Genomic DNA, 51,441 nt, shown 5'->3' with positions numbered 1-51,441 from the left:
AAAGACAAACAAGAGCTGTAGCTGGCAGGAGTTTTCTCCGTGGGGCATAGACCCTGGTAAATAGCTTGGCTGGCACTCAGTGTATGAACAGGTGGGACGAAGGAAGTTGGGACACGATCCCTATAGACACGGAAGGTTCACTATCATAGCTAACAGAGGAATAAACGCCTTCATAAAGAAAAATCAGGATGCTTTATGAAGTGTACCTAAAATTAGCTATTCAGTACCAGATACAATGACTGTTCATGCAATTTTGCTCTTGATTTGAGGTTATAAAGGAAGAAAAAATACCTATAATTCAAGCATTTGAGGCTTGAAACATTAGGAAGGTGAAGACAAAGTATATAATAAAATCTATGATCGTAATGATGTGTTATTGTGGGATGTAATTGAATTTCAAGATGATATAACTTTAAAAGTTAATATTATATCTACCAATTCGAAATATAAGCAAGGAATCAGGTTTGCTGTTGATTTTGGAAATGGCGTAATAGATATTAATGGATTTACTGGTAAAGAGTTCTACCTGATGGAAGATACCTGTCCGAAAGATGCGATAGTAAAAGTAAGTTCAGAAAAAGGGAAACTTAGTGTTTACAATGTGTATGAGAGGGCTGATGGAAATCTTCGTTCGTTAGGTGATTACAGTGGAATGCTTGTAAAACAAAATGGTAAGTGTAGAGAGTATAGATGTACCACCTCGAGTATCGACGATTTTAATACACTAGTTTTTTCTATAGAGACTATGTAGTTAGAAATGTAGGTGCCTGAACCAATGTGGTAATGTACTCCTTTTTAAGTATTAATTCGCCAGCATATTACATTAATAATTTTTGAAGTATATGATTATAATGGGCGTCACGACACGTATTTACTGAGATAGTGGATCTTTTGCGCCCAAAGAAATATGTAAAATGGCTGTAATTTGGGCGGAGGCAACGTAAGCATAAGGGGATGCAGAGAAATGCGCCCAAATCGAAGGTTTTTAAACAAAGAATTGGGCGTAGCTGACGAATATATGGGGAGCATGTCATATTTGCGCCCATTTAAATAGCTAAGTGGGAAGACTGTAAGGGGGGGAATAATGAGTCAAAATAAAACTAAAAGAGAATTTAATCCTTTTATACTGCTGATAATCATTCCGTTTCAGCTACTCTTTGATTATCTTGTTTTACATTTTACGCTTGAATTGGAATTGCATGGTAATCCAGATGCCCATGGGCATCCTACAGGTTTGATGACGGCGACTATGTTTATTTTCATGTCAGTGATAACGCTTGTTGTCATTATTCTAACGCTGTTTAGCATTATAATAATTTACATGGTCAGAAATAAGAGGATGAAAGCGATGGTGAATCAGTTGGTTAGATATAGAATGATATTTACCGGTAGAGTGCAGGGAGTTGGTTTTAGATATACAGCTAATAATGCAGCCAACCAGTATCACCTTACTGGGTACGTGAAAAATGAATATGATGGCTCGGTCACTGTAGAGGTTCAGGGAGCCGAGGAAGCTATATACTTGTTTATTAAGTCATTGGCTAATGATAGGTATATTGCTATTGACGATATGCAAAAGCAGCAGATTCCTATTGAAGCTGATGAAAGAGGCTTCATTGTACAGTATTAAATCAGGATGATGAATTGAACTTGCTATCATAGATGGTTAATGACAGACATCTAGTCCATAAGGGCTAGGTGCTTTTTTTATATTTATGATAGAATTCACAAATTGTAGTTAGAATTAACTAACCAAATGTGCTATTATTTAATTCAGATTGAAAAGGCTAGATAAGACAAGGAGGAGACAGGTGAATAAAGTATCTTTAAGAAATGTATCAAAGGTTTATAACGTGGGAGAAAAAGAGTTTCGAGCTTTGGACCATGTTGATTTAGACATTGAGGAAGGAAAATTTGTAGTAATACTTGGTCCGTCAGGAGCAGGAAAATCTACATTACTTAATCTCATTGGAGGAATGGATACTCCTTCTGAAGGAGAGGTTATTGTAAATGGGGAAAATATTACCGGATATTCAGAAAACAAGCTCAGCGATTTTAGAGCTAAATCGGTAGGCTTTATTTTCCAGTTTTACAATATTCTTCCTTCACTTACTGTAAAAGAAAATGTGGAGTTGATTAATGAAATTGTAAAAGATCATCTTGATGCGTCAGAAGCACTTCAGGATGTGGGATTATCAGAACACATGAATAAATTTCCAAATCAATTATCTGGTGGCGAGCAGCAGCGTGTTTCTATCGCACGTGCTATTGCAAAGAATCCAGCACTTCTTTTATGCGATGAACCTACAGGCGCCCTCGATTCTCAAACAGGCGTAATGATTCTCAAGATTTTGAAAAAGCAAACTACAAAGGAAAGAGGTAATAATACAGTTATTATCGTTACCCATAATGCACTTATTGCAGATATCGCCGACGTTGTTATACGTGTAAAAAACGGCAAAATAAAGAGTGTAGAAGAGAATGCAAATCCAGCAAACATAGATGAGGTTCAATGGTAAAATGTTGAGAAAAAAATTATTAAGAGATATAAAGGAAAACTTGGGACAGTTCTTTACAATTTTTGCCATGATATTTTTGGCGATTATGGCATTTTCAGGTATCAATTCTTTTTCAGATGGATTGAAGTATTCTTCAGTAGAATTCTATGAAAAAAATAATATGCAGGATTTATGGTTGTATGGTGAAAACTTTTCCGAGGAAGATTTAGATAAAATCAAGGCGTTAGACAATGTGACAGATGTGGAAAGATATTTCTCTATGCAGGGGTCGGTTGATGTAAAGAATAGTGAGAGCTCTGAAATTGAGAATATTCAAGTTGAGTTGAATTTCCTGGACCCAGAGGATGATGAAAAGAATATTTCAACCATGTATTTAAGAGATGGTGAGGAATACAGCCCTGATAAAGATGGTGTTTGGGTTGGATATTATTTCGCTAAGGCTAGAGATATTCAAGTTGGAGATGAACTGACATTTTATGTAGAGGGCTATGAATTTACAGAGGTGGTTCGAGGAATTGTATCATCTCCAGATCACGTATATACGGTATCTGACCCTACTGTTATTTTCCAGGATGCCGCTGATTTTGGATGGGTCTATTTGTCCATGAATGAGTGTCCTATAGATTTTGGAATGGATGATTTCTACATCTATCCAAATGCTATAGTTGATGTGACAGGTGTAGCTCCTAATCCATATATTAATTCTAGTGAGCTTGATGAATTTGAGAACAAGTTAAAGTCAGTAAAGAATGAGCTGTATGAGCTAGATGACATTTCTATAAGTGCAATCACTGGCAGAGATGTATGGCCATCTTATGAGACTTTAAAGGCTGAATCGGAAGAGGGTGATACCTACTCTGGAATGTTTACTGTATTGTTTGTTTTCATAGCAGGTCTTTCTGTTGTTACAACTATGAGTCGATTTGTAAAGAAACAGCGAGTGCAGATTGGAACATTGAAGGCTTTAGGATTTAGAAATAAAAAAGTTACAATGCATTATATTGCATATGGCTTTTGGGTAAGCTTAATTGCTGCAATTCTCGGAATTGCAATTGGTGGTCCTGTACTTGGTCAGCCTTTCCTTAACATGGAGCTCTCTATGTTTGATTTGCCTGACGCTCACAGATGTATTCTAAGTAAGAATTATATAGTTGCTTCTTTAATTGTTATCGTAATTACGATAATTACTTATTATTCAATAAAGAGTATTTTGAAGGAATCTGCAGCTCAAACTCTTAGACTTGAAGTTCCACATATTAAGATTAAGGCAAAGGAAGGCGGCAAAGGGCTAAGCGCCAAATTGCCATTTTCCGTAAAATGGAATCTGAGGGATATTCTCAGAAGTAAATCAAGAAGTATCATGGCTATAGTTGGTGTTATGGGTTCTACACTTTTAATAGTGATGGCATTTGGTATGCAGGATTCACTTCAGCACTATCTTGTATGGGAGTTTGATAAGATACAAGCATATAATTACAAGCTTAATCTTTCGGAAAATGTTTCAGATGAAAGATTGGATGAATTGTTTGATGCATACGGAGATGCAACCAGTCAGACAGTTGCCATCGAATACAAGGATTCAGAGGGTAATATAGTAACTTCTTCTATTACTGTAAATGATTCAGATGGATATTTACGAGTATCCGACCATGATACAAACACCTATGATATTAATGATGGAATACCAGGAAACACAGATGGAGACGTAAATGAAGCTGGGGCGCTTTTTGCAACAGAAAAACTTCTTAAAGATAATGATTTTTCATTAGGAGATACAGTTAAATGGAGAATCATGGGGGAGGATGATTGGTATGAAACTAAGATTGTAGCCGCCTACAGAGATCCGCAGAGTCAACAGTTTTCTATGACAAGAGTAGCCTTTGAAGGCCTGGGCGAGGATTATATTTGCGATACCATTTATACAAATGATGATCTTAGTGATTTAACTGACTCAGATATAGATGGAGTATCTACGATTTCATCAATTGAATCATTGAAAGAGCAGATGAATGTTATGCTTGAGATGATAAGCAGCATGATAGTTTTATTAATCGCAATATCAGCTATCCTTGGGTTTATTATCATTTACAATATGGGAATTCTTGCACTTAGCGAGAAGATGTACCAGTTTGCAACGCTTAAGGTATTAGGCTTTAAGTTTAATAAACTGGCGCTTATTTACACCCAGCAAAATCTATGGCTTACCTTAGTAGGGATAATCCTTGGTTTACCGCTGGGGTATGAATTTACTGACTGCATGTTTAAATATGCTATAGGTGACAATTACGATTTCTTTGCAAACATAGATATATCAGCCTATCTTATTGCAATAATAGGTACACTTTTAATCATGTTTGTTACAAGTATTGCTTTGTCTCGTAATCTAAAAAAGATAGATATGGTTGCAAGCCTCAAGGCCAATGAGTAAAATAATTGATAGCCCTATCATTTGCAAAGAACTATTTGTATATGATAGTCTAAAAGAAAAAATTAGGAGTTAATTAGTTTGGAAGATTTATATCAGGTTGGTTCAATTACACAGACTCATGGAATTAGAGGCGAGGTAAAGGTTTTTCCTCTTACAGACGATATTTCCAGATTTAAGAATATGAAGAATTTGCTTTTGGATGCTGGTAAGGAGGGCTATATCAGCCTTGAGGTTGAAAATGCTCGTCCACAGAAGAATCTTGTTATCCTTAAGTTCAAAGGCATCGATAATATCAATGATATTGAAAAATATAAGGGTCACGGCCTTTATGTCACAAAGGACAATCGCGTAGACCTTAAGGAGGATGAGTATTTCATCGCAGATCTTATTGGCTGTGATGTTTATCTTGATTCTGACAAGGACAACAGATTCGGCACTATTTCTGATGTTATGGAAACAGGTGCTAATGATGTTTATGAGATTACCCTTGAAAGCGGCAAAACTGTTCTCGTCCCAGCTATCAAGGATTGCATCTTGGATGTAGATATCGAAGGGCGCAGAATGGAAATTCATTTGATGGAAGGATTGATGGATTAATATGAAGTTTTATATTTTAACCCTTTTTCCGGAAATGATTGAGGATGCGTTAAATACCAGTATCCTTGGCCGTGCTAGCAAGGCTGGTTCTATTTCATTCGAAGCTATTAATATTCGTGATTACACACTTGATAAGCATAAAAAGGTGGATGATTATCCATATGGCGGTGGTGCCGGCATGGTTATGCAGGCTCAGCCAATATACGACGCATATCAGGCAGTCTGCGAAAAGGCCGGTCACAAGGTTCATTGCATCTATTTGACACCACAGGGTAAGCTTTTTAAGCAGCCAGATGCAAAGACACTTGCTTTAAAAGAAGATATTTGTTTGCTTTGCGGACATTACGAGGGCATCGATGAACGAGTACTTGAGGAAATCGTTGACGAGTATTATTCAATCGGTGACTATGTACTTACTGGCGGTGAGCTTCCATCACTTGTTATGATTGATGCTATTTCACGTATGGTTCCAGGAGTACTTACAAACTCAGAATCAGGAGAGGATGAATCTTTAGAAAACAATCTTTTGGAATATCCTCAGTATTCTAGGCCAGAGGTTTGGAACGACAGACGAGTTCCAGCTATTCTTTTATCAGGTGATCATGCAAAGGTTGATGCGTGGAGACACGAACAGTCAATTGAACGCACAAAAGAGCGTAGGCCTGATTTATATGCTAAATATTTGGAAAATGATTGTTGATTATTATAAACAACCATGTTATTATAAATGAGTTGCAAAAAAGAGATGTTCCGCTGTTATTCAATAGGGAATATTAAGAATGTCGCTAAATTTGGAGGAATTAAAATGAACGCAAACGAGATTATCAGAAACATTGAAGCTGCCGAGCTTAAGGCAGAAGTACCTGAGTTTCAGGTAGGTGACACAGTAAAGGTTTACGGCCGTATCGTTGAAGGTAACCGTACTCGTACACAGGTATTCGAGGGTACAGTTATTAAGAGACAGGGTGGAAGCAACCGTGAGACATTCACAGTTCGTAAGTCATCAAACGGCGTAGGCGTTGAAAAGACTTGGCCACTTCACAGCCCTAACGTTGAGAAGATCGAAGTAGTTAGAAAAGGTAAAGTTCGTAGAGCTAAGCTATTCTACCTCAGAGAGCTCACAGGTAAGAAGGCAAAGGTTAAGGAGAGAATCTAATCTCGGAATCCACTGGAACAGTCACTTTATTGTGACTGTTCTTTATTTTTAGACTAAAGTGCGGTATATTTATACTAAAGATTTAAAGGGATTTTTGTATGCTTTTATCAATTAAACGATTATTTAATAAAACCTTTCATCGTAGAAACGATGGACTAAATTTTAGAAGACGCCGCAAGAAAATAAATTTCGATAAAGTAAGATACGTTTTGATATTTTTGCTGGAATTAGTGCTTGTGATTGGCTTGGCATTTGGAGTTGTAACTGCATTCGGCAAACAGGTAGAATGTTCCAATGCATCTATGGAGCCAACCTATCAAACATCCGATATATTACTTGTAAACACTATTGCTTACAAGTTTTCTGAGCCAGAGGCAGGGGATGTTATTGCATTCAAGCCAAAGTCTAATGTTAATGCTAGCTACAGCGTAAAGCGTGTTATTGCAGTACCGGGGGATACTATCTATATCAGCAATGGCCGTATCTACATCAATGATGAATTATACAAGGAAAATCTCGATGTGGAACGCATAGAAAATCCAGGTATTGCAGCTACTCCAATTACGCTTTTGGATGACCAGTATTTTGTGCTGGGAGATAATCGTAATTCTTCTGAGGATTCACGTTATGAAAGTGTTGGCTTTGTTACCAACGAAGATATTTTAGGTAAGGTTTGGGCTAAATACCCATTCTAACGAGAGGTGAATATGGAATTTCAATGGTATCCAGGGCATATGACCAAAGCAAAGCGTCAGATGCAGGAGGATATAAAACTTATAGATTTGGTTATCGAGGTTATCGATGCTAGATGTCCTATATCTAGCCGAAATCCTGATATAAATGGGCTTGCTAATGGCAAGCTTCGTCTTGTGCTTTTAAACAAATCTGATCTTGCAGATAAATCTGTTAATCAGAAATGGATTTCTTATTTCAAGGATCAGGGCTTTTATTGTGTTGAGCTGGATTCTCGTGATAGAAAGAACATGAAGGGAGTTCAGGCCACACTTGATGAGGTCTGCGCTGCAAAGTTTGAAAAGGACAGAAAGCGTGGTATTAAGAATCGCCCAGTTAGAGCGATGGTTGTAGGTATTCCTAATGTTGGAAAGTCTACATTTATTAATTCATTTGCAGGTAAAGCAGTAGCAAAGACTGGTAACAAGCCAGGTGTTACAAAGGGTAAGCAATGGATTAAGCTTAATAAATCAGTGGAGCTTCTTGATACACCAGGTATTCTTTGGCCAAAGTTTGAGGATAATACTGTTGGCTTACATTTAGCATTCATTGGCTCTATTAACGATGCAATTATCGAAACAAGAGAGCTTGCTATGGAGCTTGCATATTTTATAAAAGAGACTTATCCAGGAGCATTAGCTGCTCGTTATGAAATAAATGAAGATTTAGTTAATCATGAAATTATTACTGAAATCGCCCTCAAGAGAAACTTCTTGAAGAAGGGCTCAGAGCCAGATTTCGACAAGGCTGCTTCAGTTTTAATAGATGAATTTAGAAATGGTAGTCTAGGAAAAATTTCACTTGAAAGGCCATAAGCATGAAGGTTATCGACTTTAACGAGGAAGAGCAAGAAATCAAAAGAGACATCGAAAGGGCTAGACAGAATATCAAAGAAGTAGAAGATTTGTCGGACTTCGATTCAAAGCCTAAAAAAGAAAAAAAGAAAAAGAAGGATGAGGAGGAAGAACCTCTTACCAAGGCATCAGTAGCTAAGGAAATCATTAGCGTAATCATTAATGTACTGGTTTGCTTTGGCGTCGTTTTTCTAATTACTCATTTTGTAGGACAGCGTACGGTAGTTAGTGGGTCATCCATGGAAGATACTTTGTCAGATGGTGACAATCTTATCGTTGACAAAATCAGCTATCGCTTCAATGACCCTGAGCGTTTTGATGTGGTTGTTTTCCCACCTAAATTCGAGGAAGACACATATTACATCAAGCGTATCATCGGCTTACCAGGCGAGGTAGTTAATATTGACAGCGAAGGCACCATTTATATCAACGGTGAAGTGCTAGATGAACAATATGGCACAGATGTTATTATGAATGCTGGTCTTGCTAGCAGCGAAATTCTTCTTGGACCTGATGAATACTTTGTTCTAGGAGATAATCGAAACAACAGTACTGACTCACGTTTTGATGCTGTTGGAAATGTTAAAGGTGAAGACATCGTGGGCAGAGCTTGGCTTAGAGTTTACCCATTTAACTCATTTGGACTTGTAGAGAATATAGAATAGACATGAGCGAAAAGAAGATTTCAGAAATTCAAAAAGAATATAAAGAGACTAGCGAGCTTTTACTTCCAGATTTCATTGAGGAATACATTAATGATGGTCGTCCAGGTGTTTCGAAAATCATTGGCATGGCCCAGAAGCGTATGGAAAAGCTTCGCATAGAGCGTGAACGTATCGAGCACCTCAAGGAATTTGAGAATCAATATTGGCCAGAGTTTGATTATATCGGCGGTATTGACGAAGTAGGCAGAGGACCACTTGCAGGACCTGTCGTCACAGCTTGCGTTGTTTTACCAAAGGATTGCAGTATCCTTTATATCAATGATTCCAAAAAGCTTTCAGCCTCTAAAAGAGATGAATTATACGAAATCATTATGAAAGAGGCTGTTTCTGTTGGTATTGGTGTATGCTCAGAGCAGCGCATAGATGAAATCAACATTCTTCAAGCTACATACGAAGCAATGCGCCAGGCTATTTCAGAATGCTCAGTAGAGCCACAGGTATTGTTAAATGATGCAGTAACCATACCTGAGGTAAAGATAAAACAAGTTCCAATTATCAAGGGTGATGCTAAATCAATATCTATCGGTGCAGCAAGCATTATTGCAAAGGTTACCAGGGATAGAATGATGGTAGAATACGATAGCATTTATCCTGAATATCATTTTGCATCTAACAAGGGCTATGGTAGCGCAGAGCATATTGAGGCTCTCAAGAAATATGGTCCTTGTCCAATTCATAGAAGATCCTTCATAGGAAACTTTGTATAATTAGGTGAATTATGAACATTAACACTGGACTGAATCCTTACAACTCAAATTATGTTAACGGAGCTGACATGACAAAGCTTAGTCAGAGTCAGTCCCTTACGGGCTCAGTAACTGACAACCTCAAGGAAGGCGAGGTTTTTGAGGGCTCTGTTAATTCGATTGACAATGGCAAGGTTACAATTGGGCTTGCCAACGGTCAGACTATGACGGCTCGTTTGGATGCAGGAGTGAGCCTTACTCCTGGTCAGTCAGTGTTTTTTGAAGTAAAAAGCAACGATGGGAATCTTATACAAATTCGTCCAGTTTCTCTCACTAGTCTAGATGCTAATCCTACACTTCTAAAAGCTTTGGATATGGCCAATTTGGCTGCTACAGAGCGTACAATCAACATGGTTAATTCAATGATGCAGAATTCTATGTCTGTCAGCCCTGAAAATTTGACAGCTATGAATCGTGCTATGATTAATAATCCAGGGGTGGATATCCAGACTCTCGTAACCATGTCTAAATCGAATCTTCCAATAACACCTGAAAATGTCAGCATGTTCCAAAACTATGCTAATGACAAGGCTGTGCTATCGGATAATTTTGATGTGATTTCAGATATGCTTCACGAGATAATGACTAGCAGCGAGGTATCTACTGGAGATGTAATTGGCATTAATAATGCTATAAGGGATATATTTGTTAACGCTAATGAAGCTATTGTTGCAGAAGCTACTGCTGAGGCAGAAAACATTTCTGTAGTTGCTGATAACACCGCAGCTGCTGTTACAGAAAACACTACTAATGTCACAAATAATCCAGCTGCCGCCACAGAAAATGCCACTGTTATAGAAGCTGGCCAGCAGCCTCAGGTAAATGGGCAGGCTATCGCTGAGCAGGCCCTGAATCCTAATCAGGTTCAGTCTGGCATGGTAGAAACAGAAGCTATTATTTCTAATCAAACAGAAAGCACCACTGTTAATCAGGCTCAAGTTATGGAAAATGAGCTTGGTACACAGGTTTTAAATACATTTGCATCGGAAAAACAGATTGATTCATTCAATACTATATTGAACACTCTGCCAGATTTTCCAAAGGATAATCATGAGATATTTGCTGAAAATGGCACTCTTAAGGCAGATGCAGATATGAATCAGGTTTTCAGGGAAATCACTGATTATCTTAATAATCATCCTGATATTCCTAAGCAGACACTCAATGATATTATTGGAGCGCCTTTATATAAAGGACTTCTTAAAAATATAATTACAAATAGTTTTGCTATGGAGCCAAAAGAGGTTACAAAGCCGGGCGAGATTTCAAAGCTATATGAAAGAGTTTTGAAGCAGACGGAGGCCTTAGAGCGTCTTGTGGCAAACTTTAATAATAAGGCTGCAGACACAATCAAAACTCAGACATCTCAGATTAAGCAGAATGTCAACTTTATGAATTCTGCAAATGAAATGTACAATTTCATCCAGATTCCGCTGAAGATGTACAATCAGAACACTGATAGTATGCTTTATGTTCGCCAGAACAAAAAGGCATCTTATGAGCAGGGCGAGGAAATCACTGCATTTCTTCACTTTGATATGGAGTATTTAGGTTCTACAGATGTTTTTATTAGTTTGAAAGAGTCCAAGGTTGGTTGCAAATGGAATCTAGCTAGCGAAGATTCTATGAAGCTTATTGAGGACAATTTAGATATTCTTACAGAGCGCCTTGCCAAGAAAGGTTTTTCAGTCACATCTGAAGTAACCTGTGGTGAGCCGAAGAAAAACTTTGTAGAGGATTTTCTTGGGGCTGCGCCAGTATCTACTGAAAACACAGCAGAGGGCATGGTTCACAGATATAGCTTTGATATGAGGGCATAATTATGGCAGAAGAAAAGACATTTGATAAAAACAAAACTGCTGTTGCCCTTTCTTACGAGGCTGGAGATACAGCACCAAAGATTTTGGCTTCAGGAAAGGGCTATGTGGCTGAGCAAATCATCGAAGAGGCAAAGAAGGCGGATGTGCCTTTTTACCAGGATAATGAATTGGCTCAGACACTTAGCAAACTAAATATTGGTGATGCAATCCCACCAGAGTTATACGAGGTTGTTGCGGAGATTTTGGTCTTTGTAAATGATATGGAAAAGATTAAATCAAAGCTAGGTTAGAATTGAGGTTTTATTGAATTACAGAACGCAAGGAAATGATTTTGAAAAGCTGGCAGCTGACTATCTGAAGCGTCAAGGAATGTCTATTCTCAAAATGAATTTTTATTGTAAAATGGGAGAGGTAGATATTATTGCAAAGGATGGCAGCTACTTAGTTTTTGTAGAAGTAAAATATAGAAAATCTGCTGCAAGAGGCACCGGCTTTGAGGCAGTTAACTTTAATAAAATGCGTAAGATTTCTAGAGTCGCAGATTTTTATATGTATAGTCGTCACATGGATGGCGGCACAAGTGTTAGGTTTGATGTTATTGCAATTGAGGAAGGACATTTAAAGCATATTAAAAATGCTTTTGAGTATATACCAGTATGTTAAATTCAAGTCATAAAATTGCTCAGGTAAGTGAAGGCAGCCCGGCAGATAGGGCGGGACTTATTCCTGGGGATATAATCACAAAAATTAATAATGCAGAGCTCGTTGATATTTTTGATTATCATTATTATTCAGATGATGCTGATATCACTGTTGAGCTCCTCCATGAGGATGGCACGACCTCTTCAGTTTTTGTTGAGAAGGAAGAGGGAGAGGATTTAGGTGTAATTTTTTGTAATGGTCTTATGGATGATTACAAATCATGCTCAAATAAATGTGCATTTTGTTTCATCGATCAAATGCCTCCAGGCATGCGAGAGACTCTTTACTTCAAGGATGATGATACACGTCTTTCATTTTTACAGGGTAATTATGTTACTTTGACAAATATGAAGATGGCAGATTTGGATCGTATTATCGCTTATAAGCTTGGTCCAATCAATATATCTGTTCACGCAACTAATCCTGAGCTTAGAGTGAAGCTTCTGCACAACCGATTTGCAGGAGATATTCTTGATAAGATTCGCAAGCTTTATGAAGCAGAAATACCTATGAATGCCCAGGTTGTTTCCTGCCCAGGTCTAAACGATGGACCAGAATTAGATAGAACAATCTCTGATTTGATGGAGTTTGCGCCTGTTATGAGCTCTATGTCAGTAGTGCCTGTTGGTGTCACAAAGTTCAGAGATGGGCTTTTCCCACTTCGCACCTACACACCTGAGGAAGCGGGAAAGGTAATCGACCAAATCGAGCACTGGCAGCAAATTGCAATGGAACGCTTTGGTAATCATTTTGTGCAAGCATCTGATGAGTGGTATATTCTTGCAGGCAGACCACTTCCAGAGGCTGATAGATACGATGGTTTTATCCAGCTCGAAAATGGTGTTGGAATGCTTAGACTTCTTCATGAAGAGGTTTTAGATGCCCTTGAGGATATCAAAAAGCCTTTATTTATGAAAAAGCGTCATGTGACTATCGCAACAGGAAAGCTTGCAGCTCCATTTATGCGCCAGCTTGCAGATTTGATTACAGAAAAGTTCAATCGCGTTACTGTTGATGTTGTGGCAATTACAAACGAATTTTTTGGTGAAGAGATTACTGTTTCTGGATTAATTACAGGACAGGATCTAATAAAACAGCTTTCAAATAGAGAGCTTGGAGATAGTTTATTATTGTCTTGTACAATGCTTAGAAGTGGCGAGGAAGTATTCCTTGATGACATCACTTTATCTGAGCTTGAGTCGGCTTTACAAGTCAAAACTCGTATAGTACAATCAGACGGGCGTGATTTAGTTTACGCCATAATCGGACATTAGAAAGAGGTATAATATGGCAAGACCAGTAGTGGCCATCGTAGGTCGCCCTAACGTTGGTAAATCCACATTATTTAATGCGCTCGCAGGAGAGCGAATTTCAATTGTAAAAGACACCCCTGGTGTTACAAGAGATAGAATATATGCAGATATTTCATGGTTAAATTACGATTTTACTATGATTGATACAGGCGGTATTGAGCCAGATTCAAAGGATATCATTTTATCACAGATGCGTGAGCAGGCTCAGATTGCTATCGATACAGCAGATGTTATCGTATTCCTTGTTGATGTAAAGCAAGGTCTTCAGGATAGCGATTCAAAGGTTGCAGATATGCTTAGACGTAGCCACAAGCCAGTTGTTCTTGTTGTTAACAAGGTAGACAGCTTTGAACGCGATATGGCTGATGTTTACGAGTTCTACAATCTTGGTATTGGTGATCCAATCGCTATTTCAGCATCTTCACGTCTTGGTTTTGGTGATATGCTTGATGTTGTTTGCAGCTATTTCCCTGAGCCTACAGAAAACGAAGAAGAGGATGACACACCACGTATAGCAGTTATCGGAAAGCCAAACGTTGGTAAATCATCTCTTATTAATAAGCTTTGCGGTGAAGAGCGTGTTATCGTTTCTGATATTGCAGGTACCACACGTGATGCTGTAGATACAAAGGTTCGTTACAATCACAAGGATTACATCTTTATCGATACAGCAGGACTTCGTCGTAAGAGCAAAATCAAAGAGGACCTTGAACGCTATTCAATAGTTCGTGCTGTTGCTTCTGTTGAAAAGGCAGATGTTGTTATCATTATGATTGATGCCACAGAAGGTGTTACTGAGCAGGATGCCAAAATCGCTGGTATCGCTCATGAGCGAGGCAAAGGTATCATCATCTGTGTTAACAAATGGGATGCTATCGAAAAGAATGATAAAACAATGAAGGAGCATGAGACAAAGATTCGTCAGATCCTTTCATTTATGCCATATGCATCAATTCTCTTTATTTCTGTTAAGAGCGGTCAGCGCCTTGGCAAAATCTACGAGACAATCGATGCAGTTATTGAAAACAACTCAATGCGTATAGCTACAGGTGTTCTTAACGAAATCGTATCTGAGGCAGTTGCACTTCAGCAGCCACCTACAGACAAGGGCAAGCGCCTTAAGATATACTACACAACTCAGGTTGCTGTTAAGCCACCTACATTCGTTATCTTTGTAAACGAGAAATACCTGATGCATTTCTCTTACGTTAGATACTTGGAAAACAGAATCAGAGATGCCTTTGGTTTTGAAGGTACATCTTTAAAATTTATCATTAGAGAGAGAAAGGAAAACGAATAATGGTTGTTTTGGGGAGAATTTTAGCTTTACTTATTGGCTATTGTTTTGGAATGATTTTGATGGGATATCTCATCGGTAAATCTAAGAATATTGATTTAACAAAGGTTGGTAGTGGTAACGTTGGTTCCACTAACACCATGAGAACTCTTGGAGTTCCTGCAGGTCTTGCTACACTTGCTTGGGACTGCCTTAAGTGCGTAGTAGCGGTATTTTTTGTTTGGTTGATTTTTGGACGTTTTGTAGAAAACGTTAACATTTACATGGTATATGCAGGCCTTGGCTGTGTGCTTGGTCATGATTTCCCATGTTACATGCATTTTAAAGGTGGAAAGGGCGTTGCATCTACACTTGGTTTTATCATCGCACTTTTCCCAATGGGTCTTCCAATTCCAGCATGTGTATTTATAGCGATTGTTGCACTTACTCGCTATGTATCACTTGGTTCTATCATTGGTGAGCTTTCATTTGCAATCGAGATGCTTATCGGTGCCAAGATGGGACTTTTAGATGGCAAATTTGAAGGAGCACAGCTTAAGGAAGCACTTGTTATTTGCTGCTTAGTATCTGCACTTTCAATTGCACTTCACCATGCAAATATTGGACGTCTAATCAATGGAAAAGAGAACAAATTCTCATTCCATCCAGAAACGAGGGCATAATGGCAAGAATTAGTGTTTTAGGTGCAGGAAGCTGGGGTATAGCCCTTGCTGTAATGCTTGACAAAAATGGTCATGAAGTAGAGGTTTGGTCACATCGTCAGTCACAGGTTGATCAGATGAACGACACCCATACCAGTGACAAAATAAAGGGAGTTAAGCTTCCAGAATCTATGAAGTTTACTGCAGATATTGAGTCTGCAGCAAAGTTCGCTGATGTTATTTTGATGGCAGTTCCATCAAAAGCAACTAGAGAGACAGCTGAAAAGATTAAATCCTTTGTTAATCCAAATCAGATTTTCATTACTGTTACAAAGGGTATTGAGGAAGATACTCTTTTCACACAGACAGAAATTCTGGAGGATGTGCTAGGAAAAGATAAACGTATATGCGTATTATCTGGCCCAAGCCATGCTGAGGAGGTTGTTGTATTCAAGCCTACACTTGTAGTTGCTGGTTCAACAGACCGTCAGACAGCGCTTTTTGTTCAGAATCTTTTCATGAACAAATATTTCAGAGTTTATTCATCACCAGATGTTAAGGGTATAGAGGTTGGTGCTGCGTTGAAAAACGTTATCGCACTTGCTGCTGGTATGTCAGATGGCCTTGGTTTTGGCGACAATGCAAAGGCTGCTCTTATTACTCGTGGTATCAAGGAAATCTCTGCACTTGCAGTTGCAATGGGCGGCCAGGCTGAGACATTATCAGGTCTTACAGGTGTCGGTGATTTGATTGTTACATGCTCATCTATTCATTCTAGAAACAGAATGGCTGGTTACTATATTGGCCAGGGTATGAGCAAAGATGAGGCTATGGAAAAGGTTGCCATGGTTGTAGAAGGCGTATATTCTGCAAAGGCGGCAAAGAAGCTTGCAGAGAAATACAATATCGAAATGCCTATCGTAGATATCGTAAATGCGGTTCTTTTCGATGGACTTGCTGCAAAGGATGCAGTATATGAGCTGATGACTCGTTCTAAGAAGGATGAAACATCAGATTTAGAGTGGGAGTGTTGTGGTGTTTAAAAGATGCAAGGAATGGTTACACTTCTTCGGTGTAACCTTTTTTATTTTAGGAATTATTGTATTATGTTCGGCTGGAATCATGGTTTTTAGTCACATTAGTGCTACATCAGGAAAAAACGATTCCAAAGCTGATGGTTTTACAATTGATTATTATGAAGTAAATCTGGATGTAAACACAAAGAATCAGATTCATGTTACAGAAAACATCGGTGTTAATTTCTATGAAACTGGGCATCATGGGATTTTTCGTTTTGTTCCAGAATGGCTTAAATATACCTCAAAGGATGGTAAAACTAAATCTAGACGAGGAGTTATAACAAATCTACGTTGCGAAAATGAAGACTATGAAGTAGATACCATTAAAGGCAAGCAAAGAGTCAAAATTGGAAGCGCATATGAAACCTTAGATACAGGAATCCATGAGTATGTGATTTCATATGACTATGATATGGGCGGAGATATTTATAAGGGCTTCGACGAACTGATTTTTCATGCTTTTGGTGATTACTGGGGCACAGAAATAAATGGAGCCAAGGTCACTATAAATTTGCCAAAGAAGATTGATGATACAAGCACTGTTAATTTCTTTGCAGATAAAAAGCGTAAGAAGGATATTACTTCTTACGTGGATTACACAGTCGATGGCAATACTATTACAGCTCAGGTTTCAAATGACTATAAGCTTAATGGTGCACTTACTGTGGATGTGGAGTTGCCTGACGGTTATTTTGAAGCAGCTCAGGTTAATTACAAGACAAAGGCATTTATCCTAAGCGCATTGTGTATGCTTAGTCTTTTAGTTAGCTTTTTCTTCTGGAATAAAAACAAAGACAGTGATTTGTTTGATAAAGGTGATGTGTCAGGAATTAATGTTGGTGGACTTGAAGCTGTTGAAATGGGATATATTTACGGTGGAAGTGGCCAACTGTTACTTATCACAGTAATCATTCAGCTGGCAACCAAAGGGTATATCCGAATCAAGAATCCAAGCAGCAAAAAGAAGCTGACATTACAAAAAGTAAACAAGAGCGAGGTCGCATTGTCCGATGCAGAAAAGCTTGTATATGACGGGCTTTTTAAAAATGGTACCAATGTAATTCCGGCTGAGGATACTCGTATCCGTAAGCTCAATAGTAAGCTTAATAAAATGTTAGAGGAGAAATTCGATTCTAAGATTTACAATATTGCATCCTATGTTGAGTTTATGATTTCAAGCTTTTTGTTTTTGATTTCTTCAATAGGGATATGCGTTGCCTATATTTGGTCAGAGGATATGGATCCAACCCTTAGATGGTTCTTTTTACCTGCTTTTTTATCAATAATAGCTACTGGCATTTTTGCAGTCAAAACTCCTAAAAAATCTGCTTATGGTGAAGAGCTTATAGCTAGGATAGAAGCATACAAGAATTATCTATCTACTATCAAGAAGCAGGATCTAGAGGCTAAGATAAAAGACGACCAGGATTACTTTGATGAGGTTCTTCCTTATGCTTTTATTTTTGGCATATCCAAAAAGCTCGTACAGAAATATGATTACACTGCAAATGCAACAAATAGATATATTAAATATACAGATAATATAACAAGCTCTGTATATTACACTGATACATCTACAAGTAGCTCGAGCTCTAGTTCTAGTTCTAGCTCAGGATGTGGCGGCGGATGCTCATCTTGTGGTGGTGGATGTTCTTCTTGCGGCGGAGGCGGCTCATGGTAAGAGAATTTGTATTGCAATGGCATATCAGTGAAAGCTGCAATCTTAAATGCTTACATTGTTATCAAGAAGGTCATGTACCTGTTTCACTTAATAGTGAGCAGCTTTTGGGTATTTTAAATCAATACAGACAGCTTCTTAAGGAGCAGAAAATCAAAGGACATATTAATATAACAGGAGGGGAACCACTGTGTTCTCCTCATTTTTTTGAGCTCTTAGAAGAGTTTAAGAAGGATAGTGATTTATATAGTTTCTCGATTCTTACAAATGGCACTCTTATCACGGATGAGATAGCAAAAAGGATTGCCAGTTATGGCCCAGAATATGTTCAGGTGAGCCTGGAAGGCAGCAAGAAAACTAACGACTATATAAGAGGCAAGGGTGTTTATTCTAAAGTGGCAAAGGCTGTAAAGCTGCTGAAAAAGTACAATGTTTATGTTTCTTTGTCTTTTACTGCAACGGCTCTCAATTATAAGGAGCTGCCAAATGTTGTTAAGTTTGCAAAAAGATATGGAGTGGACACTGTATGGTCGGATAGATATATTCCATTGAATTCTCCAGAGGTTAACCTTTGCATGAATAAAGAGCAAACGAAAGAGTACCTTGATATGATCACAAGGGAGAGCTTTGCGCTAAGAAGACAGGGCTGTAAAACAGAAGTAGCGCTATATCGTGCTCTGCAATTTTTAAAGACAAATAATCTGCCTTATTCCTGCACAGCAGGAGATACCTTGCTGACTGTCATGGAAAATGGCGATTTAGTTCCTTGTAGACGTATGCCTATAGTGGTTGGAAATCTGCTTGATGACAATATGCTTGACCTTTACAACAACTCTGATGTGTTAAAGTCGCTTAGAGCAGATACCACACCTGATGACTGTAGTGATTGCGATTACAGCTCATTCTGCAAGGGTGGCTTGAAATGTCTTACTTATGCCACCTATGGTGATTTAAATCACAAAGATGTAGGGTGTTATTATGACTAAATTGTGAAACTTTATTTTGTGGTACAGAAGTCTATTGACTACTAGATAATGTGGTGGTAGTATAATTCTATCAACACAATATCTAGTAGTTTTTGTTTTAAATCAACTAGATATTGACTGAATATTATATACAATACGATTCATTTTTATATAAAACCCGGAGGCGGAACATGAAAAGATATGTAGTTAAAAAGGATGGTTCACTTGAACCATTTGATGTGCAAAAAGTTGTAGAAGCTGTTGGAAAATCTGCTACACGCGTACTTGTAAAATTTACTCCTGAGCAGGAAAAGTTTATCTGTCAATTCGTTGAAGAAAGAGTGGAGGAACTTGGCCTTGAGAAAATTGAAATTGCGCAAATGCATAACATTGTTGAGGGTGCTTTGGAACGTGTTAACCCTATGGTTGCGAAATCTTACCGCGATTACCGCAATTACAAGCAGGATTTTGTCCAGATGTTGGATGATGTTTATAAGAAGTCTCAAAACATCATGTATATCGGTGACAAGGAGAATTCAAATACTGATTCTGCGCTTGTATCCACAAAACGTTCTTTGATTTTCAATGAGCTTAATAGAGAGCTTTACAAGAAATTCTTCCTTACAACTGAGGAAGTTCAGGCTATTCGTGATGGCTATATCTACATCCACGATATGAACGCCAGAAGAGACACAATGAACTGTTGTCTTTTCGATGTAAAGTCAGTTCTTGAGGGCGGCTTTGAAATGGGTAACATTTTCTACAACGAGCCAAAGAGCTTGGATGTAGCATTTGATGTTATCGGTGATATCGTTCTTTCTGCTGCAAGCCAGCAGTACGGTGGTTTCACTATTCCTCAGGCTGATCAGATTCTTGAAAAATATGCTCAGAAATCATTTGATAAATACATGGAAAAATACATTGCCCTTGGCATTGGTGAGGAAAAGGCTCACGAAGTATCAATGGCAGAAGTAGAAAGAGAAATGGAGCAGGGCTTCCAGGGATGGGAGTACAAGTTCAACACAGTTGCATCTAGCCGTGGTGACTATCCATTTATCACTGTTACAATTGGTCTTGGTACATCAGTATTTGCAAAGATGGCATCAAAGGCATGCTTAAAGGTTCGTTCAATCGGCCAGGGAAAGCCAGGCTTTAAAAAGCCAGTTCTTTTCCCTAAGATTGTATTCCTTTACGATGAAAATCTTCACGGCCCTGGTAAGGAGCTTGAGGATGTTTTCGAAGCAGGTATCGATTGCTCGCGCAAGACAATGTATCCTGATTGGCTTTCTCTTACAGGCGAGGGCTACATTGCCAGCATGTACAAGAAATATGGCAAGGTAATTTCACCTATGGGATGTCGTGCATTCCTTTCACCTTGGTACGAAAAGGGCGGCATGAAGCCAGCTGATGAAAATGATGAGCCAGTATTTATTGGCCGTTTCAATATTGGTGCGGTTTCTCTTCACTTGCCAATGATTCTTGCAAAGTCACGTCAGGAATCAAAGGATTTCTACGAAGTGCTTGATTACTATCTTGAAATGATTAGAAAGCTTCACATTCGTACATATGCATACCTTGGAGAAATGCGTGCTAGCACAAATCCACTTGCATACTGCGAGGGCGGCTTCTACGGTGGACACCTTGGTTTCCACGACAAGATTAAGCCACTTCTTAAGGCTGCAACTGCTTCATTTGGTATTACTGCATTTAACGAGCTTCAGGAGCTTTACAATGGCAAATCTCTTGTAGAAGACGGAGAGTTCGCTATCGAGGTTCTTAAGCATATTAATGAAAAAGTAAATCAGTTCAAGGAGGAGGATGGCAATCTTTATGCTATCTACGGCACACCAGCTGAGAACCTCTGTGGACTTCAGGTAAAGCAGTTTAGAAACAAATATGGAATCGTTGAGAATGTATCTGACAGAGAGTACGTTTCAAACTCATTCCACTGTCACGTTACAGAAGACATCACACCAATTGAAAAGCAGGATTTGGAAGGCAGATTCTGGGAGCTTTCAAACGGTGGAAAGATTCAGTACGTTCGTTACCCAATCAATTACAACCGCGACGCTGTAAAGACACTTGTTCGTCGCGCTATGGCAAAGGGCTTCTACGAAGGCGTTAACCTTTCCCTTTCATACTGTGACGATTGTGGTCACGAGGAATTAGAGATGGATGTTTGCCCAGTTTGCGGCAGCAAGAATCTTACAAAAATTGACCGTATGAATGGATACTTGTCATATTCACGTGTAAAGGGAGATACACGTTTGAATGAGGCAAAGATGGCAGAGATTGCTGATCGTAAATCAATGTAAAGGACTTGAAGAATATGAATTACCATAACATTACAAAGGATGACATGCTCAACGGTGACGGCCTTCGTGCTGTACTTTGGGTGGCTGGCTGTGATCATCATTGTAAGGAGTGTCAGAACCCGGTTACTTGGGATCCTGATGGAGGACTTAAATTTGATCAGGCTGCAAAGGATGAATTATACGAGGTCTTATCTCGCGACTATATATCAGGCATAACATTTAGTGGCGGAGATCCACTTTATCCTGGCAATCGTCAGGAAGTGACGGAGCTTGCCCGGGAGATTAGGGAGAGATTTCCCGGCAAGACCGTCTGGCTTTACACAGGCTTCACTTATGAAGAAATAAAATCTCTGGAAATTATGGAATATTTGGATGTTCTGGTTGACGGAGAATTTGAAATTGATAAGATAGATTTGCAGGCAAAATGGAGAGGAAGTATCAATCAGCGTGTTATTGATGTTCCACAGACTAGAAAGCTTGGACAAATCGTTTTGCATGTAGATTAATAAATGGAGAATAAAAATGAATATTAATATTTTGCGTATGACTGATTCTGCAAAGCTTCCTGAGCGTGGCTCAGTATCAGCAGCTGGTTATGATTTATTTGCTGATGTTGCAGAGGATGTTACTATTGCGCCACACGAGACCAAGATGATTGGCACAGGTCTTGCGATGGAGATTCCTGAAGGGTATTTCGGAGGCATTTTTGCTCGTTCCGGATTATCTGCAAAGGAAGGTCTTCGACCAGCAAACTGTGTTGGCGTGGTAGATTCTGATTACAGGGGAGAAATAAAGGTTGCCCTTCACAACGATGGAGAGCAGGCTAGAGTTATTACACCAGCTGAAAAGATTGCTCAGCTTGTGGTTGTACCATTTTTATCTGTTGACTTTAATGAGGTTTCAAATTTATCTGATACCGCTAGAGGAGAAGGCGGATTTGGTTCCACTGGAAAACATTAGTATTTATTACGTTGGCGCCTGGTTTTGTACCAGACGCCTTTCAGCGTTTTTATAAATTATATCGAAAGAGAGTATGATTTTATGGCAAACAAAGTTACTTATGATGCCAGCAGTATATCTGTTTTAGAAGGTCTTGAGGCTGTTAGAAAAAGACCCGGCATGTATATTGGTTCAACATCACGAAAGGGCTTGAACCATCTTATATATGAGATAGTGGACAACTCAGTAGATGAGCATTTGGCCGGTGAGTGCGACACTATCCATGTTACTCTTGAAAAGGACGGTAGCTGTACAGTAGAGGATAATGGTCGTGGTATTCCAGTTGGAATGCATGCAAAGGGTGTGCCTGCTGCACGTCTTGTTTTCTCTACACTTCACGCAGGTGGTAAGTTTGATGACAGTGTCTATAAAACTTCCGGCGGTCTTCACGGTGTAGGTTCTTCAGTTGTAAATGCTCTTAGTACATACATGACTGTAGATATTTCCCGTGAGGGTTACGTTCACCACGATAGATACGAAAGAGGCGTACCTACAGAAAAGCTTGTTGATGGACTTCTTCCAAAGATTGCCAAGACAACAAAGCACGGTACAAAAATCAACTTCCTTCCTGATCCAGAAATCTTTGAAAAGACTTATTTCAAGGAGGATGATATAAAGTCACGTCTTCACGAAACTGCATACCTTAATCCAGGTCTTACAATCAATTATGCAGATTTACGTGGTGAGGAGCCTGAGTATCTCACTTTCCATGAGCCAGATGGAATCAAAGGCTTTGTAAAGGAGATTAATAAAACTGCAGAAGCTCTTCATGATGTTATCTATTTCAGCGGTAGTGCTGATGGAATCGAGCTAGAGGTTGCATTCCAGTATTGTAACGAATTCAAGGAGAATATCCTTGGTTTCTGTAACAATATCTACAACTCTGAGGGTGGTACACATATCACAGGTTTCAAGACAGTTCTTACAACTGTTATTAATAACTATGCCCGTGAGCTTGGTATCTTAAAGGACAAGGATGCTAATTTCACTGGTGCTGATGTTCGTAACGGAATTACAGCGATTGTTTCTATCAAGCATCCAGATCCTCGCTTCGAAGGACAGACAAAGACAAAGCTTGATAATCCAGATGCTTCAAAGGCTACTCAGAAGATTTGTCAGGATGAGTTTGTTCTCTATTTTGATAGAAACTTAGATACATTAAAGGCAATTATTTCTTGTGCAGAGAAATCTGCAAAGATTCGTAAGTCCGAAGAAAAGGCAAAGACAAACCTTCTTACAAAGCAGAAGTTTTCTTTCGACCAGAATGGTAAGCTTGCAAACTGCGAATCAAGAGATGCAAGCAAGTGTGAAATCTTTATCGTAGAGGGAGATTCCGCTGGTGGTTCTGCAAAGATGGCTCGAAATCGTATGTATCAGGCTATCATGCCTATCCGCGGAAAGATTCTTAACGTTGAAAAGGCATCAATGGATAAGGTTCTTGCAAATGCTGAAATCAAGACACTTATCAATGCTTTCGGATGTGGTTTCTCTGAGGGATATGGTAATGACTTCGATATTTCAAAGCTTCGCTATGACAAAATCGTAATCATGGCCGATGCCGACGTTGATGGTGCCCACATCTGTACATTGCTTCTGACATTCTTCTACAGATTTATGCCAGAACTCATCAAGGAAGGTCATGTATACATCGCTATGCCTCCTCTTTACAAGGCTATTCCTACAAAGGGCGAGGAGGAATACCTTTACGATGATGTTGCTCTAGATAAATATCGTAAAAAGATGAATGGAAAGACATTCACTCTTCAGCGATACAAAGGTCTTGGTGAGATGGACAAGGATCAGCTTTGGGAAACTACACTTGATCCTGAGCGTCGTAAGCTTAAGCTTGTTGAAATCGAGGATGCTCTTATGGCTTCCGAGGTAACAGAGCTTCTTATGGGTAGCGACGTTGCTCCTAGAAAAGACTTTATTTACAAACACGCAAAGGAGGCAGAGATAGATGCCTAGTGAGATTATAAGAACCGAATATTCTGAGATTATGCAGAAATCCTTTATAGACTATTCTATGTCGGTTATCCTTGCACGTGCAGTTCCAGATGTTAGAGATGGTCTTAAGCCTGTACAGCGTCGTACCCTGTACGATATGTACGAGTTAAAGGTTGATTATAATAAACCATATAAAAAGAGTGCCCGTATCGTAGGTGATACCATGGGTAAATATCACCCACATGGTGATAGCTCAATCTACGAAGCACTTGTTGTTATGACACAGGATTTCAAGAAGAGTCTTCCACTTGTTGATGGTCATGGTAACTTTGGTTCCATCGAAGGAGATGGCGCCGCTGCTATGCGTTACACTGAGGCTCGTCTTGCTAAGGTTGCCCAGGAGGTTTATCTTGGGGACCTTGATAAAAACGTTGTAGATTTCGTACCAAACTATGATGAGACAGAAAAGGAGCCAGAGGTTCTTCCTGTTCGTGTTCCTAATATTCTTATCAATGGTTCCGATGGTATTGCCGTTGGTATGGTTACATCAATCCCTCAGCACAACCTAGGTGAGGTTATTGATGGCGTTATTGCCTACATGAAGGATCCAGATATTAACACAGCTCAGATGCTTAAAATAATTCCTGGTCCAGATTTTCCAACTGGTGGTATCATCACTAACAAGGATGATTTGCTTGAGATTTACTCTACAGGTGTTGGTAAAATCAAAATCCGTGGTAAGGCAGAAATCGAAAAGATTAAAGGTGGTAAGGAACAAATCGTAATTACGGAGATTCCTTATCCTATGATTGGTGCCAATATCGGAAAGTTCCTTAACGATATATATTCACTTGTTGAGTCTAAAAAGACCAACGACATTACTGATATTTCAAACCAGTCTTCAAAGGATGGTATGCGAATTATTGTTGAGCTTCGCAAGGGTGCTGATGCTCAGAATGTCCTTAACCTCCTCTACAAGAAGACTCGTCTTGAGGATACATTTGGTGTAAACATGCTTGCTGTTGCTGATGGAAAGCCAGAGACTCTTGGTATCGTTCCAATCATCAGACATCATGTTAACTTCCAGTATGAGCTTTGTACTAGAAAGTACACTCATTTACTTGGCAAAGAGCGCGAGAAAAAGGAAATCCAGGAAGGTTTGATTAAGGCTTGCGATGTTATCGATCTTATCATTGAAATCCTTCGTGGTTCAAAGGATGTAAAGCAGGCAAAGGCTTGTCTCGTTGAAGGTATCACAGAAGGTATAAAGTTCAAGTCAGAGCAGTCGAAAAAGGATGCAGCTTTACTTAAGTTTACTGAGCGTCAGGCTCAGGCTATCCTTGATATGCGTCTCCACAGATTGATCGGTTTGGAAATCGAAGCACTGCGTGGTGATTATGCTGAGACAATGCAGAAGATTGCTGATTATACAAAGATTCTTGAAAGCCGTGCTGAGATGGCAAAGGTTATCATCAAGGATTTACAGGCTATCAAGAAAGAGTACGCTAGAGAGCGCCGTACAGTTATTGATAACGTAGAAGAGGCTGTTGTAGAAGAAAAGCCAATCGAGGAAATTGATGTGGCAGTTCTTATCGACAGATTTGCATATGCTCGTGTAGTAGATATGCCTACATTCGAGCGTAATAAAGAAGCAGCAGAGACTGAATCTAAAAAGATTATCTTCTGTAAAAATATAGACAAGATTTGTCTCTTTACAGATGATGGCGATATGCATGCGATTAAGGTTCTTAGCTTGCCATTTGGTAAGTTCCGTGATAAGGGACAGCCAATCGACACTGCAGAAAAGGGCTCAAAGATTGACCTTACAAAGCAGAATCTTATCTTTGCAGATTCAATGGCTAACATTATCCAATCAAGACTTTTATTCGGCACTAAGCAATCTATGATTAAGGTTGTTGAAGGTGCAGAATTTGACGTTACTAGAAAGCAAATTGCTGCAACTAAACTTGCTGATGACGATAAGGTTATCTGTGTTGGCAAGCTTAATCCTGGTAGCTCTGTTGTAATGCAGTCTGCAAAGGATATGTTCCTTCGAATTGAAGGAGACACCATTCCTGAAAAGAAAAAGACAGCAGTTGGTGTCCGTGGAATGAAACTTGGCAAGGGTGACGAGCTTATTAATATTTACATTCTTGGCGAAGGCGAAAATGTAGATGTTAAGGTTAAAGACAAAACTGTTTCAATCGGACGACTTCACATCGCAAGCAGAGACACAAAGGGCGTTAAGAAATGATAAAAAATGTTTATTTTGATTTAGACGGCACACTTGTTGATTCAGCTCCTGGTATTATTGAGGGGCTGAAGGTTGCCCTTACAAAATACGGATACGATATTCCGGATTTTGTTACACTTCGTAAATGCGTAGGGCCACCATTTACATATTCTTTTCCGAAGCTTTTGCATATTAAGGATGAGGATTTTGATGGTGCTGTTGCCGCTTACAGACAGTACTATGATAAGGAAAATGGTATGTTCAATGCCAAGGTTTACGCTGGCATAGAAGAGCTTCTTGATGCATTAAACAAACGAGGCTATTGTCTTTTTGTTTGCACTTCAAAGCCTGAACCTACAGCTAGAAAGCTATTGGCAAAGCTTGGTATAGACCATTATTTCACTGATATTTGTGGAGCAACATTGGATGCATCCATAGATACAAAAGCAGAGGTTATTGATTTATGCTTTTCGCGTGCACCATGGCACAAAAAGGAAGAAACAGTTCTTGTTGGTGATACTAAGTTTGATGCAGAAGGTGCAGCACAAAGAGGAATCGATTGCATTGGTGTTTCCTGGGGCTTTGGTTCAAAGTGGGATTTGGAAGATGCTGGAGCGGTGACTATTTTAGACTATCCAAATGAGGTGCTTGAATACATTGAATCAAATTAGACAGAATAGAATCATTCAAATTATATATCCATTGCTTGTTTATTTCTTTGTATATCAGCTGGGAGTTTCGTTGCTTCTTGATATCATAGGAGATAAATATGGCAAGCTTTCATGTCTGCTTATAGCAGGCATTGTTTGCATTGTGCCAATGTATATTATTTATTCAAATGTTCCAAAGCTTATTCCGGAGACTGTTAAAAACAAAAAGCAAGTCTTCGTATATGCGATATGGGTTGTGGCAACAGTAGCAGTGGCAGTTTTACTTAACGTAGTTCTGACCCATAGTGGTTTGGTTGAATCGTCGGCAGGCTTTGCCAGAGCCAATAGCATACTTACTGATGGCGATTTATTAATGAAGGTGTTATGCAACTGTTTAGTAATTCCGATATTGGAGGAATTATTAATGCGAGGGATTCTAACAGGCCAGCTATGCTTATGGTATGGCCCGGTTCCAGCGGTAGTGATTTCCTCAATTTGTTTTGGAATTCTACACAATAATATAGTACAATTCATATATGCAGTATTGATGGGAGCAGCCCTTGGATTTATGTATATTAAAAATAAACGTTTATCCATGTGCATTATTGCTCACTGTTTAATAAATCTTACTGCTATATTATTTGGTTAAATACTGATTATTATCACTTAATCAATACTAAGGAGGAGACTATGGCTCACACACAAGAAGAAATTAAGGACTCAAAGGCAGGCTTGATTGCCAATATTATCGGAGCGATTGCTTACCTGGCTGTTGGTATTTGTTTGCTCACACTTAATGTAGAGTTTATTTCAAAAGTGGTATATTCATTCTCTATTTTAGGTTTTGGTATTTTATTTATTTGTTTTGGAATGTACTACATGATTAAATATTTCTTTAATCATGAATTTACGAGAATCACTAGCTATGGTTTTACAATGGGTGTCATCCTTGTCGTAATAGGTGCAGTTTTTATCGTAAATGCGGATGTTGTTTCAGCATTTATTGATGCCCTTGTTTGTCTCATTGGCGTGGTCTTTGGTGCAATTATGCTTCAGCAGTCATTTGCATTGTTCCACATTCAAAGAGGCTCTTGGTTCTTAAGCTTGATTCTCGGAGCAGCTACAATTGCCGCAAGCATTTACCTGCTATTAACACCTATCAAGATTTTTGATGGAAATGTTTATGCATGCGCTTACTTAGTAGTGGTAGGATCATTTTCTCTATTTTCTTTGTTACTTATGGTGATTGGCCTTAGGGATCATAAAAAGGATTCTAATAGAAACTTTAATCGCAACATGGAGGATTCTCCAATCTCAGGCAAAAACAAAGTAGATGAATCTATCTTTGAAGAAGAGCCTGTTGTTGAGTTTACTGAAGAAACAAAGTCGCAGCCTGAGGCTGGCTCAGATGCTTTATTTGAGGAATAGTATGTTGTATGGCTAACATCTTTGATTATCTTGACTGGAGAGGGGATGTCCCTTTCGATATAGATCCGTTTAATGAGGTGGATGCACTGGCTCTTTGTGAGCTGGTGTATACACCTTTTGATGGTTTAGTGCCTGGTCCTGGCATTAAAGAAAAAATCTCAATAGAAGATCTCAACAAAAATTTTTTTGAAAAATTCACAGAAGAAGGTTTGATGGCAAGAACAGCTATGACTAAGCTTGCTCCCTTTATTATGCCTAAAATGGCTAATTCTAAAAGATTTGGTGGAATGAAGCTTGCAGGTTTTGTTAATGATGTTGATGCTAGGAAACAGACTCAGTTTGCTGTTTGCAGTTTTTATTTGCCTGATGGCACTATTTTTGTTGCTTTCAGAGGAACTGACGATACACTTGTTGGGTGGAAAGAAGATTTTAACATGTGCTTTTCTGAAGGCACTGGCGGTCAGCTTCAGGCGGCAGATTATCTCAATACCAATTTTGCAAGGACAATGAAAAAGCTTCGAATTGGTGGCCATTCAAAGGGCGGTAATTTTGCTGTTTATGGAAGCACATTCTGCAGGGGCCATATACAGGATAGTATCTTAGAAGTGTATAATTTTGATGGACCTGGATTTATTCCGGAAGTCCTCAAAAAGCCTGCTTATAAAGCTATGATTAATAGAGTTCATAAGTTTATTCCGGAAGAATCTATTATTGGAATGCTTATGTATACAGAGGCTAAGATGCAGGTTGTTGTCAGTGATGCAAAGGGGATTAACCAGCATGACCCATTGAGCTGGCAGATAAAACGCAATAAATTTGAACAGGTAGATGCAGTTGCCTCGTCTTCAGTTTTAATTGATGAAGTCATCAAGAAATGGGCTGTTCAGTTTGATTATGAGACCAGGGCGGCATTTGGTGATGTTTTCTTTTCATCGCTTATTAGCTCGTCAGGGGCTACAAGGCTTTCGCAGATTACATCTAGTAAAGTCAGGTCTATTGCGTCGCTAACAAAAGAGATACAAACTCTTGATCCGAAGAATCAGGCTTTGATTTTGGATGTATTTGGCAAACTTGTGGCTGCAGGTGGCGATAGTCTTAAGCATTCTCTGCTTTCTAAGCTACCTAAAAGTTTAATAATGAGAAAAAACGAGAAATAAAGAGAAAATAAGAGCTTTTTATAGGATTCTTTCGAAAACTACTAACCATAATTGCTTGCAACTGATTCGAGAGAATCCTATTATACTCTTTGTAGTTAGCACTCGACTGAATGGAGTGCTAATAAATGAATCTGATACTTAAATTAGGAGGTAATATAAAATGAAATTAGTTCCATTAACAGATCGCGTTGTATTAAAGCAGTGCGAAGCAGAAGAGACTACAAAGTCTGGTATTATTCTTGCATCTGCAGCACAGGAGAAGCCACAGGAAGCTATGGTTATAGCTGTTGGCCCTGGCGGAATTGTTGACGGTAAGGAAATCACAATGCAGGTTAAGGAAGGTCAGAAGGTTATATATTCAAAGTACGCTGGTACAGAAGTTAAGCTTGAAGGCGAGGAGTACATTATCGTTCGTCAGAATGATATTCTTGCAGTTGTAGAATAATATTTAGGAAAAGAGGTAGATTATTATGGCAAAAGAAATTAAGTATGGCGCTGAAGCAAGACAGGCTCTTGAGGCAGGCGTAGATAAATTAGCAAATACAGTTAGAGTTACTATTGGACCTAAGGGACGTAACGTTGTTCTTGCAAAGTCTTACGGTGCTCCACTTATCACTAACGATGGTGTTACAATCGCTAAGGATGTTGAGCTTGAGGATGCATTCGAAAACATGGGTGCTCAGCTCGTAAAGGAAGTTGCTACAAAGACAAACGATGTAGCAGGTGATGGTACTACAACAGCTACAGTTTTAGCACAGGCTATGGTAAAGGAAGGTATGAAGAACCTTGCTGCTGGTGCAAACCCAATCGTTCTTAGAAAGGGTATGAAGAAGGCTACAGATTGTGCTGTTAAGGCTATTCTTGAAATGTCTAAGGCTGTAGATGGCAAGGAGCAGATCGCTCGTGTTGCTGCAATTTCAGCTGGTGATGATGAAGTAGGTCAGATGGTAGCTGATGCTATGGAAAAGGTTTCTAACGATGGTGTTATCACAATCGAGGAATCAAAGACAATGCAGACAGAGCTTGACCTTGTAGAAGGTATGCAGTTTGACAGAGGTTACATATCTGCTTACATGTGCACAGACATGGACAAGATGGAAGCAAACCTTGATGATCCATATATTCTTATTACAGACAAGAAGATTTCTAACATTCAGGAACTCCTTCCACTTCTTGAGCAGGTTGTCCAGTCAGGTGCTAGACTTCTTATCATTGCTGAGGATATCGAGGGCGAGGCTCTTACAACTCTTATTCTTAACAAGCTTCGTGGAACATTCAACGTTGTTGCTGTTAAGGCTCCAGGATATGGTGACAGACGTAAGGAAATGCTTCAGGATATCGCAATCCTTACAGGTGGCCAGGTAATTTCTGAGGAAGTTGGTCTTGAGCTTAAGGATGCAACTCTTGAGCAGCTTGGTCGTGCTAAGTCTGTAAAGGTTAACAAGGAGAACACAGTTATCGTTGATGGTCTTGGTGATAAGGCTGCAATCGAGGCTCGTGTTTCTCAGATTCGTGGACAGATTGATGAGACAACATCAGAGTTCGATAAAGAAAAGCTTCAGGAAAGACTTGCTAAGCTTGCAGGTGGTGTTGCAGTTATCCGTGTAGGTGCTGCTACAGAAACAGAAATGAAGGAAGCTAAGCTTCGCATGGAAGATGCTCTTAATGCTACACGTGCTGCTGTAGAGGAAGGTATCATCCAGGGTGGTGGATCTGCTTACATCCACGTTCAGAAGGAAGTTGCAGCTCTTGCTGATACACTTTCTGGCGATGAGAAGACAGGTGCAAACGTTATCGTTAAGGCTCTTGAAGCTCCATTATTCTACATTGCTGCAAATGCAGGTCTTGAGGGATCTGTTATTATCAACAAGGTACGTGAGTCAGAAGTTGGTATTGGTTTCGATGCTTACAACGAAGAGTATGTAAACATGGTTAAGGCTGGTATTCTTGATCCTGTAAAGGTTACAAGAACAGCTCTCTTGAATGCTGCTTCTGTTGCTGCAACACTTCTTACAACAGAGTCTGTTGTTGCAGATATTAAAGATCCTGCTGCTGATGCTGCAGCTGCCGCTGCTGCAGGTGCTGGCATGGGTGGAATGTACTAAAATAAAGATACTATTCTCAAGGAATAAATAATATAAGAGTGACTCCTGTCAAATTTATTTGTAAAGGAGTCACTCTTTATTATTTATTAACTTGAAGAAGTGGCTAAACTATTATGAATAATTTTAGGAGCTTGCTCCGAGAAAGAATCCCGAAGGGATTCAATTATGAATAATTGTTTAGTCATGAGAATAGTATCAGTATTCAAAATGCGAATACATGTGAAGATAGCCAGGAATGTCTATTTTATTTAATAATACTTGTTTAATTTATTTATTTCTTATGGTATTATAAGTCTCGGTGTTTTTGTTTAACACAGAGTATTTTTTGAGGTGATTTATGAGCAAAGTTGCAATTCTTACAGATAGCAATAGTGGCATTACACAGGCACAGGCCAAGGACTATGGAGTTTTTGTTATACCTATGCCTTTTTATATTGATGGTGAGTTATATTATGAGGATATCGATTTAACTCAGGAACAGTTCTATGAGAAGCTTACACAGGGCGGCGAGATTACTACTTCAATGCCTATCACAGGAAATCTTATGGATACATGGGATAAGCTTCTTAAAGAGTATGATGAAATAGTTTATATTCCTATGTCTAGTGGTTTATCTTCATCTTGCGCTACAGCAAAGATGCTGGCAGAGGATTACGATGGCAAGGTTGTAGTTGTAGATAACCAGCGTATCTCAGTTACACAGAAGCTCTCAGCACTTGAGGCTAAAAAGCTTGCCGATATGGGAAAGAGTGCACAGGAAATCTGTGATGCTCTTATGGAAATAAAGTCTTTATCTACTATCTACATTACTGTAGATACACTAGAATACCTTAAAAAGGGCGGAAGACTTACTCCAGCAGTTGCTGCAATCGGTTCACTGTTAAAGATTAAGCCTGTACTTTCAATCTACGGAGAGAAGCTTGATAAGTATTCAATGGCTCGTACAGTTAAGGCTGCAAAGCAGACTATGATTGAAGCATTAAAAAAGGATATGCAAAATGTCCTTCATACAGACAATCTTGATGATGTTGTGATTTCTATAGCTCACACACAGAATCAGGAAGCCGCAGAAAAATTTAAAGAAGAATTAGAAGCTGAATTCCCAGGCAAAGAAATCTGGATAGATCCGTTATCACTTTCAGTTTCATGTCACATTGGACCAGGCGCACTTGCTTGTACAGTGACTAAGAAATTGATTGATATAAATTAATTTAATTGTAATTTAGGAGGATTGTTATGGTTAAAGCAGTTGTAGGTGCCAATTGGGGCGATGAAGGCAAAGGAAAGATTACAGACATGATGGCAGCGAATGCTGATATCATTGTTCGTTTTCAGGGTGGTGCAAATGCAGGACACACTATCGTAAACAACTATGGTAAGTTCGCGCTTCACACATTACCTTCAGGTGTATTCTATAATCACACCACTAGCATCATTGGAAATGGCGTCGCATTGAATATTCCTATCCTTATCAAAGAGATTAACTCTATTGTAGAGAAAGGAGTACCAGCACCTCGCATTCTTGTGTCTGATAGAGCACAGATTGTTATGCCATATCACATCCTTTTTGATCAATACGAGGAAGAACGTCTTGGAAAGGCTTCTTTCGGTTCAACAAAGAGCGGTATAGCTCCTTTCTACTCAGATAAATACGCAAAAATCGGTTATCAGGTTCAGGAGCTTTTTGATGATGAGCTTTTGAAGGAAAAGGTTGTTCGTACATGTGATCAGAAGAATGTTCTTCTTGAGCATTTATATCACAAGCCACTCCTTAATCCAGAGGAGCTCCTTGAGACATTACACGAATACCGCGATATGATTGCTCCTTATGTTTGCGATACATCAGCATTCCTTTGGAACGCACTTAAAGAGAATAAGACTATCCTTCTTGAAGGCCAGCTTGGTACTTTGAAGGATCCAGACCATGGTATTTACCCAATGGTTACATCTTCATCAACACTTGCTCCATACGGTTGCATCGGCGCTGGTATTCCAGCACAGGAGCTCAAGCAAGTTGTTACAGTATGTAAGGCATACTCTTCAGCAGTAGGCGCAGGTGCATTTGTATCTGAAATCTTCGGTGATGAAGCTGATGAGCTTAGACGTCGTGGTGGTGATGGCGGTGAGTTCGGTGCTACTACAGGTCGTCCACGTCGTATGGGATGGTTCGACTGTGTTGCTTCAAAGTACGGCTGTAGAATGCAGGGTACAACAGATGTAGCATTTACAGTTGTTGATGTACTTGGATATCTTGATGAAATCCCTGTATGTGTTGGCTATGAAATCGATGGTGAGGTTACTACAGACTTCCCTGTTACTAGCAAGCTTGAAAAGGCTAAGCCAGTACTTAAGACGCTTCCAGGATGGAAGACAGATATTCGTGGAATTAAGAAATACGAAGATCTCCCAGAGAACTGCAGAAACTACATTGAGTTTATTGAGAAAGAAATTGGATTCCCAATCACAATGGTTTCAAATGGTCCTGGAAGAGACGATATCATCTACAGATAATTATTTCGAAGCTGGAGCTTATGGCTCCGGCTTCTTTGTTTGTTAATACTTTTTTGTTATACTAAATAAAGAATATTTTCTTGGAGGAAATGATGAAGAAGTTTATTTCAAAGAATTATAAAGGTATATTTCTTGCACTGGCAATTGTTTTGCTTATTGTGGTTTTGATTATTACTTTTAATTCTAAAAACCCAGCAAAAATGATACAAAACCTTGATGGCTCTGATGAACAAGCGGAAGTATTGGATGAAGCCAGCGAAATAGAAGATGAAGGCGATAATGTTATATTACTTGATAATGAAGAAGTTTATAGCTTCCAGATGACTGATAGCAATAACATTCTATTGACCTTTGAAAGAGATGGAGACGACTGGGTTTACACAGATGACCCTAGCATCGATATAAATGAAGATAGAATAGAAAAGCTGTTGAATTATATTACAGATGTTAGATTTGTAGACATAATCGCCAATGATGATGAAGATGGAAATGGCGATGAATACGGCCTGAATCAGGATTCACCTGTGTACATTATTAAGGATGCAAACGGCTATTCAACATTTATTTCGTTAGGTAAAACTGATGAAGAAACAGGACAGATTTATTTTGCGTTGAATTATGATTTTTCTACTGTTTATGTAAATAGTGGAAAATTAGCAGGTGTTAATAAATATGCAATCGAAGATTTAATACAATAACAGTTTAAAAAAGCCTATTTATACATAGTTTACATATTTTTATAGCTGTGTTATTATATATCGGTACTAAATTTACTGTAACTCAGGTTTTGGACACTCCGACCTTTTCCTTAGTTACGGCATATTAAAAGTTTTTAGGAGGTAGTTAAAATGATTACAAAAGAGAAGAAGCAGGCAATTATCAATGAGTATGCTAGAACAGCTGGTGACACAGGTTCTCCAGAGGTTCAGATCGCTGTTCTTACAGCTCGTATTTCTGAGCTCACAGAGCACCTTAAGGCTAACCCAGGTGACCATCATTCACGTCGTGGTATGATGAAGATGGTTGGTAAGAGAAGAAACCTTCTTGCATACCTTAAGAATACTGACATTGAGAGATATCGTTCAATCATTGAGCGTCTTGGCTTAAGAAAGTAATCTATAAGAGCGGAGTATTGCTTACTCCGCTCATTTTCTTATTTTTTTTCGATTTCAAGCAAGATCCGAAGCCACTGAATTAGGAGAGTATAACTCTTCGTTTTCAGTAGTTTCGGGTTGATGCTTAAATAATAAAATATTTGAAGGAGAAAACCATGAAGACATTTACAATGGATTTGGCTGGTAGAACACTTCGTGTTGATATCGGCAGAGTTGCTGCACAGGCTAATGGAGCAGCATTTATTCAGTATGGTGAGACTACAGTTCTTTCAACTGCAACTGCATCAGACAAGCCTAGGGATGGTATCGATTTCTTCCCACTCTCTGTTGAGTTTGAAGAAAAGACATATGCTGTTGGTAAAATCCCTGGTGGTTTCAATAAGAGAGAGGGTAAGGCATCTGAAAACTCAGTTCTTACATCTCGTGTTATCGATAGACCTATGCGTCCACTTTTCCCAAAGGACTATCGTAATGACGTAACACTTAACAACATGGTTATGGCAGTAGATCCACAGTGCCGTCCTGAGCTTGTTGCTATGCTCGGTGCAGCTATTGCTACATGTATTTCAGATATCCCATTTGATGGCCCTTGCGCTATGACACAGATGGGTATGATCGATGGAGAGTTTATCGTAAACCCTTCACAGGAGCAGTGGGATAAGGGCGACCTTAAGCTTACAGTTGCTTCTACAAGAGAAAAGGTTATCATGATCGAAGCTGGCGCAAACATCATCCCAGAGGACAAGATGATTGAAGCTATCTACAAGTGTCATGATGTTAACCAGACAGTTATCGCATTCATCGACGAGATGGTTAAGGAATGCGGTAAGCCAAAGCATGAGTATACATCATGCGCAATTCCTGAGGAGCTCTTCACAAAGATGAAGGAAATCGTTACTCCTGAGGAGATGGAAGGTGCTGTATTCACAGACGAGAAGCAGGTTCGTGAGGAGAATATCCGTCAGATTACTGAGCGTCTTGAAGAAGCATTTGCTGATAACGAAGAATGGCTTGCTGTTCTTGGTGAGGCAATTTACCAGTACGAGAAAAAGACAGTACGTAAGATGATTCTTAAGGATCACAAGCGTCCAGATGGTCGTGAGATCACACAGATTCGTCCACTTGCTGCAGAAGTAGATATTATTCCACGTGTTCATGGTTCATCTATGTTCACTCGTGGGCAAACACAGATTTGCGATGTTGTAACTCTTGCTCCTCTTTCAGAGGCTCAGAAGATCGACGGTCTTGATGCTTTCGTTACTGAGAAGAGATACATGCATCACTATAACTTCCCTGCATACTCAGTAGGTGAGACAAAGCCTTCTAGAGGACCAGGACGTAGAGAAATTGGACACGGTGCACTTGCAGAGAGAGCACTTCTTCCAGTACTTCCTACACCAGAAGAATTCCCATATGCAATCCGTGCTGTATCTGAGACATTCGAGTCAAATGGTTCTACATCAATGGCTTCAACATGTGCTTCATGTATGTCACTTATGGCAGCTGGTGTACCTATCAAGGCTATGGTTGCAGGTATTTCTTGTGGTCTTGTTACAGGCGATACAGATGACGATTTCGTTCTTCTTACAGATATCCAGGGTCTTGAAGATTTCTTCGGCGATATGGACTTCAAGGTTACAGGTACAAAAGAAGGTATCACAGCTATCCAGATGGATATCAAGATTCACGGTCTTACACGTCCAATCGTTGAGGGTGCTATCGCTCGTTGCCGTGAGGCTAGATTCTTCATCATGGACAACTGCATGAGCAAGGCAATCGCTGAGCCACGTAAGGAAGTTGGCGAGTATGCTCCAAAGATTATCCAGCTTTCAATTGATCCAGAGAAGATTGGTGATGTTGTTGGTCAGCGTGGAAAGACAATCAACGAAATCATTGCAAGATGCGATGTTAAGATTGATATTACAGATGACGGAAACGTTTCAATCTGTGGTACAGATGCTGCAAAGATGGACGAGGCTAAGAGAATGATCGAAATTATTACTACTGATTTCGAGCAGGGTCAGATCCTCACAGGTAAGGTTGTAAGCATCAAGGAATTCGGTGCATTTATCGAGTTCGCTCCAGGCAAGGAAGGAATGGTTCACATTTCTAAGATTGCTAAGGAAAGAATTGACAGAGTAGAGGATGTTCTTACTCTTGGTGATACTGTTAAGGTTGTATGCCTTGGCAAGGACAAGATGGGACGCATCAGCTTCTCTATTAAGGATGTTCAGTAAAATTAGATTTTATTTGGCGCCTGACATTAGTCAGGCGCATTTTTTAAGGAAAAACTATGTTACTTAATGTTTCGCATATTTTTAAATCATTTGGTGAAGATGGCATTATAAAAGATGCCACTTTTACAGTAGATGAGGGTTCTAAAGTAGCTATCGTTGGTAACAACGGAACAGGAAAATCTACCCTATTAAAAATAATAGTTGGAGATTTACCAGCGGACAGTGGTGAAGTTACTCTTAAAAAAGATGCTACTATGGGCTATTTAGCTCAGTATCAGGAAGATTCTTTCGGTAGTAGCATTTTAGATACAGTACTTAGTGCACGTGAAGATTTGCTTTCCATGGAAAAACGTCTTTCAGACATGGAAATGGAGATGTCAAACCTTGATAGTAAAGATGCTGCGACCTTTATGGAAAGTTATCATAAGTTACAGCATCAATTTGATTTATTAGGTGGATATACATTCCGTTCGGAAGCTGTAGGCATATTGAAAGGCCTTGGTTTTGAGGGGGATGATTTAAATAAAAGCATGAATGAGCTTTCTGGTGGTCAGAAGACGCGAGTTAGTTTGGGACGTCTTCTTGCATCATCGCCAGATTTGCTCTTATTAGACGAGCCTATAAACCATTTGGATTTGAATTCAATCGTGTGGTTGGAAGGATATTTATCTTCATATAAAGGCGCAGTTGTAATTGTTGCTCATGATCGATATTTCCTTGATAGAATTGTAGATCATGTTGTTGATTTATCCTACGGACGCACTAGTGTATATACAGGAAATTATACAGCTTTTTCTGAGCAAAAGGCTTTATATCAGCTCACATATGAGCGCAGCTATGAAAAGCAGCAAAAGGAAATAGAACACCAGAAAGCTGTTATAGAAAAGCTTCAATCCTTCAACAGGGAAAAATCCATAAAAAGAGCAGAAAGCAGAAAGAAAATGCTTGATAAGATTGATATTATGGATGCTCCTGATAAGGATATGCCTAGAATGAGACTTACCCTTGAGGTTGAAAAGGAAAGTGGCAAGGATGTTTTAGATTTTTCTCATGTGACAAAATCATATGATGATAAAAATATCTTTTCAGACTTATCCTTTGAGGTTCATAAAGGGGATAGAATTGCTATTTTAGGCGATAATGGTACAGGAAAGACTACAATCCTTAAGTGTATCAATGGTCTTACAGATTTTGAATCAGGAGAGATTCGCTTTGGGGCAAATGTCACTGTTGGATATTATGACCAGGAGCAGCAAGGGCTTACTGAGTCAAACACTATCTTCAGTGAGCTTCATGATGCTTACCCATATCTTACAGAGACTCAGGTTAGAAACACATTAGCTGCATTTATGTTTACAGAGGATGATGTTTTTAAACGCATTAGCGAGTTATCCGGTGGAGAGCGCGGACGTGTTTCTCTTGCAAAGCTTATGCTTTCTAAGTCTAATCTTTTAATCCTTGATGAGCCTACAAACCATCTTGATATGGATTCGAAAGAAATGCTTGAGGAAGCACTTAACGAATATGATGGAACTTTGCTTTATGTAAGTCACGATAGATATTTTGTTAACCGTACTGCAAATATGATTCTTGAACTTTCAGATGGTCATTTTACAAAGTACCTTGGCAATTACGATGATTATATTGCAAAGAAGGAACAACTTTCTGCAGCAAATGTTGTTTCAACCCAGGAATCTGTAGCTGATTCTAACGCTACAGCTGCAAAGCTTGATTTTAAAGAACAAAAGAGAATTGAGGCAGAAAAGAGAAAGCTTCAAAACAAAATCTCAAAAATCGAAGAAGAGATAGAAAAACTAGAAGAAAAAAAGGCAAAGATTCAAGACGAATTCTTAAAGCCAGAGAATATGACAAATTCTGCAAAGCTCAACGAATTAACTGCAGAACAGAATGAAATAGATTCAAAATTGGAAGATTTATATTCTCAGTGGGAGGAGTTAAGTTTATCTTAAGCATTTATTAAGTCTTTGTTAAAATCTTGACATAGTTTTTGTGTGATTTTATAATTAAGATTGAAAATTGTAATTAGGAGGTATATGGTTTGGATAAACAGATTTCACAAGCAGTCATCAGAAGACTTCCTAGGTACTACAGATATTTGGGCGAACTTTTAGACGATGGTGTTGAAAGAATTTCATCAAATGATTTAAGTAAGAGAATGCATGTTACAGCATCTCAGATTAGACAGGATCTTAACAACTTTGGTGGTTTTGGCCAGCAGGGTTATGGATATAATGTTGCATATTTACATGATGAAATCGGAAATATCTTGGGAGTTAACGAAACACATAATGTTATCGTTATTGGCGCTGGTAACTTAGGCCAGGCTATTGCAGGTTATGTTAAATTTGAGCGTGTAGGCTTCAAAATTATTGGATTATTCGATGTTAATCCTGAGCTTAAAGGAAAGTTGGTTAGAGACATTCCTGTTCAGATGCTTGATGAGCTTCCAGAATTCATTAAGCATAATGATGTTGAGATTGCAGCTTTGACATTGCCAAAGTCAAACGCCAGATCTACAGCTTTAAAGCTTGTTTCTCTTGGTGTTCATGCAATTTGGAACTTTGCTCACGTTGATTTAGATGATATTCCTGATGTTATTATAGAGAATGTTCATTTATCAGATAGTTTGATGCAACTTTCTTATAACATTACTCAACAGAAGTAGGTGAATGTATATGGCGGACAGGGATTTTACAACTGCCATTTCCAAAATCAAGGTCCCTATGCTTATTTTGGATCAGAAATGGCATAGACTTTTTGCTTTAGGTGGAAAGCCAGAACAGGTTAAAGAGCTTGAAAAGCAGGAAAATGACTTACTGAAACGTGAGGCTGAGCTTAAAAAGGAACTTAAGGATCTTAAGAAGGTCAAAGAAAACTTGATGGCTTCAGTCATGTCCAATATGGAAGGAACTTCAGATTTAGTTTCTAAGAAGTTGGATGATGATAAAAGACTTTTGGAAGAATGCAAAGAACGTATTCAGTCAAATGAAGACGAGCTTAGCGAGCTTCCACAGCAGACAGATGATGTTAATCGAGAATTGATGTTGGCTACTATGGATTATTGCTATGACAAACTTCGCACTAATTCTACAGAAGCCGAGGAAATCACTAACTGGATTAAGGATGTCAGGGTTCAGCTTAAGAAAAACGTTATTCGTAAGCATAATCGTGAGATTAACAATAAAGAGATTTATTCATATATGCATGATGTTTTTGGTATGGAAGTACTAAATCTGTTTGATATGCAGAATGGAGATTTCTATATCGGAACAATCGATGACAAGGGCAATCCTGTTAAAACACCTGCTGACAAGCAGGATGATAACGACAAAACAGATTTATCTGATATCCAGCTTGAAGAAGTTGATTTGGATGCCGTTTCCAAAGAATCTAAAGAAGATACAGAGGAAGCAGAGTCTTCCGCAGACGAATAGAATTCACTGTTTTTTAAAAGACTAAACACTATAATGTTTAGTCTTTTTCTTATATATATGGTATCATTATTAGTGTGATAATTTACGTATTTCGAGAAAGGAGTATTTATGGAAGACGGGTCCAATCCCTATTTAATTATTTTTTTATTGGCTATTGTTGTTATTGAAGCAATAGGGCTAATTATTTTGTACAGAAGGTCTAAGCAAGAAAATATTACCGAGGAAGATGTTATTTCTCTTGTAAATGAGGGGCACGAGGATGGCAATATTTTGGCCTCCGAAGCAGCTATGATACAGAATATCTTTGAGTTTTCTGATACCGATGCAAAGGATATCATGACTCATCGAAAAAGCATCGTTGCGGTGAACGGTGATAGTACCTTGCGAGAGGCTATAAATTTTATAAATGAGAATAATATGAGCCGTTATCCGGTTTATATTGAGGATTTAGACAATATCATTGGCATTTTACATATAAAGGATCTACTCACATACTATGATAAGGATATTGATAATGTGAAAGTTAAGGATTTACATGAACTTATGTCAGTGGCTGAGTTCGTTCCAGAAACACATGGAATCAATACTTTATTTGCTAAGATGCAGTCCAAAAAGCGCCATATGGTTATCGTAGTTGACGAATATGGACAGGTTTCCGGCTTACTTTCCATGGAGGATATTCTTGAGGAAATCGTTGGAAATATTGAGGATGAGCATGATGAGGAAGAAAACTCTATAGAGGTTAAGACAGAGGATTCTTTTGTGATGGATGGAGGAACTTCTCTTGAAGAGGTTGAAGAAATTCTTGGTACAAAGTTATCTGATGATTATGAAACTCTCAATGGATACTTAATTTCATTAAATGGCAAGATTCCAGAAGACGGTAGTTCCTTTACTTTGGAGGATGATAATTACGTTTTTTATATTAAAAATGTATCCGATAAAGTCATAGATAGCGTATATGTTAGACGCAAAAGGCACGTTGAATAAAAGGCCGTGATTTGTTATAATTTTTTGAGATTTAGAATAGAAAAGAGGTAAATAATTTTATGTCAGGACATTCAAAGTTCGCAAATATTAAGCACAAAAAAGAAAAGAATGATGCTGCAAAGGGTAAGATTTTTACAATAATTGGTCGTGAGATCGCTGTAGCAGTTAAGGAAGGCGGCCCAGACCCTAATAATAATTCTAAGCTTCGTGATGTTATCGCTAAGGCTAAGGCTAACAACGTACCAAATGCAACAATTGAAAATGGTATCAAGAAGGCTGCTGGTAACGCAGATGCTGTAAATTACGAGTCTGTTACATACGAAGGATATGGTCCTAACGGTACAGCTATTATCGTTGATTGCCTTACAGACAACCGTAACCGTACAGCTGCTAACGTTCGTTCAGCATTTACAAAGGGCGGCGGAAGCATCGGTACACCAGGTTGCGTATCTTTCATGTTTGATAATAAGGGTCAGATTATCGTTTCTAAAGAGGATTGCTCTATGGAAGCTGATGATCTTATGATGATTGCACTTGATGCAGGTGCAGAAGATTTCTCTGAGGAAGAGGATTGCTTCGAAATCTATACAGCTCCAGAGGATTTCTCAGCAGTTAGAGAAGCTCTTGAGGCTGAAAACATTCCTATGGCTGATGCTGAGGTTACAATGATTCCTCAGACATACGTTGATCTTACAGATGAGCAGGATCTCTACAAAATCAACAAGATTCTTGATCTTCTTGATGATGACGATGATGTTCAGAACGTATATCACAACTGGAATGAATAAATAAAAATTGAGGGGTTTATAATTATGAATAAGATACTTTTCGCTGCCAGCGAGTGCGTACCATTTGTCAAAACCGGCGGATTGGCAGATGTTTGTGGAGCACTTCCTAAGGAATTCTCAAAGGAGTACTTTGATGTAAGGGTGGTTTTGCCATACTACACATTTATTCCAGAGAAATATAAGAAGGACTTCAAGTTTTTAACTAGCTTCCAAATGAACATGGGACCACTTGTAGGTACTAGATATGTTGGCGTTTTTGAATATGAGTTAGATGGGGTTACTTACTACTTCATCGATAATCATGATTATTTCGATTGTTTCTATCCTTATTCTGAGGATAGATGGGATCTTGAAAAGTTTATATTCTTTGATAAGGCTGTTTTATCAATGCTTCCACTTATCGGATTCCAGCCAAATCTTATTCATTGTCATGATTGGCAGACTGGTTTTATTCCTGTTTATTTAAAGAATGATTTCCAGGGAGACCAGTTCTTCTGGGGAATGAAATCAGTCATGACTATTCACAATCTTAAGTTCCAGGGTATGTGGGACACTAAGACAGTAGCTGGTATTTCGGGCTTGTCTATGAATTTATTTACTCCAGATAAGCTTGAATACAAAAAATGCGGAAATATGCTTAAAGGTGGTCTTGTTTATGCAGACTATATCACAACAGTTTCTGCAACCTACTGTGACGAGATTCAGACTCCATACTATGGAGAGGGGCTAGATGGCTTGCTTCGTGCTCGCCATTACGACATGCAGGGCATTGTTAATGGTATTGATAACGATGTATATGATCCTGCTAAGGACTCTAAAATCTACAAAAACTTTGATGTTTCTACATTCCGTAAAAACAAAAAGGTTAATAAGGCAAAGCTTCAGGCTGATTTAGGTCTTGAGGTTGACCCTAAGAAATATATGATCGGCCTTATTTCTAGACTTACAGATCAAAAAGGCCTTGATCTTATCAATTATTGCATTGAAGGAATAGTTGATGATTTTACTCAGCTTGTTGTTATTGGAACAGGCGAGTCAAAGTACGAGAATATGTTCAGGCATTATGCATGGAAGTATCCAGAGAAGATTTCTGCTAACATTTGTTATGACGACAATCTTGCTCACAAGCTTTATGCGGCAGCGGACGCATTTTTGATGCCTTCAAGATTCGAGCCATGTGGCTTGACACAGCTTATTTCATTTAGATACGGAACAGTTCCAATTGTTCGTGAGACTGGTGGTCTTAGCGATACAGTTGAAGCTTTTGATGAGTACAAAAAGACAGGAGATGGCTTCTCATTTGCAAATTACAACGGTGATGAGCTTCTTAACACTGTAAATTACAGTAAGTTTGTATTTTTCGATAAAAAGACTCAGTGGAATAAAATGGTTGAGCGTGGCATGAACAAGAACTATTCTTGGGCTGTACAAAAAGAAAAATACGAAAATATTTACAACTATTTGATAGGTTAACAAATAGTAATTTACAAAAGAGAATAGCTTGACTATTCTCTTTTGATTGTAAGAGGTTATATATTGGCAACAAAAGGGACGAATAATTCTAAAAGAAAATCAAATAATTCCCGCAGAAACACTACTAAAAAAAGCAACAACAAATCTACTTCCACAAGAGCTAAAAAGGCTTCTATGGAGGTTGAATTTGAGGACCCATTTTTCGAGGATTCTTCAAAGGAAATTATCCTTTGGGGGTCTTTAGTGCTGTGCATTTTGCTTTGCATTAGCAATTTTGGGCTTGGCGGAGTTGTAGGTAATGCCATTGCCGATTTCTTATTTGGTATTTTTGGCATTATTCAGTTTATCTTGCCTTTTATGGTTGCTTTTTCTGCATTTTTCATTATTTCTAATTATGGTAATAAGGTGGCAGTGGCAAAAGTAATTGCTGGCTCTGTTCTCCTTATATTTATTAGCGTATTTGTGGAGCTTATCATCCATGGGCAGGATGTATTAGGGCCACTTTCTACATTTGAATATTCAAGGGATAACCACAATGGTGGTGGCCTTTTAGGTGGCGCCATCGTTTTTGGAATATATGATAGCTTCGGTTTGTTTGGAGCTTACTTAATAGACATTATTGCGATGGTTGTTTCTACAATCATCATTATTGAGCGTTTCGCTTTCGATAGAGTGCAGCAATCATCTAGATATCATGCTGATAGGGCAGCTGCTAAAAGACGTGCTAGAAGAGAACGTCAGCTTATGGAGCGTGAAGCAAATCAGACTAGATATAATTCTGACCGTCAGGCTATTATTGATAAAATTAACGAGGAAAAAGCTCTCGAGCTTGAGCAGATGAATCAAAAGGGTGGTTCAAGAAGAGAAAGAAAGCATTCCGGCGTTACTACAAACACAACACTTATGCCAGATTTCTCAGAAGCATCATTGTCTGCTGATGGTGTTAACGAAATCAAGATAAACATGGCTGAAGGAGAGTCTGATGTAGAAATTACAAATACAAGCAGGCATCGCCTTCGTTCCGGAGATAAAAAGTCTAAGAGTACACATTCTTTCAAGAATGTTACACCTCTTGTGGCTACAAACGAAACAGCTACATTTATTGAGCCTGAGCAGCCAGTAGTGGTTGAGCCAAAGGTTGCTGTTGCACCTAAGCCAGTGGAGCCTGTTATTAATACTCCAGCTCCTACACCTGCTCCAGAGCCTACACCAGAGCCAGAAGCAGTTGTGGAACCAGTGACTTCTACGAGAAAGCCTAAGCCATCGGCTTCTACTCAGGCAGAAATCGAAGATTCTTCAGAGTCTCTTAGAGCTTCTATTGAATCAGATAAAAAGAAACCTAAGAAGCCATTTAAGCTTCCACCAATTTCATTACTTAAGGACGCTAAAAAGGGTGCAGGAGATTCTAGAGAGTATCTTCAGGAGATGGCTGGAAAGCTACAGCGTACTCTTGGTAATTTTGGTGTTCAGGCTAATGTTACTGAGGTTACTTTGGGACCATCAGTCACTCGCTATGAGCTTGAAATCGCAGAGGGTACTAGAGTATCAAAGGTTGTAAACCTTTCTGATGATATTAAGCTTAATATGGCTGTTACCGACGTTCGTATAGAAGCCCCAATTCCTGGCAAATCTGCTATTGGTATTGAGGTTCCAAATAAAGAAAAGACAATGGTTTCTTTCAAAGAGCTTGTATCTTCGAAAGAATTCAAGAATGCTAAGTCAAAGATTTCCTTCTGCGTTGGAAAGGATATTTCAGGTAGCGTAGTTGTTGGAAATATTGAAAAGATGCCTCACCTTCTTATTGCAGGTGCTACAGGTTCTGGTAAATCAGTATGTATCAATACTATCATCATGAGTATTCTTTATCATGCCACACCTGATGAGGTTAAGATGATAATGGTTGATCCAAAGATGGTAGAGCTTTCTGTATACAATGGAATTCCTCACCTTCTTTTACCTGTTATTACTGACGCTAAAAAGGCGGCAGGAGCTCTTCATTGGGCTGTAAAGGAAATGACAGATAGATACGAGCTTTTGGCAGCGGCAGGAGTGCGTAATATCGAAGGATTCAATGAAAAAGTTGATTCTGATGCTTTGCCTGAGTCTATACCAGAGGAAAAGCGTGTGAGAATGTCACAGCTTGTTATTATTCTGGATGAGGTTGCGGACCTTATGATGGTTGCCGCAGCTGATGTAGAAGATTCAATTGTTAGATTGGCTCAGCTTGCCAGAGCAGCAGGTATTCACTTGATTATCGCTACACAGAAGCCTACTGTTAATGTTATTACTGGTCTTATCAAGGCCAATGTTCCTTCAAGAATTGCTTTCTCTGTTTCATCTGGAACAGATTCACGAGTTATTCTTGATATGAATGGTGCTGAGGATTTGCTTGGAAATGGTGATATGCTTTATGCTCCACAAAATCTTTCTAAGCCTATTCGTGTACAGGGTGCCTTTGTCAGTGATGATGAAGTTAGTGCAGTAGTGGATTTCCTTAAAAATAATAACGAAAATGCAGAATACGATTCGAATATAGAGGCTCAAATTCAAAACTCTGAGACTGGATCTGGTTCAGTGTCAATCTCTGGAGAACCTGACAATTCTAGAGATCAACTATTCAATGAAGCAGGTCGTCTTGTTATAGAAAATCAAAAGGGTTCTATTGGCTATCTTCAAAGAAACTTTAGGATAGGCTTTAATAGGGCGGCACGTATCATGGATCAGCTTGCGGAAGCAGGCGTTGTTGGTCCTGAAATGGGTACTAAACCTAGAGAAATACGCATGTCCATTTCAGAGTTTGAAGAACTAATAAAAGCAAATTAAAAGGGAGTCATTTCAAATGAAGTCAGACATTCAAATCGCTCAGGAAGCACAAATGGTCAATATCAAGGAGGTAGCAGCTTCACTTGATATTAGGGAGGATGATTTAGAGTTTTATGGAAAATATAAGGCTAAATTATCCGATGAATTGTTATCCGAAATTCAGGGTAATAAAGACGGCAAGCTTGTGCTTGTAACTGCAATCAATCCAACACCAGCTGGAGAAGGCAAAACAACAACTTCTGTTGGTTTAGGTGAGGCAATGGGAGTCCTTGGTAAGAAGGCATGTCTTGCCCTTAGAGAGCCTTCACTTGGACCTTGCTTTGGTATCAAAGGTGGTGCCGCAGGTGGTGGATATGCTCAGGTTGTTCCAATGGAAGACTTGAACCTTCACTTTACTGGTGATTTTCATGCTATAACATCTGCAAATAATTTGCTTGCAGCTATGCTTGATAATCACATTCAGCAGGGTAATTCACTAGGAATTGATCCTAGACAGATTGTATGGAAGCGATGTCTTGATATGAATGACAGAGCCCTTAGAAATATTGTCGTAGGTCTTGGAGCAAAGGCTGACGGAATGGTTCGAGAGGATCATTTTGTTATTACAGTAGCCTCTGAAATCATGGCTATTCTTTGCCTTGCAAACGACATGAAAGATTTGAAAGAGCGACTTGGAAGAATCATTGTTGCTTATAGTTTTGACGGAAAGCCTGTTACTGCTAATGATTTACAGGCTACAGGTGCTATGGCAGCTTTGCTTAAGGATGCCTTAAAGCCAAATATGATTCAGACACTTGAGCACACACCAGCTATAGTTCATGGTGGCCCATTTGCAAATATTGCACATGGATGCAACTCTGTTAGAGCTACTAAGGCTTCAATGAAGCTTGCGGATATCACAATTACAGAGGCTGGTTTCGGTGCTGATCTTGGTGCTGAAAAGTTCTTTGATATTAAATGTAGAATGGCAGGTTTGAAGCCTGATGCTGTTGTTTTAGTAGCAACTGTTCGTGCTTTAAAATATAATGGTGGTGTTCCTAAAACAGAGCTTACTACAGAAAACTTAGATGCTTTAAAGAAGGGTATTGTTAACCTTGAAAAGCATATTGAAAACCTTCAGAAATATAATGTACCAGTAGTAGTTACTCTTAACTCATTTATTACTGATACAGAAGCAGAAACTAACTTCGTTAGAGAATTTTGCGAGTCTCGTGGATGTGAATTTGCTCTTTCTGAGGTTTGGGAGAAAGGTGGACAAGGCGGCGTAGAGCTTGCAAAGAAGGTTCTTTATGTTCTAGAAAATAAAGAAAGCAATTTCAAGCCACTTTACGATGATTCACTTTCGCTTAAAGATAAAATTAAAACCGTTGCAACAGAGATTTACGGCGCAAAGGATGTGGCATACTCAGCTGCAGCTGAACGCGAATTAAAGAGAATAGAAGAACTTGGAATGGGAGATTTCCCAGTATGTATGGCAAAGACTCAGTATTCATTATCTGATGATGCTACTAAGCTTGGCCGTCCAACAGATTTCACTTTAAATGTTCGCGAAGTATATGCTTCAGCTGGCGCAGGTTTTGTAGTTGCTGTAACAGGAAGCATTATGACAATGCCAGGCCTTCCAAAGCAGCCAGCAGCCAACAATATCGATGTTACTGACGATGGAGTAATTACAGGATTGTTCTAAAATGAAATGTAAAAAATGTGGAGCTGAAATTGAAAATGGTCTTATGTACTGCCCATCATGTGGGGAGTCTATTCAGCTTGTGCCTGATTACAATGTTTTAGAAGAAGAATTACTTTCAAAAGTTGTAGAAGATAAAAATAAATCAAAGGATGAAAAGTTTGCTACAGGTGTTTATCAGATTCAAGAGGAAGCACCTGCTACAAACACACCATCAAAGCCTCAGCAGCAAGCAAAGTCGGAGCCGAAAGTTTTTACAAAAAAGATAAAGGCTTTTCTTTTGGTAGCGTGCTTGCTTGTTGCCATAATAGGTGTTTGTATGTTTATTCCTTACATGGGTACGCATACTTATGACAATATTATGAATCAAGCAGTGGATGCAGAATCTAATGAGCAATATGCAAAGGCTTTAGGTTACTATGAAGAGGCATATGAAATCGACCCTACATCATTCGAGGTTATTTATGGTTTGGGGCGTATGTATTACATGGTTAAGGATTATGATGACGCTATAGAGATGCTTTATCTTGCACTGGATAACGATCCTACCAATAAAAAGATATATACATATCTTCTCAATGCTTTATACGCAAATGGTGATATGGATGGAATTTCAGCTTTGCTGGAAACATCACCTAATGATGAAATTACAGAGATGATTAATTCATATTTTCTTTCAGCACCTACATTCAACTTAGCTGGAGGCAATTATGAAGAGGATCTTCTTATCCAGATTACCGTTAGCGGAGATTATAAAATCTTTTACACCTTGAATGGTAAAAGCCCAATTACAACAGGCAAACAATACACTAAACCAATACCTTTGACTGAAGGTACTACTGAGATAAAGGCTGTAGCACAAAATGATGCAGGCGAATACTCTGATATTGTTAGTGCTACATACACTATTACTTACCCAGAAGTTGAGGAACCAGAAGAAAGTACGGGAGAGGATGTGACAATTGATGTTACTAACTAATTTATGTTTAACAGAATGTTCACAAGATTTCCGAATTTTTTACATAATTAATTAGTATCATTACATCATCTCATTAAGAGATACATTTTTCATAACATTATTCTCCCTTTGAAAGACACGTCACCGCAGGCGTGTCTTTTATGTTGTCTAAATCATTCAAATGGGCTAAAATATAACCTATGAATGTTAAAATTCTATGCGTAGGTAAAATCAAAGAAAAATTCTTTAGAGATGCAATTTCAGAGTACTCAAAGAGGCTCTCGAAATACTGCAATTTAGAGATAATAGAGGTCTCTGATGAAAAGACATCAGAGAATGCATCTGATACTGAAATATCACTTGTAAAATCCAAAGAAGGCGAAAGAATTTTAAAGCACATTAAAGAAAAAGATTTTGTTATAGCTCTTGCAATACTTGGAAAGCAACTGGATTCTGTTGCTTTTTCTAAATATATAGAGAATCTTGGAATCTCTGGACACAGCAGTATAGCTTTCGTTATAGGTGGCTCTTTGGGGCTTTCTGATGAAGTTATGAAGCGTAGTGATTATCAAATTTCTTTTTCTGAGATGACTTTCCCTCACCAATTAATGCGCGTGGTTTTACTTGAGCAGATATATCGGGGAATGCGAATTATGAATAACGAGCCTTATCACAAATAGGCAATAAATATAAGGGGTTTTGTAACTATGAGAATGTACGACTTAATTGAAAAAAAGAAACTTGGAGAGGAGCTTTCTACCCAGGAGATTTATCATATTGTTAATGGATATACAAATGGTGAGATACCTGATTATCAGATTTCTGCACTTCTTATGGCTATCTATTTTAGAGGCATGAATGTTAGAGAACGCTATGATCTTACTATGGCTATGCGTGATTCTGGCGATATTCTTGATTTGTCTTCAATCGACGGTGTTAAAATTGATAAACACTCTACAGGTGGTGTTGGCGATAAGGTTACACTTGTCCTTGGCCCAATCATAGCATCTATTGGTGTGCCTGTTGCAAAGATGAGTGGTAGAGGCCTTGGCCATACTGGTGGCACAATCGATAAGCTTGAAGCTTTTCCTGGATTCAATGGAGCTCTTTCTGAGGAGGCCTTTATTAATCAGGTAAACAATATAAAAATAGCTGTTACTGGTCAGTCTAAAAATCTTGCTCCTGCAGATAAAAAGCTTTATGCGCTTAGAGATGTTACAGCCACAGTTGATGAGATTTCTCTTATCACAGGTTCTATCATGTCTAAAAAGCTTGCTGCCGGTACAGATGCTATCGTTCTTGATGTTACAGTTGGCGATGG

47 protein-coding genes (1 of these 47 cut by a window edge) are annotated in these 51,441 nt (G+C 38.8%); all 47 read left to right on the top strand.

Going from position 1 to position 51,441, the window contains the following annotated elements; all coding sequences use genetic code 11:
* Positions 1-376 precede the first annotated feature (376 nt).
* The gene (locus tag BM102_RS03870; RefSeq protein WP_090479055.1) at positions 377-751 is read left to right on the top strand and encodes a hypothetical protein; all 375 of its coding nucleotides are present in this window, start codon (positions 377-379) and stop codon (positions 749-751) included.
* Positions 752-1,084: 333 nt separating this feature from the next.
* The gene (locus BM102_RS14620; RefSeq protein WP_330388583.1) at positions 1,085-1,630 is read left to right on the top strand and encodes an acylphosphatase; all 546 of its coding nucleotides are present in this window, start codon (positions 1,085-1,087) and stop codon (positions 1,628-1,630) included.
* Positions 1,631-1,811: 181 nt separating this feature from the next.
* The gene (locus BM102_RS03860) at positions 1,812-2,519 is read left to right on the top strand and encodes an ABC transporter ATP-binding protein (protein WP_044934276.1); all 708 of its coding nucleotides are present in this window, start codon (positions 1,812-1,814) and stop codon (positions 2,517-2,519) included.
* A 1-nt stretch (position 2,520) separates the two neighbouring features.
* Positions 2,521-4,947, top strand: coding sequence for an FtsX-like permease family protein (locus tag BM102_RS03855; protein WP_177194891.1), 2,427 nt, complete (start codon positions 2,521-2,523; stop codon positions 4,945-4,947).
* A 78-nt stretch (positions 4,948-5,025) separates the two neighbouring features.
* Positions 5,026-5,544, top strand: coding sequence for a ribosome maturation factor RimM (gene rimM / locus BM102_RS03850; RefSeq protein WP_033154036.1), 519 nt, complete (start codon positions 5,026-5,028; stop codon positions 5,542-5,544).
* 1 nt (position 5,545) lies between these two features.
* A complete protein-coding gene (gene trmD / locus BM102_RS03845; protein WP_033154037.1) occupies positions 5,546-6,244 on the top strand; it encodes a tRNA (guanosine(37)-N1)-methyltransferase TrmD in 699 nt (232 codons plus the stop codon).
* Positions 6,245-6,349: 105 nt separating this feature from the next.
* Complete coding sequence (gene rplS, locus BM102_RS03840) at positions 6,350-6,700, top strand: 50S ribosomal protein L19 (RefSeq protein ID WP_033154038.1); 351 nt, start codon at positions 6,350-6,352, stop codon at positions 6,698-6,700.
* A 98-nt stretch (positions 6,701-6,798) separates the two neighbouring features.
* Positions 6,799-7,395: a signal peptidase I gene (gene lepB / locus BM102_RS03835; RefSeq protein WP_044934285.1), complete on the top strand. Its 597-nt coding sequence runs from the start codon at positions 6,799-6,801 to the stop codon at positions 7,393-7,395.
* 12 nt (positions 7,396-7,407) lie between these two features.
* Positions 7,408-8,247, top strand: coding sequence for a ribosome biogenesis GTPase YlqF (gene ylqF / locus BM102_RS03830; protein ID WP_090479049.1), 840 nt, complete (start codon positions 7,408-7,410; stop codon positions 8,245-8,247).
* Between the two features lie 182 nt (positions 8,248-8,429).
* Positions 8,430-8,951 carry a signal peptidase I gene (lepB, locus tag BM102_RS03825; protein ID WP_242942898.1) on the top strand — a complete coding sequence of 174 codons (522 nt, stop codon included), beginning with the start codon at positions 8,430-8,432 and terminating at the stop codon, positions 8,949-8,951.
* Between the two features lie 2 nt (positions 8,952-8,953).
* Positions 8,954-9,718, top strand: a complete 765-nt coding sequence (locus BM102_RS03820; protein ID WP_044934291.1) for a ribonuclease HII — start codon at positions 8,954-8,956, stop codon at positions 9,716-9,718.
* Between the two features lie 11 nt (positions 9,719-9,729).
* The gene (locus BM102_RS03815; RefSeq protein ID WP_090479043.1) at positions 9,730-11,577 is read left to right on the top strand and encodes a flagellar hook-length control protein FliK; all 1,848 of its coding nucleotides are present in this window, start codon (positions 9,730-9,732) and stop codon (positions 11,575-11,577) included.
* Positions 11,578-11,579: 2 nt separating this feature from the next.
* Positions 11,580-11,867 (top strand): EscU/YscU/HrcU family type III secretion system export apparatus switch protein, encoded by a 288-nt coding sequence (locus tag BM102_RS03810; RefSeq protein WP_033154042.1) that lies wholly within the window; start codon positions 11,580-11,582, stop codon positions 11,865-11,867.
* A gap of 13 nt (positions 11,868-11,880) precedes the next feature.
* Positions 11,881-12,240: a YraN family protein gene (locus BM102_RS03805; protein ID WP_033154043.1), complete on the top strand. Its 360-nt coding sequence runs from the start codon at positions 11,881-11,883 to the stop codon at positions 12,238-12,240.
* Entirely contained in the window at positions 12,234-13,553 is a 1,320-nt protein-coding gene (locus BM102_RS03800; RefSeq protein ID WP_044934296.1) for a radical SAM protein, read from the top strand. Before BM102_RS03805 ends, BM102_RS03800 begins: the two co-directional genes overlap by 7 nt.
* Before the next feature lie 13 nt (positions 13,554-13,566).
* Entirely contained in the window at positions 13,567-14,892 is a 1,326-nt protein-coding gene (gene der / locus BM102_RS03795) for a ribosome biogenesis GTPase Der (RefSeq protein WP_044934299.1), read from the top strand.
* A complete protein-coding gene (gene plsY / locus BM102_RS03790) occupies positions 14,892-15,551 on the top strand; it encodes a glycerol-3-phosphate 1-O-acyltransferase PlsY (protein WP_049960244.1) in 660 nt (219 codons plus the stop codon). Before der ends, plsY begins: the two co-directional genes overlap by 1 nt.
* Complete coding sequence (locus BM102_RS03785; protein WP_074790462.1) at positions 15,551-16,573, top strand: NAD(P)H-dependent glycerol-3-phosphate dehydrogenase; 1,023 nt, start codon at positions 15,551-15,553, stop codon at positions 16,571-16,573. The genes plsY and BM102_RS03785 overlap by 1 nt, the downstream gene beginning before the upstream one ends.
* A complete protein-coding gene (locus BM102_RS03780) occupies positions 16,566-18,290 on the top strand; it encodes a DUF2207 domain-containing protein (RefSeq protein WP_090479040.1) in 1,725 nt (574 codons plus the stop codon). The genes BM102_RS03785 and BM102_RS03780 overlap by 8 nt, the downstream gene beginning before the upstream one ends.
* Entirely contained in the window at positions 18,284-19,273 is a 990-nt protein-coding gene (locus BM102_RS03775; RefSeq protein WP_177194890.1) for a radical SAM/SPASM domain-containing protein, read from the top strand. Before BM102_RS03780 ends, BM102_RS03775 begins: the two co-directional genes overlap by 7 nt.
* A gap of 170 nt (positions 19,274-19,443) precedes the next feature.
* Entirely contained in the window at positions 19,444-21,567 is a 2,124-nt protein-coding gene (gene nrdD / locus BM102_RS03770) for an anaerobic ribonucleoside-triphosphate reductase (protein ID WP_090479033.1), read from the top strand.
* Between the two features lie 14 nt (positions 21,568-21,581).
* Positions 21,582-22,073 (top strand): anaerobic ribonucleoside-triphosphate reductase activating protein, encoded by a 492-nt coding sequence (nrdG, locus tag BM102_RS03765; protein WP_044934312.1) that lies wholly within the window; start codon positions 21,582-21,584, stop codon positions 22,071-22,073.
* 16 nt (positions 22,074-22,089) lie between these two features.
* Positions 22,090-22,527: a dUTP diphosphatase gene (dut, locus tag BM102_RS03760; RefSeq protein ID WP_044934314.1), complete on the top strand. Its 438-nt coding sequence runs from the start codon at positions 22,090-22,092 to the stop codon at positions 22,525-22,527.
* Between the two features lie 81 nt (positions 22,528-22,608).
* Complete coding sequence (locus BM102_RS03755) at positions 22,609-24,534, top strand: DNA gyrase/topoisomerase IV subunit B (RefSeq protein WP_090479030.1); 1,926 nt, start codon at positions 22,609-22,611, stop codon at positions 24,532-24,534.
* Positions 24,527-26,767, top strand: a complete 2,241-nt coding sequence (locus BM102_RS03750) for a DNA gyrase/topoisomerase IV subunit A (protein WP_074790468.1) — start codon at positions 24,527-24,529, stop codon at positions 26,765-26,767. Before BM102_RS03755 ends, BM102_RS03750 begins: the two co-directional genes overlap by 8 nt.
* Positions 26,764-27,417 (top strand): HAD hydrolase-like protein, encoded by a 654-nt coding sequence (locus BM102_RS03745; protein WP_090479027.1) that lies wholly within the window; start codon positions 26,764-26,766, stop codon positions 27,415-27,417. The genes BM102_RS03750 and BM102_RS03745 overlap by 4 nt, the downstream gene beginning before the upstream one ends.
* Positions 27,404-28,045: a CPBP family intramembrane glutamic endopeptidase gene (locus BM102_RS03740; RefSeq protein ID WP_177194889.1), complete on the top strand. Its 642-nt coding sequence runs from the start codon at positions 27,404-27,406 to the stop codon at positions 28,043-28,045. Before BM102_RS03745 ends, BM102_RS03740 begins: the two co-directional genes overlap by 14 nt.
* Before the next feature lie 41 nt (positions 28,046-28,086).
* Complete coding sequence (locus BM102_RS03735; RefSeq protein ID WP_090479022.1) at positions 28,087-28,824, top strand: DUF308 domain-containing protein; 738 nt, start codon at positions 28,087-28,089, stop codon at positions 28,822-28,824.
* Between the two features lie 8 nt (positions 28,825-28,832).
* Positions 28,833-29,981: an Mbeg1-like protein gene (locus BM102_RS03730; RefSeq protein ID WP_090479019.1), complete on the top strand. Its 1,149-nt coding sequence runs from the start codon at positions 28,833-28,835 to the stop codon at positions 29,979-29,981.
* Between the two features lie 160 nt (positions 29,982-30,141).
* Entirely contained in the window at positions 30,142-30,426 is a 285-nt protein-coding gene (locus BM102_RS03725; RefSeq protein ID WP_033154058.1) for a co-chaperone GroES, read from the top strand.
* Between the two features lie 25 nt (positions 30,427-30,451).
* Positions 30,452-32,086 (top strand): chaperonin GroEL, encoded by a 1,635-nt coding sequence (gene groL, locus BM102_RS03720; protein WP_074790478.1) that lies wholly within the window; start codon positions 30,452-30,454, stop codon positions 32,084-32,086.
* Between the two features lie 337 nt (positions 32,087-32,423).
* Positions 32,424-33,296 (top strand): DegV family protein, encoded by an 873-nt coding sequence (locus BM102_RS03715; protein WP_044934325.1) that lies wholly within the window; start codon positions 32,424-32,426, stop codon positions 33,294-33,296.
* Positions 33,297-33,322: 26 nt separating this feature from the next.
* The gene (locus tag BM102_RS03710) at positions 33,323-34,597 is read left to right on the top strand and encodes an adenylosuccinate synthase (protein ID WP_044934328.1); all 1,275 of its coding nucleotides are present in this window, start codon (positions 33,323-33,325) and stop codon (positions 34,595-34,597) included.
* A 92-nt stretch (positions 34,598-34,689) separates the two neighbouring features.
* Positions 34,690-35,295, top strand: a complete 606-nt coding sequence (locus BM102_RS03705; protein ID WP_177194888.1) for a DUF4340 domain-containing protein — start codon at positions 34,690-34,692, stop codon at positions 35,293-35,295.
* Between the two features lie 150 nt (positions 35,296-35,445).
* The gene (gene rpsO, locus BM102_RS03700; protein ID WP_028247035.1) at positions 35,446-35,712 is read left to right on the top strand and encodes a 30S ribosomal protein S15; all 267 of its coding nucleotides are present in this window, start codon (positions 35,446-35,448) and stop codon (positions 35,710-35,712) included.
* A 155-nt stretch (positions 35,713-35,867) separates the two neighbouring features.
* Positions 35,868-37,949, top strand: coding sequence for a polyribonucleotide nucleotidyltransferase (locus BM102_RS03695; RefSeq protein ID WP_090479015.1), 2,082 nt, complete (start codon positions 35,868-35,870; stop codon positions 37,947-37,949).
* Between the two features lie 56 nt (positions 37,950-38,005).
* Positions 38,006-39,919, top strand: coding sequence for a ribosomal protection-like ABC-F family protein (gene abc-f / locus BM102_RS03690; RefSeq protein ID WP_090479012.1), 1,914 nt, complete (start codon positions 38,006-38,008; stop codon positions 39,917-39,919).
* An 89-nt stretch (positions 39,920-40,008) separates the two neighbouring features.
* Positions 40,009-40,635: a redox-sensing transcriptional repressor Rex gene (locus tag BM102_RS03685; protein ID WP_033154065.1), complete on the top strand. Its 627-nt coding sequence runs from the start codon at positions 40,009-40,011 to the stop codon at positions 40,633-40,635.
* 10 nt (positions 40,636-40,645) lie between these two features.
* Positions 40,646-41,404: a hypothetical protein gene (locus BM102_RS03680; RefSeq protein ID WP_090479009.1), complete on the top strand. Its 759-nt coding sequence runs from the start codon at positions 40,646-40,648 to the stop codon at positions 41,402-41,404.
* Positions 41,405-41,512: 108 nt separating this feature from the next.
* A complete protein-coding gene (locus BM102_RS03675) occupies positions 41,513-42,394 on the top strand; it encodes a hemolysin family protein (RefSeq protein ID WP_033154066.1) in 882 nt (293 codons plus the stop codon).
* 59 nt (positions 42,395-42,453) lie between these two features.
* The gene (locus BM102_RS03670; RefSeq protein WP_033154067.1) at positions 42,454-43,182 is read left to right on the top strand and encodes a YebC/PmpR family DNA-binding transcriptional regulator; all 729 of its coding nucleotides are present in this window, start codon (positions 42,454-42,456) and stop codon (positions 43,180-43,182) included.
* A 24-nt stretch (positions 43,183-43,206) separates the two neighbouring features.
* Entirely contained in the window at positions 43,207-44,655 is a 1,449-nt protein-coding gene (locus BM102_RS03665) for a glycogen synthase (RefSeq protein ID WP_044934336.1), read from the top strand.
* A 63-nt stretch (positions 44,656-44,718) separates the two neighbouring features.
* The gene (locus BM102_RS03660; protein ID WP_242942897.1) at positions 44,719-47,478 is read left to right on the top strand and encodes an FtsK/SpoIIIE family DNA translocase; all 2,760 of its coding nucleotides are present in this window, start codon (positions 44,719-44,721) and stop codon (positions 47,476-47,478) included.
* Positions 47,479-47,494: 16 nt separating this feature from the next.
* Complete coding sequence (locus BM102_RS03655; protein WP_044934337.1) at positions 47,495-49,165, top strand: formate--tetrahydrofolate ligase; 1,671 nt, start codon at positions 47,495-47,497, stop codon at positions 49,163-49,165.
* A gap of 1 nt (position 49,166) precedes the next feature.
* Positions 49,167-50,141 (top strand): tetratricopeptide repeat protein, encoded by a 975-nt coding sequence (locus BM102_RS03650; protein ID WP_090479006.1) that lies wholly within the window; start codon positions 49,167-49,169, stop codon positions 50,139-50,141.
* A gap of 179 nt (positions 50,142-50,320) precedes the next feature.
* Positions 50,321-50,800: a 23S rRNA (pseudouridine(1915)-N(3))-methyltransferase RlmH gene (gene rlmH, locus BM102_RS03645; protein WP_044934340.1), complete on the top strand. Its 480-nt coding sequence runs from the start codon at positions 50,321-50,323 to the stop codon at positions 50,798-50,800.
* A 27-nt stretch (positions 50,801-50,827) separates the two neighbouring features.
* On the top strand, positions 50,828-51,441 hold the beginning of the coding sequence (locus BM102_RS03640; protein WP_090393987.1) for a pyrimidine-nucleoside phosphorylase. It continues 691 nt past the right edge of the window; the window shows 614 of its 1,305 coding nt (coding positions 1-614); its start codon is at positions 50,828-50,830; the stop codon falls past the right edge of the window.

Source organism: Pseudobutyrivibrio sp. JW11 (genome assembly GCF_900115355.1).
Taxonomy (GTDB): domain Bacteria; phylum Bacillota; class Clostridia; order Lachnospirales; family Lachnospiraceae; genus Pseudobutyrivibrio; species Pseudobutyrivibrio ruminis.
Note: the sequence above shows the minus strand (reverse complement) of the source record. Positions and strands in the feature narration are given on the sequence as shown.

Bases quoted from the DNA above. Each gene is read 5' to 3' on its own strand.
- BM102_RS03675 (WP_033154066.1), top strand. From the start codon at position 41,513: ATGGAAGACGGGTCCAATCCCTATTTAATTATTTTTTTATTGGCTATT.
- BM102_RS03655 (WP_044934337.1), top strand. From the start codon at position 47,495: ATGAAGTCAGACATTCAAATCGCTCAGGAAGCACAAATGGTCAATATC.
- BM102_RS03775 (WP_177194890.1), top strand. From the start codon at position 18,284: ATGGTAAGAGAATTTGTATTGCAATGGCATATCAGTGAAAGCTGCAAT.
- groL (WP_074790478.1), top strand. From the start codon at position 30,452: ATGGCAAAAGAAATTAAGTATGGCGCTGAAGCAAGACAGGCTCTTGAG.
- BM102_RS03665 (WP_044934336.1), top strand. From the start codon at position 43,207: ATGAATAAGATACTTTTCGCTGCCAGCGAGTGCGTACCATTTGTCAAA.
- BM102_RS03650 (WP_090479006.1), top strand. From the start codon at position 49,167: ATGAAATGTAAAAAATGTGGAGCTGAAATTGAAAATGGTCTTATGTAC.
- BM102_RS03750 (WP_074790468.1), top strand. From the start codon at position 24,527: ATGCCTAGTGAGATTATAAGAACCGAATATTCTGAGATTATGCAGAAA.
- lepB (WP_044934285.1), top strand. From the start codon at position 6,799: ATGCTTTTATCAATTAAACGATTATTTAATAAAACCTTTCATCGTAGA.
- BM102_RS03755 (WP_090479030.1), top strand. From the start codon at position 22,609: ATGGCAAACAAAGTTACTTATGATGCCAGCAGTATATCTGTTTTAGAA.
- BM102_RS14620 (WP_330388583.1), top strand. From the start codon at position 1,085: ATGAGTCAAAATAAAACTAAAAGAGAATTTAATCCTTTTATACTGCTG.
- BM102_RS03735 (WP_090479022.1), top strand. From the start codon at position 28,087: ATGGCTCACACACAAGAAGAAATTAAGGACTCAAAGGCAGGCTTGATT.
- nrdG (WP_044934312.1), top strand. From the start codon at position 21,582: ATGAATTACCATAACATTACAAAGGATGACATGCTCAACGGTGACGGC.
- der (WP_044934299.1), top strand. From the start codon at position 13,567: ATGGCAAGACCAGTAGTGGCCATCGTAGGTCGCCCTAACGTTGGTAAA.
- BM102_RS03810 (WP_033154042.1), top strand. From the start codon at position 11,580: ATGGCAGAAGAAAAGACATTTGATAAAAACAAAACTGCTGTTGCCCTT.
- BM102_RS03820 (WP_044934291.1), top strand. From the start codon at position 8,954: ATGAGCGAAAAGAAGATTTCAGAAATTCAAAAAGAATATAAAGAGACT.
- BM102_RS03670 (WP_033154067.1), top strand. From the start codon at position 42,454: ATGTCAGGACATTCAAAGTTCGCAAATATTAAGCACAAAAAAGAAAAG.
- abc-f (WP_090479012.1), top strand. From the start codon at position 38,006: ATGTTACTTAATGTTTCGCATATTTTTAAATCATTTGGTGAAGATGGC.
- BM102_RS03785 (WP_074790462.1), top strand. From the start codon at position 15,551: ATGGCAAGAATTAGTGTTTTAGGTGCAGGAAGCTGGGGTATAGCCCTT.
- BM102_RS03695 (WP_090479015.1), top strand. From the start codon at position 35,868: ATGAAGACATTTACAATGGATTTGGCTGGTAGAACACTTCGTGTTGAT.
- BM102_RS03710 (WP_044934328.1), top strand. From the start codon at position 33,323: ATGGTTAAAGCAGTTGTAGGTGCCAATTGGGGCGATGAAGGCAAAGGA.
- rlmH (WP_044934340.1), top strand. From the start codon at position 50,321: ATGAATGTTAAAATTCTATGCGTAGGTAAAATCAAAGAAAAATTCTTT.
- BM102_RS03745 (WP_090479027.1), top strand. From the start codon at position 26,764: ATGATAAAAAATGTTTATTTTGATTTAGACGGCACACTTGTTGATTCA.
- BM102_RS03815 (WP_090479043.1), top strand. From the start codon at position 9,730: ATGAACATTAACACTGGACTGAATCCTTACAACTCAAATTATGTTAAC.
- BM102_RS03800 (WP_044934296.1), top strand. From the start codon at position 12,234: ATGTTAAATTCAAGTCATAAAATTGCTCAGGTAAGTGAAGGCAGCCCG.
- trmD (WP_033154037.1), top strand. From the start codon at position 5,546: ATGAAGTTTTATATTTTAACCCTTTTTCCGGAAATGATTGAGGATGCG.
- rpsO (WP_028247035.1), top strand. From the start codon at position 35,446: ATGATTACAAAAGAGAAGAAGCAGGCAATTATCAATGAGTATGCTAGA.
- BM102_RS03855 (WP_177194891.1), top strand. From the start codon at position 2,521: ATGTTGAGAAAAAAATTATTAAGAGATATAAAGGAAAACTTGGGACAG.
- BM102_RS03705 (WP_177194888.1), top strand. From the start codon at position 34,690: ATGAAGAAGTTTATTTCAAAGAATTATAAAGGTATATTTCTTGCACTG.
- rplS (WP_033154038.1), top strand. From the start codon at position 6,350: ATGAACGCAAACGAGATTATCAGAAACATTGAAGCTGCCGAGCTTAAG.
- dut (WP_044934314.1), top strand. From the start codon at position 22,090: ATGAATATTAATATTTTGCGTATGACTGATTCTGCAAAGCTTCCTGAG.
- ylqF (WP_090479049.1), top strand. From the start codon at position 7,408: ATGGAATTTCAATGGTATCCAGGGCATATGACCAAAGCAAAGCGTCAG.
- BM102_RS03730 (WP_090479019.1), top strand. From the start codon at position 28,833: ATGGCTAACATCTTTGATTATCTTGACTGGAGAGGGGATGTCCCTTTC.
- BM102_RS03725 (WP_033154058.1), top strand. From the start codon at position 30,142: ATGAAATTAGTTCCATTAACAGATCGCGTTGTATTAAAGCAGTGCGAA.
- nrdD (WP_090479033.1), top strand. From the start codon at position 19,444: ATGAAAAGATATGTAGTTAAAAAGGATGGTTCACTTGAACCATTTGAT.
- BM102_RS03715 (WP_044934325.1), top strand. From the start codon at position 32,424: ATGAGCAAAGTTGCAATTCTTACAGATAGCAATAGTGGCATTACACAG.
- plsY (WP_049960244.1), top strand. From the start codon at position 14,892: ATGGTTGTTTTGGGGAGAATTTTAGCTTTACTTATTGGCTATTGTTTT.
- BM102_RS03680 (WP_090479009.1), top strand. From the start codon at position 40,646: ATGGCGGACAGGGATTTTACAACTGCCATTTCCAAAATCAAGGTCCCT.